Here is a 57,671-nt window from a genome sequence, read left to right as displayed (position 1 = left end):
TTTCCGGTTCAGATATAGGTGTTTTACCGGCATTTCAGATATAGGTGTTTTACCGGCATACTGCTTATGTCCTGGTGTTTTTGCACCACCTCTGTCGAAACCTTCTGCGTAATTTCTATTTATATCTATACCTCTGGCATTTGCTTTCCATATTTTGAAATCAACTCCGCCTGCTATCTTATAAAGATTTTCACGTAACTTAGCATTTCTTATTTTTTTAGGTCCATACTGACTGATTGTTACTCCGTCCGGATTTACCATTGGCATAATTACTAATTTAACATTATTAAAGATTGTACTATATTTTTTTCCTTTATATTTTTTCGTATCATATCCTCTGCAATAATCTTCAATAACTTTCATCATAAATTTAGTATTCATATACTCTCTTGCATGCACGGATGTTTCTACATAAACCGTTTTCTTTGCTTTAGCATTCCCCAATGTAACATAGTATAAATTTCTTTTATCCAAACTTTTTCCTGCAATATCAACTTTTAATATTGAACCGTATGCTTTCTCTAATTTCTTTAAATCTACTTTCATATCTGAGTATGAATATTTTTTATCTGATGTATTTACTATTTTTTTAGCATTACATTTGTAGGTAATATATTTCGTTTCAACTAATAATTCCTGATTTCCCACTTTAATTAATGAATATCCATTATTACATTCTTTATAAACATAATAACGAACACCTTTTTCAACTTCTGTCACTTTCTCTAATTTCAAATTATATGCAGAAACATTCTTCTTTACGTAGCCACCTTTTTTCACGTTCTTTCCTGTTGTGTCCACATCCGGTTTAGTTGTCGGCTGTACAGTTGTTGTTTCTTCTGCTTTTGTTGTAGTTGTTTCCGGTATTGTTGTTGTTTCCTGCGGCGTAGTTGTTTCCGCTATTACTGTTGTTTCCTGAGGTGTAGTCGTTTCCGGTAACGTTGTTGCTTCTTGTACTGTCGTTTCCGGTACTGTTATCTCTCCCGAAGTTTCGGCTTTTGCCTCTGTCAAATTAATTCCCATTGCAATTATTGCAATTAACATTAGTGTCTTTAGCGTTTTTTTCATATGTTTTTCCTTTCAATTTTTCGTTCCAGTTTATATATAAATATTATACTACAAAATGCCTGTTTATTTAATTACTAGAATTCTATTTTTGTAGAAAAATACATCCTCTATGGTTTATTATTTAGAAATAATAAAAAAAATAGTTGGGGCACGGGGTCCCAACCTGATAATAACCTTTTCAAATATACATTTGCAAAATATAGTAACTCATTAGTATTTCTATACTTTAATAAAACTACTCGTCATTTTCCTGTTGTTGCAAATAAAACATTGTTTTCTGATTTTCAATCTCTGCTCTTAATTCTTCCTCTGTTGGTAAGTATAACTTATATTTTGATGCAAACAGCTGTTCATTACCATGAAGAATAGAATACTTTGCAACGTCCTCATCTGTATCAGAACAGAGGACAATTCCAATCGTAGGATTGTCTCCTTCACTACGTTTAAGTTCGTCATACATCCGAATATACATATCCATCTGACCTACATCCTGATGTGTAATTTTCTGCGTTTTCAAATCTATTAGTACAAAACATTTGAGAATATAGTTATAGAAAACAAGATTAATATAATAATCCTGCTTTTCTGTATGAATATGTTGCTGTCTTGCCACAAAAGCATACCCTTTCCCTAATTCCATCAAAAACTTCTGTAAATTAGACAAAATGCTATTTTCTAAATCACTTTCAGTAAAATCTGTATTTGAAGCCATACCTAAAAATTCTGCAATAACCGGATTTTTTATAAATTCTAACTTATCATTCTAATATTCCTTGGTTAGTTCATTCATTTCATTTTCTACAAGATCCTTCTTTTGAGTCTGAAGCATACGGTAATAGTACTGTGAAGAAACATTACGTTGTAATGTTCTAACACTCCATGCTTGTTGAAGTGCTTCTTTCTCATACCATTCACGTGCCTTTTCATCTTTTACTTGTAATAAAATGCGATAATATGTCCATGATAATATCGGTTGAGATTTTCCACTCGCTGAGTGGAAAATCTCTGGATAAGTTTTATAAAATGAATAAAAATTTTATAGATTTGCTTTTGTAAAACCTTTTCCATACTCTGCCCGCTTTTCACCATGCAATTCCTCACTGGCGATCCGATAACCCATCATCCAATTTCTCTACACAAGAGTCATATTAACTGCCTGATGTGCAGCTCTCTGTGAGGATTCAATAATCTGTCGCATGTCTTTTAATATATCATCTGTCTCAATAAAATTATCCATAATACTATTTTGACCAGTGTTTATTAGTTTATTCTCCATATGTATTATTCTCCTTTGCCACTTCTTGATACTGATTTTTTTCTGCAATAGTGCCTTAACCATTTTATCTCTATCCTTTTTTTGCTACAAAAGTAACTACACTTGTTTTCAATTCACATATTCCACTATCTCTCGGAATATCATATTGCTGATCCACCACAGTAGATTTTAATACTGTCCATTCACTAAAAGCTTTTTCAAAAATCCTTTGCATTTCTTCTGTAGGTAAGCATACTTCAAATTGTGGAAGTATTTCATTTCCTGTTTTCTTGTCAAACTCTTTTATATTTGAATTTACAACTAAACATACAATGCCATTTTTGCGGATGCCATGTTCTATTTCCCGCAATTTATTAACAAAGGTTTCTTTTGAATCTACGTGTTCCAAAGATGATACCGCCATTACTAAATCATAATTTCTTTCTTTGATTTGATAATCATCAATCGATTTAACTATTCCACATATATTTGATGTAACACCATATTCATCAGCATTAGCATAAAGTTTTTCGATAGCTAAATCCAGTATATCCACACAATCTATTTTACACAACCTATCATAATAATGTCGAGCAATACATATGCAATTTCTTCCATTTTTTGTATCTTTTATTTTTACTCCACTGATTTATCACTTTTTTGATCTCCGTTATGAGTTGTTCTTTATTGGTAATATAATAAATATATTTTGATGCAAAATATTACTTGCCAATCCTTCTAAAGCATATTCTGCAACCACTGAATCTTTATCAGTGCAAAGAATAATACCAGTTGGCTTATTAGATTCTTCGTCATTTACTATTTGCTAATAGCCCTAATTTTCAGCCTATATTTCAAAATCTGGAGCTTATGACCAGCTTATAACTGTAACGCACTACAATTTTGTTGTATATAAATCATAATATAAATATTCTTAATTTAATGTTCCTAATTTAATTTTACTATCTAATTCCCATAACGCAGTTTTATTACTATCATAGCTAAGTTTTTTTAATGCGGTTTTGTAATCAACCCATTCATATTCCGTATGCTCTTGAGACAATTCCAAAATTGTTGTATCCATCCTAACAGCAAATGTATATTCAGGAAAAACCAAACAATTTTCACCCCATATTTTTCTTGCTTCTTTAAAACAGTATGTTGGTATGCCATTTTGTGTATCAAGTACAGAATACTTACAATCCATACCTATGTTTGCTTCTTCATATGCCTCTCGTTTTGCAGATATTATTATAGTTTCATCCTCATCTTCTCCACCACTTGCTATAAATTGCCCCTTCTTCGTATAACCACAATAACAATTTACGCGAAAATAATTCAACAGATAGTGATAAGAATTTTCCTTCTTCTACCGCATGCAACAGCTTAAACTGTGACTCCATTAAAGATGTTTTTTCTCTTAAGTCTTTTCTATCAAATTTCGTAATACACGAACTTCCTACCGGATATAAAATATTTCCATTATACATATTTTTAATAGTATATAAATACTTTATATTCTCTTTTCCACATATGCATATTTCAGAGCATTTTCATCTTCCTCGCAATCAATAATTTTCCACTCCATTACAGCATTATCCCAATTATTACTTTCTGATTTATCAATAACTTTACAAATCAAATTCTTTACATATGTGCCTTCCATAGTTTATTATTTCATCTCCTTCTTTTTAAAGTTATTCCTATACTTATCTGTATACCACTTTGGTATATACGTTTCAAAATTGTCGTAGTCATCAAGTGCCATACGGCATCTAACTACCATACTATCTATATCTTCTTGCCCAAATTTCTCTGCCCATTTAATTGAAAATAAAGAAGCCTGTGCTACATACACTGCAAGTGTACTCCAAAAGTCTTCTGGTATTTGGTCATCAAAATATGCATCTATTTGTCCGATACAATACGGAATGCTGTTTTCAATTCCAAAACTTTCAAGTTTATAGAATTCTTCATAAGGGTCACCAACTTCCCAACGATTAAAATCAATTACACCAATTAAACCATTATCTGTGTAAATAAGATTTCCCGGGTGATAATCCCCATGCATATATACAGGTTTCTCTTTCCATATTAGGTCGATATTTTCCTTTACATATTTAATTGCAATTTCATCACCATCAATACGAACGTGTGACTCTTCATAACGTGATAATTGCTGCAACTTCTTCGATTTCTTTGTATCTTTTGGAATGTCATTTATATCAACATCTATTGAATGTATTTTCTTTAAAATCTTTCCTGCTTGTCTTCCAAGCTGATATTGTTGTTCTTCTGTCAAGTCAGATAATACTTCTTCTAAATCTTTACCTTCAATCCAAGTAAGCAACATATACACGTTTTTTCCATTGTTACAAATTCCAAAATCAATTGGTTGAGACATTAAAAATCCAAGTTTTGAGTATTTTTCTACAATCTCATATTCTTTTTTCTTTGTTTCATATTGTTCCATATCTGATATTCTAAGCAATAGCATCTTTCCTTCTTTTGTTTTAATAAAGTATTTACTATCGCTTGACCATCCCTTTGAAACCTTATCAACAGATTGCCAATCACTACTATTCTTTATATCTTCAAACATCTGTGTACCTCTATATTTCATAATTATCCAACTCTACAACTTGGGATTCGTTTACTTGATTTACGGACAATTTTTTCATCCAATTCCTCTATCAATTCACACAAAATAGCTAAGTATTCTAATGGTAATTTATACTGTTCATTAAAAACTTTCAAAAGTTCAATAATGTTATTCCTGTAACAAGCTTTATTAATAAAGATATTACAATTAATAAATGTAGCCACCTCGTTTGCTATGCTTACACCTATATCCTGTTTGCCCGATAAGAACTTAATCAAACTACGATGAAACAAACGAGAGATTTGATAGTGCATATCATCTCTTAAAGCAAACTCTTTACATAATTTTTCATTTCTACTGTAATCGTATAACTTAATATCATCAGTATGGAAGAATTCACTGTTTGAAATATCTATTTTTTCGATTATTTCCAAATCAACAGTTACTCCATCTTCATATATAACGATAAGTATGCCTAATGGTTTATGGGTAAATGATATATACACAGGTTTTCCATAACCATAAATCAGTTCATTCAAATTTTCCGTGTTACAAAAGGTACTTATATCTACATCAAAGAACAATGTAGCAGTTCTATGCAAAAAAAGAACCACTTAACCAAATGTGACTTTTATTTTTTTCCGCAAATCGCATAACATATTCAATATACTGTTGCTGATTGTTCTTCATATGATAGCTTTTACCTCCTCACTAATTTCAACCTATATTTCAAAATCTGGAATAACACCATTTTTTACGCATCCAACAATATTCAAAGCTTCTCTCTTTGCTCTTTCTCTTCCCTTTGGTGTATTCATCCAAGTATCACGATTTGTATTATTATCATCCGCAGGACCGGGAACTATATCTATATGTATTGGAAATAAGTACCTTGCAATTGCTAAGCTGCGCCTCATGTGATATGTACTTGTTACTAACAATACTTTTTTTACTCTATTCAACCAAAATGCACGTTGCAATTCTACTAATGCACAAAGAATATTTTCCACTGTACTTTGTGATTTATTCTCCAAAATAATATTTTTCTCTGGCACACCTAATTCCAAAACCCTTTTATACATATGCTCAGCTTCAGTACTTTCTTCATCCGGAAATTTTTTTAAAGCACCGCCACATAATATTATTTTGTTTGCTCTGCCTGAATTATAGGCTTTCACTGCTACTGGAACTCTATATTTTGATGCCTTTGTACTTCCTAAAACAATAATACAATCAATATTTTCTCCTGTATCCACTATGCCTTCAAATAATAATTTATCTATTATTTCATTACTTAAATCTTCTTCTGTAATTTTTGATACCCACATTTCTTTTACCCTTTCATTTTTCTAAGCAAATATTTCTTATTATATTAATCCTACTACTTTGAAATAATTATGTTCTATGATGCAACAAACATTCCATATTCCTTTGGTACATTTAATATTCCATTTGTCATATTTTGCATTAGTACGTCTTTTATTATATGTTTTGGTACATCATTCAAAGTTGTCATACTCGACAGGGAGTAAATATAATCTATCATATCATCTACATTAGTAACTGCTAACGAATCTATATATTCTAATTTATCAACTTTAGAAAATGTTTTACTTAATATCTCATATCCATTTTGAAGTGTGAAGTTCTTATTTATATTGTTTTGAACACCATATTCAGAAAGAATTTTTGAAAGATATTCTATAATTCCATGTTCTCCATATGTTGCACAGTAAAAATGTCCACCTTTCTTTAATACACGTCGCACCTCATTCATACCTTTATCAATATCTGGCACATGGTATAACATCATGTTTGCTATAACAACATCAAATGTCTCATTTTCGTAAGGGATTTCTTGAATATCTATAACCTTATATTCGGTATTTTCATAGTTTCCTATGTTGCTTTTTGTTGTTGCTACCATTCCTTCTGAAAAATCAGAAAGTATTAGTTTTGAGCAAGCTTTAATCAAAGACTGGCTATTCTTCCACATATCTCCTGTTCCACAACCTAGTTCTAAAACTTTCATTTTCTCATCAATTCTATAATTAGACATTATCCAGTTTCCAAAACCCATTTTGTTTGTTGAATATTTATCGTGAATAGATATTCTTGTATTTAAATTGTTTGCATTAGCATACTGCTGTTTTACAACTGATGTATTATTTATTTTATTCATGTTAAACCTCACTAACTTTTTATTCTTCTACTCATTTTATTAGCTCTCAAACTGGATTTTGTCACCTTCTACATATTGTATTTCCCAAGACAATAATTATCACAACATCAGCTAAAATAATACCCAATGCAATATACACAAAAAATGCCGGTAAAATATTTTCAAACACTCCCATAATTAATAGAAGAATTGCTATGACAGACATTCCAATTTCCATTGTTCTGCATAGCTTTTTTTCATTATATTTTGCCTTTTCTTCTTTTGAAGCTGTATTATATCCGGAAATTAACCAACTTCCATGTCCAGAAATCAAAACTATGGAAAATACAGCAAATATTATAAATCCAACATATACTACCCAGTCTGGTCCAGTTGATAAGTCTGCCAGTTTCATTTGTATAACACCTCCCACCAAATTCCGAGTTGTTAAAGTCCACAAGTCGAAAATTCTGCATTACTCATCATCCTTAATCATATATAACAAATTATTATATTCTGACTGCACAAGTAATTGCTTAAAACCAGAAAGTACTTCTTCTTTTGTATAATTGTTGTTAATCAAAAACTCACTATCTTTCTCACTAAGGTATTGATAGAAAAGAGCTGCCGCCATAACATCATCATTATTTGTATAATCAATGTTATCTAAAAGTATATTCTCCGCTTCGTTAATTTGCCCTGAATCAATCATATCAAGAAAATCTTTCAAATTTTTCCCTGATACTTCATATTTATTTTCTTTTTCAAGTTCAACAGAAACATACTTTTTCCCAAACATTAAAGAAAATAATACTCTTACCATTTCTTTTATCATTCGCATAATATAGTCTTTTTCGTCTGTGAAATACATTTTTCACCTCCATAACTTCCGATTGAGATTTCACCTGTTTTAAGAGATTTAATAACTGTTATATTTTGTTATTAAATTCTCCGCAAACCCTTGAAAGCACTGGATTTGTCGCAGGTGAGCTTTCCCTTATTTTTTCCCTTGTGTTATATCGTCCCATCAGTGTTTATGAACTCTGATAAGGGCAAATACAAGGGCAAGAAAAATCTATAAAACAGTATAACACAAACGGATTCCCTTAACTGATCCTGAAGTAAATGTTACCTATCACCTGATTAGTTCCGCTAAGAGTACTATTTTACAATCTGTTTCGCCCACTTTTGAATTTCGTTATCAGAAGTAATCTGTTTTTCTTCATTAAAGCGTACATTGAGTCCCGCATGAACCGTTTTTTTTAGACATAAACCAATAAAATATAACACAAAATGCTAAAGCAAACACAACACCAAAAACATTTTGAATCACTCTAAGACTAACCGCTCCTTGTAGTCCATAAGTCTCTGCAGCAATGGCTAAAGCACCAAATGTGTTAAATACTGCCTGCCAGCCATATTGTGCTGAAAATCCTACACCGATTCCACCAAGAATTCCTATATATGCATAGATTGACGAAGGAAGCAGAAAATATAATACTGTAAAACATATAACACCTGCAATATTTCCGACAATCCTTTTACGGACTCTGTAGTGCATATCTTCCATAAACGGCAAAATCGTGGACATGGCCGCAATACCAGCCCACATTGCACGTGGCATATTACAAAGTTCTGCAATGCAAAGGACTATCGGTACGCATAAAATCTGACATATCTGCCATTTTGTTCTGGAAGAAATGATATCAAATTCTTGTATCAGATCTTTCAGATTTCTTTTATAGGTTCTGTTTTTATGATTTCGATAAAATACGAAGCAGGTAAGTGCTGCACCTAAAGCCATTCCGACTAATCGCATCTGATAGCTTTTTCCCGTAACATCATAACCATATAGCAGTAGATACCCAAGAACCAATGTAGATTGATTAAACATGAATGGATTATGACATCCGAACAGAATCAACACAGCCAGTGCCGCAATATTTAACAGCATTCCCAATACCGGTGAAAACTGATTTGCTAAATGCGGACATACAGTCATAATTACAAAGAACAAAGCCAAAAGCATCGTAGATTGTCCGATGTGGATCCCCAGATCCGCATTTCTAAACACCATGAGACATAATAAGACTACTACACCTACAATGCTGTTCTCCTTTCCAAATAGGATGCTGAAAATACTAACAAAGAAAAAACAAAATGCCATTGTAACAGCTATCTTCACCAGATATACCCACATATGATATAATTTTTCTTTTAGTGTTTCACTCTTTTTCAACAGGTTTTTAGAACCTGCCTGATTTAACTGCAACTCCTGATAAAATGTCATATAAATCCTCCCATCTTCTAATTTATCTTAAAACTATATAATCTCATCTTTCTGCTTTGGCAGCTCTATAACAAATCTGCATCCACCATATTCACGGTTTTCTGCTTTGATTGTTCCTCCGGCACTATCTACAATCCGTTTTACAAGTGCAAGACCTAGGCCATTTCCTTCTGCTTTATGAGATCCATCTACCTGATAGAACTTGTCAAATATTCTGGATTTTACATCATCCTCTATTCCTGGTCCTTCATCTTCCAGAATGAACTTAACAGAATCCTGTTCTTGTTTCAGAAACATCGTAATTGTCCCCTTTGAAGGGCTGAACTTAATCGCATTATCCAAAAGATTTATCCAGATATGCATAAAAAGTCCTTCATTCCCAGTATATTTAACTTCCTCCAATTCTACCTGAAAACCAATTTCTTTTTCTGTCCATTTTGTTTCCAATGAAAGAAATGCCTGGCGGATCTGTTCATCCAGACGATATTCTGTTTTTTTCATTGGTATATTCTGATTCTCTAACTTGGATAACAGCAAAATATTACCAACCAATCCGGAAAGTCTTTGGGTGTTAAATAAGATTTTTTCTACATATTCCTCTTGATCCGGAGACAGTTCTTCTCCCTGAAGCAGCATTGTATATCCTTCAATGGCATTAATCGGGGTCTTAAACTCATGAGAAACATCAGATACAAAATCCATCTGCAACACCTCTGTTGCACGAAGTTCTTTTGTCATAACGTTAAAACTTTGATAAGATTCTCCAACTTCTGCTATACGGCTGTTCGTTTCCAAATGCTGTTCAAAATCTCCCTGAGAAACTTCCTTCATTGCTTTACTAAGTCTGGTAATTGGTTCCAGTAACTTTGCATTAATAAAGGAAGTGATCAGTCCTGCAATCAATGTATTGAAAATCAAAAGCCAGCCAAGCACAGGTATGCTGCCCGGCAGATTAAAAAAATGATTCAAAAAAGCAAATAATAAAGCAGATATGACTGTTGAAAATACAAGTGCCAGCCAGATTGCACCAGTCAGACAGGATCGGATCCGCAATCCTTTTTCTTTCTTTTGTTCCATTATTTTTTCACCACCTTGTATCCAATTCCACGCATTGTTACGATTTCAAAATCAGGGTTATCTTTAAAACGCTCTCTTATTCTTCCTATATGTACCTCTATCGTATGTGGGTCTGCCTCCGTCTCGTATCCCCATACTTCATCCATCAACTGTTGTTTTGTAAATGTTCTGCCTGGCGAAGCTGCAAGCTTATATAAAAGCAGGAATTCTTTTTTAGGCAAAACAAGACTTTCCTTATCAGTTGTAACCGTCATTGCATCATAATCAAACTCTGTTGAACCGATCACAATTTTGTGTTCATTCAGTATCTGTGCACGGCGAAGCAGTGCTCCAACTCTTAAAACCATTTCATTCACATTTACCGGTTTTACCATATAATCGTCACTTCCCGAAAGAAATCCCTGGCGCATATCATCAAAGGAACCTTTCGCAGTGATCATAAGTACCGGTATCTGATACCCTGCTGAACGGAGTTCCGACACCAGTTCATAACCATCCATAACCGGCATCATAATATCGGAAATGATCAGATCAATATACTCTTTATCCAATATTTCTAATGCCAGTGCTCCATCCGATGCACTTTTGACCTGATATCCATTCTTCTCAAGCACTTTTTGGAATAGATGGCTTAATTCTTTATCATCTTCTACAATCAATATTTGAAACACGTTTTCCTTCCTCCTTATTAAAACAGATACCTTGCCCATCCAAGCAGATGCTGTACCAAAAATATTTTTCTCTGACGTTTCTTTGTTAATTCGATTGGCTCTACATGATATGGATCACGATAGGTTCCATCTTCCAATACCTGGCGGGACACTCTTTCATATTCCATCATGCCCTCTTCCAACTGTTTATTAATATCTTTACTGCGAATTACAAGCATCAGTTCCGTATCCAGATATGCACTTCTCATGTCCATATTAAAGGAACCGATTACAGACAGATCATCGTCAATCAAAATACTTTTTCCGTGGTATGAATAACCGCCTTCATATTCCCAGATATTAATTCCTGTACTTAAGATTCTATTTCTGTTTTTCGCATAATCGGCAGCCCCAAATGGATTCCCATTATTCGCAACTGAATTTGTCATGATAGAAAAATCTGAAACGTTCTCTGCAATCTCCTCCCATGTATTATACATCATATCATTACAGATAATATATGGCGTGTGGATCTTCACACGATTTTTTGCATTTTTCATCAATTCTCCCAACTGATACCACACTACTGGTTCTTTGGAACCTGTGTGAATAGGATTTGACACTAATGCAATCTTTTCTGTCTCAAAAGTTTCGTCCGTATAATCGGTATCGCAGATTCTTTCCTTATTCTCTTCAAAATATTTCTGATAGCCGTTCTGCAGCTCTAAAACTGCGTTCTTTACAGATTTTCTATTTGCCAGTTTTTTATTGTTATGAAAATAACCACTGTCTTCCTGATCCCATATAGTTTCAAAATAATCTAACAACTGGTTAACTGAATTTTCTTTCTCAGGTTCATTGCAAACAACCAACACGTCTCTGTCATAGTTCTTATGTCCCGGAAAATCCCCCAGGAAATAATTATATGTATTTCTTCCGCCAAGAATATATGTCTTACCATCTGCAATCAAATATTTATCATGCATTCTACCCATCATTTTCCATGGTTTCAACGGGTTGGCTTTATTATACAGTTTAATTTCAACATTCTCATGGGAAGATAATCCATAGAAATACGGATTCCCTTCCATATCAATCCAGCTCTCCATTCCATCTACTAACAGACGAATATGCACACCTCTGTCTGCCGCATCATGCAGTGCTCCTAAGATTAATTTTCCACTTTCATCGGATTTAAATGCAAAAGTAGAAAGAATAATTTCCTCTTTTGCATTCTGGATCAAACGCACTCTTTGTAAAAGCGCTTCTGGATTCTTTTCTATGATCACTGCACGTTCCGTATTTTCACTGCATTCGTTCCACGAACCATTTTTTGTTTCTTTTTTGGTTGTATTGGACACTTCCGGCTGCTTTTTATATGCAATGCAGATTCCGAGCAATTCATAAAAAGCCACACATAAAAAAATTGCCAGTATAACAAGAAGGATTTTACATATTTTATACTTTTTCATTGTACATCACCTAATTCCTTTTTATTTCATACTTATACAATACAAAGTCAATCTCAATTTAACCTCAACAAGGTTTGTTTTTTCATCAATGCAAAATCTTCTTTGTACAACAGACTGTTAGATATAGCAAAAACGGCCTTTCAAAAACAGTTAACTTCTAAATCAACTGTTTTTTGAAAGGTCGTTTCATCAGATTCTTATAGCAATCCAGCAAATAATCTCATAAATAATTGTCCCAGTCGCAAATATGCACTTCGTCCGGTTTGATATTGGTCTGTCACATCACGACATTCTCCCATCGTTCTTATCAGATCATTTTTTATTTCCACAACTGCCTGACAATCTGCCATAAAACAGCCGTTTTCAAAATGGTGATATAAACTTCGATAATCCAGATTAATTGTTCCACAAGTTGCCATACAGTCATCTGCCACACTCATTTTTGCATGACAGAAACCAGGAGTCCACTCATAAACACGAACACCATGTTTAACCAATCCATGATAAAAAGAACGAGTTATATTATAAATGAATTTTTTATCAGGGATACCAGGTGTGATAATTCTTACGTCTACCCCTCGCTTAGCAGCCAGACATAACGCATGCGTCATTTCATCTGTTATGATTAGATATGGAGTCATAAACCAACAATATTTTTCAGCTTTATTTATCATACTGATATAAACTTCTTCTCCTACTTGCTCATTATCCATAGGGCTGTCTGCATAAGGTTGAACAAACCCAGTTTGCTGTGCCGCATAATCATAGTGGAAAAGGTATTTACTAAAATCAGAATCATTAGCATCCTTATCACTTACTGCATTCCACATTTCCAAAAATGTCACCGTAAGCGACTGAACAGCATCTCCTTCTAAACGAATACCTGTATCTTTCCACTGTCCATACGGGTGTGTGTAATTAAAATATTCGTTTGCTAGATTATATCCACCTGTAAATCCGACTTTTCCATCAATAACTGTTATTTTTCTATGATCACGATTGTTCAAAAACAGATTTAAACCTGGCACAAACGGATTGAATACACGGCAATGAATTCCCATTGCCTCCATCTTTTTCACAAAATCTGTGTTAATAAAGCCTATAGAACCCATATCATCGTAGAATACTCTAACTTTCACACCTGCTTTTACTCGCTCTTCCAGAACATCTTGAATCTTATGCCATGCTTCAGCGTCTTCTATCGCATGATATTCCATAAAGATAAACTTCTGTGCTTTCTCCAAATCCTTAAGCTGTGCCTCTAATCCTTTCACTGCTTCATCAAAATATACAATATCCGTATTCTGATAGATTGGATACTGCGAATTTCTTTGTATGTAACTTGCTATATTTCCTGCTTTCGGAATTGTTTCTTTTATTCTGCTCAAACACTCCTGACTGTCCGGAAGCATTGGTAACAATTTGCTATCAATTTCTGCATATCGCGCACGCATTTTATGTGTGCCACCATTCAAACCAATCAACAAATACAGGCCTACACCCATAATTGGGAAAATTAGAATTAAGATGACCCAAGGCATTTTCATAGAGGATGTCTTATTTGATGCGTACAATCCCAAAACCAAGATCCCACTCAAAATCCTTGTAAATAAATTTATGATTTCTGCATATTCATTCAAGCGTGTTACGATAGTAATAATAAAAATCACTTCCAGAAGAATGCAGATTATGGAAAAACACAGCCGTTTTACCCCATTTTTTGTTTTTGCTTTGCCCTCTAAAGTATCTTGTTTCATATATATTCCACCTTCCTACTTGCTCAGTTTTCTCCCTAAATTTCGTGTAACATACCAATTTTGTCTTTTATTCTCTGCATTTCATTATCTGCTTCAATGATAGCTCTTGCAGAATGAAGTAATTCTTCACTTATCTCATCATAGCCAGACATTTCTTCAATTCCTTTTTTATAGCGAAGTTGATGTTCCAATGTTGCCAAGAAATCCATACCATTGGTTCGAATCTGTAATTCTACACGCATAGGTGTTTTACCCTTAGCAAAAAATACTGGTATTTCAACAATCATATGATAGCTTCGATAACCATTCGATTTTGGATTTTTTATATAATCTTTTATTTCAATAACTTTAATATCATCCTGTTATCCTCCTAAATAGATTGAAATATGTCAATGAGTTTTTTTCTTGAACAATAGTAGAGCACAATTCTTTTATTTTGTTCCAACTTCATACATGATCATAACATGTAAACTTTAAACTATTTTCCCAGATTATTTCTCCATCAGTTTTTCAAACCAGGTATCCATAGCTAGGATGAATTGACTTACGTCTGGCAATTCTTGCAGCATTTCGTTTAGGGTTTTGTGCTTCACATATTTCTGCGCATACACCCAACAGGCAACGCTACTGGCTTCTGATACAATGTCAGCTATGGTTTTGCGCATAAGCTCTTCAAATTAAGCAATTTCTTTTTTCGGAACAACATCATACAGTGTTGGTGCCTAATGACTTATTTTTACTCCATTTTCATTTGCATCTTTAAACAGATTCTTAACTTTTTCTCTTGAATCCTCCGGTACTTTAATGTACTCCCACATAAATGCTACCACATCGGCTGGCCTTATTTATATCATTTCACTCTTTTTTGAAATAGAACAACACCACAGCAACAACTCAAATCGGCTTAAAATTCCAGACTATTCGCATTCAGCAAGAAATACTTCATTCCCATGATGACAAAACCTTCATCATTTCTCCAAGGCTTTTTGCTGCCATTTACAATGACGATCTTCTTGAAAGAGTCCGGGATATTACGCAGAGAATTGAACTCCTGCGTCTGTTTTTCTTCCGAAGTCATGTCATATGCAACCTGGATATAGTATCTCTGGTTTCCTTGATTCACCACAAAGTCAACCTCCAACTGCTTGCGAACACGTTTGCCCTCTTTATCCTTATCGAAGATATCCACGACACCCACATCAACATTGTAGCCACGGATCAACAGCTCGTTATAAACAATGTTCTCCATGATATGAGTAGGCTCCTGCTGTCTGAAATTCAGACGTGCATTTCTCAGTCCCAGATCCGTAAAGTAGTATTTCAGATTTGCACCGATATACTTTCTGCCCTTAATATCGTATCGGCTTGCCTTGGAAATCAAAAAGGCATCTGTCAAATAGTCGATATGCTTGGAGATGGTTTTATTAGCATAAGTCATCTGGCGCTCACTGGCAAAGGTATTGGCAATCTTTGAAGGGTTGGTCGGTGCGCCGATTGCAGATGCAAGCACATCAACCAGATTCCCAATCTCATCCACGTTCTGAATCTTATTTCTTTCAATAACATCCTTCAGATAGACATTTGCAAAGATGTTCTTCAGATAGTCCGCTTTCTGTCGTTCGCTCTGGAAACTTACGATCTGCGGCAATCCTCCGTAGATCATGTAGTCATCCCATGCATCATCATAATCGCCGTCATAGACAGAATAAAACTCTGCAAAGGAGAGAGGGTAGATTCTAATCTCATCACCTCTGCCACGGAATTCGGTCACAATGTCGCTGGACAGGAACTTGGAATTACTTCCGGTGACATACACATCAATATTGCTCATGCGGAGCAGGCTGTTCAGCACTTCCTCAAATTGTGACATAAACTGCACTTCATCAAGAAGCAGATAGTATTTGCCATCGTCTTTCATGGCATCTTTGATGTACTTGAAACACACCTTAGGATCTCTTAGTTCCTCATTTTCAATACCGTCCAATGCAATCTCAATAATATGATCAACATCAACGCCGTTCTCCAGTAAGTATCTCTTAAAGATGGTAAACAGCAAAAAGGATTTGCCACATCTACGAATGCCGGTAATCACCTTTATCATTCCATTATCTTTTCGCAGGGTCAGCTGCTGTAGGTAAGCGTCTCTTTTAATCTCCATCGTTACGCTCCCCCTTTCCGTGCATCTGCACACTTTTTAGTAATGAGATTCTATCACAGAACGACGTGAATTTCAATATATATTCCCATTTTATGTGCATCTACACACTTTTATGTAATGTTGATAAATATATTTTCGGATTTTTTTGATTGCAGTGTCTATAATCGACTACTCCAATCGTTATTATAGGTAAACAACAAAAAGAAGATGGTTTGATTCAACCATTGAGCGAGTTCCTCTCGTCAGAAATGGTGAGTCTGTCAGAAAAACATACTGTGCCTTCTGGCGAAAGGATAATTCAGGATACTACATTGAAGATTTTGCTGAAATGTTAAAAACAATATTTTAATGTAATTCCTTTTCATCCATAAAACGGACAGCCTTGTTTTTGATGGCCGTCCGTCTTTTCTTAATAATATCCCCGTTCTTCCATCCAGTCTTTCACATAGCATCGAATTCCAATATAAATCACATGCACCAGTACAGGAACTGTTAGGACACTATGATGTCAGTACCACAATGAATATTTACGCTCACCCAACAAGAAAAGCAAAACGGGATTCCGCATAAGGGCAAAAATAAGGGAAAATACATATCATTTCACTATCTAAGAGGCTGTAAGCCTTGAAAAATAAGGAAAGTTCAGGAAATCTCTCCACAACTTCCGATTTGTTAAATTCTTTCTATATTCCATCTTCTTGCTCTTCGGACAAGAAGCATTCCTCGCTCAAAGAGCTCGGTCAATTCTTATTTATAAATATCCTCTGTTTTTTGCTTCTTCAATTAATTGAGGTTGAATTAAAGGATAAGTCCAATTTTCAACTAAGTTATCCGTAATTAAAATTTTCTCTATTTCACTATGTATTTCTTGAAAAGAAAATACCTCTGCAAAGAAAAGCATGCCAAATGTTTCATCGTTTATATTTTCCATCACATTTGTTTGTCCTTTAACCGAATACGCACAGATTGGTTTGATGGTAAAATCTGTCGCACCCGTTTCCTCCATCAATTCCCGCTTAGCAGTAGCTAAAATATCTTCGCCACTTTCCCTATGCCCGCCTGGTACTTCATAAGTATCTCTTTCTTTATGTTTGCAAAATATCCATTTACCATTTGTTTTAGAGATGATAACTGCAAATTTTAGAAATTTATCATCTATACTATCATAAAATTTTACTTCTACCATTTATAAACTCCTCTAACTTCAATTCTCCTACCGTAGTAATTTGCTATTATCTACAAATTCTTCATCATATAGCGTTCCCGATACTCCACATAGCCATGTTTGGGATAAAATATTTTTGATTCCTCAAAGCCTTCTCCTCCCAAATGAATTCTTACCACTTTCTTTCCTTGATTTGCTATATAATTTTCTGCCATTTCTAACAAAGCACTTCCAATACCTTGTCTTTTCAAATTATATTTTACAAACAAACGATGCAGCCAAACCTCATCGGTGTCTCTTATAGAATTATATCCAATACTTCCACTAACTCTGTCTTGTTCATCAATAGCCAACCAAAACATATCTCCTACATCCAAGTAGTTCTTCTTAATATTCAATAAATCCTCATTTAATCCCGGAACTCGTCCTAAAGCATTTTTGGCTTCTAATATCATAAAAATCATATCATCACTATATTAATCTTCGTATTTAACTATTTTTATAAAATATTCCTTTAATTTTGTTATTGTCTATTATCGTAATTCCTCAATAAAAAGCTGCATTCTTCTTGTCACCAATTCATTAGATTTCATATTTTTCAAAGTATCTTTATCTACCCATTTATAATCCTGTGTTTCTCCCTGTTGAAGAGTAATGTTATACTTGTCCCAATCCGTAATCACAATATAATCAACATATATTGAATGATTATTATGTTGAACAACTCTTCCTAGCTCCACTAAATTTGTTTCACATATTCCTGTTTCTTCTCGCAATTCTCTTATTGCGCAATCAATCGGAAGTTCTCCTTGCAGTGCTGAACCTCCTGCTGTAGCTTCCCAATATTCACCATAGTGCTTATTTTTGTCTCTTTGCATTAACAAATATGTACCATCTGTATGTTTAACAATAACCTCACACACTAAATGGTACATTCCATCTGGTATAGCTTCACCTCTTACTAATGTTTTATATTTAATTTTATTTAAATTTGTGTCATATGCATCCCAAAGTTCCATAATCTCCTCTTTCATATAATCTTTTAGTCTATGGGGTACCGTAGCCAACTATATTCTCAACATAACTTGGTATCAGAATATATTTCTATATATAATTTTCTTTTGTTTATTTACATTTTTTTAATGAATTTGTATATCTTTAATTCCTTTTTAACATTCCTATAAAATGCTATTTTTTGATGTTATACCAGGTCAAGAAAATCTTATGTTTTATTGTAAATTCTTCCGGATATTTTTCTTCAAGCATTTTTCGATGTTCCCTATCAAACAACGCAATCTGTTCCTCATTCATCGATGCCATAACACCACGACTAGCCATCATACGTCCATGCCATGTTTCTCTGGTAAACGGTAACTCTACAATCATAGTTTCCATTTGTGGTTCATCAAAATAATGCGTTGTTAAATCCTTTACTGAAGCTGATGCACCATTCCATGAGCCATTAATCTTTTTTACCAAACTATTAGAATCTTGTGTGATCGTTTCTTCTTTCATATAACCCATATACACCTTCAAAAATATGCCATCAGGTTTTAACATTGACCGAATCTTTGGAACAATTACTTTTGGATCAAAATACCAAAAACACTGAAAAGCAGTAATAACATCAAAACTATTATCCGGATAATTAATATCCTCTGCAGATGATACAATGTATCTGATATTATCCATTCCTTTAGATAACTCTTTTGCTTCCGCAATTTGGTTTTCTGAGATATCTGTTGCAATAATATCAGCTCCATACTTTGCCATACCACGTGGAACTACACCTGTACCTGTTCCTAAATCAAGCCACTGGCTTCCCTCTGTTCCAATACCAATTTTATGTAATCTATCAAATAGCTCCTCTGGATAAATGTCTCTATGTTTTGCATAGAATTTAGAAGTTTTTCCAAAATCAAACTTCTGTCCTTCATCAATTATATTTTTCAGCATAATACATCCTCCTCATAATTTTCCCTTACATTATATTGCGTATATTAACTAAACCAAATCTTATCTTTTCTACAAACTCGATATTTACTCTTGCACATTACGAGTTACATAATGTTTCATTTAACACTTGAGTCATTGACATTTTATCACGCCATATTCACGTTATTATATCCCATTCAAAATCATTTTCTATATTCTACCATATCTATAGCTTAATTGATATTTCATTATTGTAGCAATTATAATATTTCAACTGATTTTTTTATATTAAACCGCCCTGCATGCACATCTACAAAGAATAAGATATAGCCCCATAGAAAATTTTAACATAAACAAGGTAGGAATGCTGTCCTCCACTGTATGATTTTAAAAAAGCAATAGAATATACTAAGCTGGTAGGCGAGATATTAAGATATAGAGGTTTTAGGATTCTTCCTAACAAGAATGTATTTGTATATACAAATGCGTATCTTGCAAAAGACCTACTTCCATTTTCTTAATCTACTTTTGATAACCTGGATTTAATAATTTTTCTTATTTTTTCCTTTAACAGATACGAGATACGCTATGCATATCTCGTATCTGATTAGCAGTCGGCAAATGTTCATTCATGCAAGCCTGATGACCACTTGCCTCGTCGCTATAACAAAAAGGGAACCATACTTTAAAAGTATGATTCCCTGATTATTTTTATCAAACCGTAATCGTTACGTTGATGTCTTCCCATTTACCCGCTTTTTTCATGTTTTTATCGAACTTTTTGTACTCTTTCAAGTAGTCCTTAGAAACTGTGAAATTGCCGATGTTTAGGGGCTTTTGACACCATAAACGATTATTTCCCACTTTCTGCAATAGCTGCCTGAGCCGTTACATATCATAGGCTTACTACAGCCACTCCTCTTTCTGCTTTATCTTTTTATGCTACCTTTGAATAATCTAGCACTGCAATTTCCTGCATCCTCTCCAAACAACGTGCAGACCATCGAATAGCGTTTTTTCATATGTTTTTCCTTTCAATTTTTCCATATATCATATCCCTGTGTCATTGCAGACTCATATATGGGATGAAGTCTGCCATAAAGCACATTGAAAAATCTTTCTTTTTCAATTTTCTGTATGTATAATTCTTCCAAAGGCCAAATTGAATTAAGATTGTGTTGTTTACATTTTTCAAATTTTTCTCTTGCCTTTTCGTTTGTCTGAATTGTTTCATTTAAAATATACTGATTATCACAAAACTTCTTATAATAAGCGTCCCAGTCCGGCAATTTATTGTTCTTGGAAGAATTCAGATTTTCGTCCATTGGAATCAAATTCCACAATTCATCATTGGCAACATATGACCATGGTATAAAATGATCTATCGCATATTTGTTCTCTATATGTCGCTTTGAATATATATCTTTAAACCCAACACCATTAATATCTATTACGCAGTCCCAAAGCTTTCTAACATTTTCAAGTTTTCTTTCCTTGTCTTTTTCCGATTCAAGTTTATAAATAAGTCCCGGAACTCCCGGATTTCTATCCTGCAAATATTTAATTTTTTTCATCTTAATCCAGCCACGGATTGTAACCATATTATCGATGAGAAAATTGTTCCACAACTTATTTATAATAACCTTTTTAGTTAATCCTCTACCATTCTCTATCGTGTACAGTAAACATCTTTTCTTATTAATCATTTCAAAATAACTAATAAGTTTTCCAGTCTTGCTCCATAATGGATTATTCCCACCTAACTCTTTCACAAACGAAGAAAGCAATCTATACGGTACATTCTTCGCCAAGTCCTGCATCTCAGAATTAACACATTTACTGTTGCACTTTATTTTTTCAATGATAATATCCCTTGATTCATCATTTTTCACATCCACATTTTCGCTAATTTTATTTACTGCTCTTTCCAAAAGATTAGAACTTGTACCATCTACTGATTTTGGACCTAGTCTCAAGTGATATTCCTTTACCGCATACCATGCATCCGCTATCATGCCCGCAAAAACTTCCAAAAATGTAAACTCATTTTCTCCTCTTGCAACCAACTGCATTATGGAATCAAGCCAAAAGAATTTATAGCATTGTGTTGGATTTTCCAACATTCCTGCGAAACTTTTTATATTTAAATTACAATCATAGAAATATAATTCATCCATAGACATTCTCTAACTTTCTCTGTTAACATTATTGTGAAAATTCTCTAACGATATCCCTGCTCTTTCTTGATTTGCCTTTCAAGTTCTTTTGCAAGTTGTTCTTTCTCTATTTTTTCAATTGGTATTGTAATAATTACAGCGTAAATAATCCCTATTATCAACGGCCCAATCAAAAAGATATTACAGATAACAAAACTTAAAGTCTGTTCAACATGATTTATTGAAATAATTGTTGGCAAAATTACAAAACTTAACAATACAGAAGTAAATATATGTGTCCTCCTCCAAACTTCAGGATAATCCATTGTTTGCTGAATTCTAATTCCAAAAAATCCATTTTCACTGGTAAATGGCATAACTACTGCTGCTACAATCATTATAATCAAATACACAATGCAACCATAAGACGGCTTGTATAAAAATATGTTTTTTGTAACATTTCCATTTATCCAAAACGCACCCATACATCCTGCTAATATTACAAACGATAATATGTAAAATAATTTTGACTTTATTCGTTTGTATAATATATGCGATGCAATCATTATCGCCACTGGCACAAATATAAAAACATACATCAGAAATGGCAAATTAAATTTCATTTCTTTTGCAAATATCAAACTACTGATAACATGTGAAGTTGTAAATGAAACTAAATATTTTTCTTGTGTAGTCATTTTTCATACCTCCTTTTTATAACTTAATTGAACAACCCCATTAATAACATCTTCATCATAAATTTTTGGGCGTTCTTTTATTACTACTAAAATTGCTGCTTCAACAATGTTTTCTCTTGCATATAATCTACGTCCATCCGCTCTATGTTTAAACATATTCTTCAATTTTGACTCAAGCGATTTATTAAATACCATTGTTTGAATTTTTTCAAACTCAGAAGGTGAAATACTCATAGACATTGTTACATCTATAAATTCTTCATCAATTTCAACATAATTTAATAACTTAAATATGTCATATAAATGTCTGGAGTTTCTTTGTGCTTTTCCATGCAAATAATAATCGCATACGGCAAATATTTTATCCGCAAGTGTTCTATTTATACATTGAACACTCATTTCAAACGGTATTAAATTATATTTCTTTATTAACTCAGGTTCTTCATTTTTTAGCGTATCATATATGTAATTACTTATTTGTCTTCTTTCCGTTGGAAAAGAATAAGACATCAACGCTGTTTCTAACTTAATGAAAGGAGACAGTCCGGAAAAGTTACTATTATCACTAACAGAATTATAATAAAAATCATAATGATTATAGTTTTTATCACTTTCAATATCTTTCCAATTTTTTATTTCTATTTCTAAATCTTCAGCTATAGGTTTCAGTATGTTATACTTCAATTTTTTTCTTCTACTCTCCCCCAAATGTTCTTTAAACGTAATATCTATATCCTCAGAAAATCGATCAATAACACCATATGCTTTAGATAAAGAAGTTCCTCCTTTGAATATTATCTCTATCTCTTTTTGAGATAATAAATATAAAATCATTGTTACATAATAATCTTTTTCTACTATATCTGTTGTAACATTCTTACGCTCTGAAACAATTGATATAATGTCTCTAAATAGTTCTTTATTTTCTTTGTGCAAATACATTGTCCAACCCCAATTCGTAATAATTTTTAAAAACATTAATAGGAAACTCTCTTATATATCTGTTCACACTTTCTTTTCGTATATCATGAATATCAATATATTCCTCAATCTTTACTCTTGCTTCATCATATGATCCGTCCATATAAACTTCTATATTTTTTAACAATTCAAGTAATTGCAAAACATATACATTCTCCCTATTTATAACTATAGATGACTTCCTTATCAAAAACTTTCTACCACCAATTTCAATCTCCCTTGGAGATGAATTCGAATTATTACTGACAATTTCTATTTTTCTAGGTACCTGCATTGATATACCTAACTGATTTGCAAAAGAATTTCCACTATAATACCCAAATATTTCTTCACCCTTTGTAACAAAGCGATATCGAGCCACCATATCTGCACTAGGTCCAACTGTTGCTTTAAGCATCGTCTTCTTTGGAATATAATAAATTCCTTTATCGTACTTTTTTATCAGTCCTTTATTACATAATGACTTCATTTGCTGATTTACAGCAGAACGGGAGACTCCTTCTATAAAAATATCTGAAAAAAATATAGGTTCTCCTTCTTTATAATTACTTATTATATAATCATATAGCATAATTTTTGTTTCCTTAATATTTTAGATTATCTCTTTCTATTTTGTTAAGTATAATAATATAATTTATTTTTTCCTATGTCAATCATATTTAATATTCTTTTTCATTAATATTTCCTGTTTTTTATACTTTTTAATAGTCTGTTAATAATAAAAAACAGAACTAATCTTTCCGATTAATCCTGTTTTATTAACACATTCATCTAAGTACTACATTTTACAACTGCACACTTCTTTTTATTTTATTGCAATTGTCTTTACAAAATTCATACAGTTTTAACGAATCTCTCATGGCTCGCTCATCTTTTTCTCCTATGAAATACGCTACAAACAGTAACTCTATGCATTCCATAACTAACGGTATACTTTCCCTCTCAATGGTTGAAATTGGAATTACAGATGCATATCCTTTTACCAAGTTTTTTAAATATTGAAACCACTGCTTTTCATCGACTTTGTTTTCTTCATCTTCTAATAATAAACCAAGCATAAAATAACATAAATCAAATATTCTGATGTTCTTTTGACTCAAATCAAAATCTACGTATCCTGAAAATTCATTGTTATAAAACAAAAAATTTCCTAAATGTACATCTCTATGTATAAGCCCATAGGATAAATCTTTATCTACCAATCTAAGTTCTTTTATAATATCTTCAAACTCGTTTTTATCGATAATTTTTTTGTCATACTCATATATGTTTTTTCTAATCCAGCTTTCCATTTCTCCTAACAAACTATTATTCCAACATTTGATTTTTCCTTCACATTCATCAAATGCCAGATGCAATCTTGCAATAATCTCGCCCATTTTGAAAAACCATTGTTCATTGCATTTATTAACATTAACTATATTGCATCCTTTTAGTTTAGTTGTAAGAAGCCAATAATTTTCTTTATCTTTTAAATATTTTTCATTATTTGGAGTGGCTATTATTTTAGGCACTGGAATTTGCTCACTATACAAAATGCTCAAAACTTCTACATTTCTCTTTAATTCCTCAAAATTCACATATTTTTTTAAAACAAATTCATCACCAATGTTCCAAGCTGTGCTGTAAATTTGTTTTATATCACATTCAATACCATATTTCGTCATTACCTGTTGTACGTTCACTTGTTTCTGCTCCATTTTCTTTTTTTCATTTAATACTATTCTTCTAACACTTTTTTCTGATAAACAATACATTTTTGCAATTTCAGAATACTTCATACCTATAAGGTAATGCTCATATATTTTTGAGTTTCTTATGTCTATTTCCTGTCTGTATTCTGTTATAACTTTATCGTTATTTTCTTTCTTCTTCGGTATGTAAATATATTGTCCATCTACATATTTCATAATTTCTCTTAGTATCTCATCCGGGAAAATATCTTTCGCATTTTTATATTTCATATTCGCACCTCACAATGCTATGATAACATATTATTGTTTGTTTTTTTGCTCATCTCTTTTCATAGTAAATTTTAAGAATGTACGATAGTGCAAATTATAAAATAAGAATGTAGTTTTTCCGACATTTTTATACGTCATCATTCCTACATTCTTATTTTATGATTTACATCTGCACATCATTTTTCTCGTTTATAAATATTTAAGAAAATTATGTTGTTATATTATTTATATTTTTCTCTTAACTCATTTATTTTTATATTATATTTCTTTTGAAGTTTTGCCATTTGAACCGTGCATTCTCCATCTAATTGTCCATCTCTTCTTGGATATTCAGTTTCAAGAATCTTTTTTGCTTCTTTCCACATTTCAAACTTTAATTTTTTAAACTCTTCTTCTAATTTTATATTTTTTTCGTTCATATCTTTCATTATTCTTTTTCTAAAATATTTTAACTTTACTATTTTTTCCTATAAATTCTCAACTAATTAATTATCATATCCGGGCTTGTTCCTATGAGATGTATTATGTATAACATATGTTCTTCGAATTCCTTTCCCAAAATAGAATCTACCATTTCCTTGTCAGCCATTTCTTCATCAGTAATCAATTCTCTCCATTTTCTTCCCCATGCCAAAAATGCTTCTGGAGTTTTACATTCTAAAAATTCATCTCTATATTTTTCTAATTTTTCTTCAATTGTCATTTGTTTTGTTGATTCCCCTTCATTTTTATTTGCAGGCTACAACTAGCTATATTATACCATCTGAATTTTCAATTTTTTTCACAAACTGATCCCTTACATACCATTATACTATTCATCTTCCTAAAATTCCAAACAAAAACTCCACTGAGATTTGCCTTATATGCAATGTTCCTAGCGGAGTTTTATCTTTTTATTTAAAGTAATAAGCTACTACAATAGAACCTTCCTATTAAGGTCCTTCCTGAACGTCAATGGCATATGAACCACCTACAAACTCGCCGCCCTTAATTGTTACATTTGAAGTAATGCTGTTTCTATAATAGATTGATTGTAAGTGCTGCAAAAGATGCTGCTGATGTACTTGTTATTTTTGCGTTATCAACAATTCCGTTAGAAGCACTTAACTGCATTGTTCCTGAAACAACATTCTTCATATTAACTTTTTGTGCATATAAACGCACAACTGTTGATGTATCTTCTATTTCCACATTTTCCATTGTTATAGAAGAATCTACCAATCCTCTACCATCAATGTAAAGTTTGTCTGTTTTTGTGTCTTTAATAATAGCTGATTTTAAACGTTTTCCTATTCTATGTATGTAATATACTTCTGAATTGTAAACTTCAATTTCACTCTGGTTAGTCTTATTTTCATAAAAATCTACATTGTTACTCTTAATGCCGTCTAATACTAATTTATTATTAAAATCAAAATAAGGTGTTTCACCTGTGCTATTTAAAGCACCTGTTTTTTCTTTACTACTATCGATAATCTTAAGGTCACCATTTACAGTAACGTCATAACCATTTAAATCTAATATATGGCCGTTTAAATCAATTGTCCCACCTGCAATAGTTGTCTTTCTTGCTGGTTTGTTATTACTACCTAAAGTTATCTTTTCTTACTTTTGTTAGTTTAGTATAACTATCTTCTTGTTTAATAGTATCTGTATCGATACTTCCATCTTTTCTATCAATGTCTGCCTCATAAGCAATACCTTGCTCATATAATTGCAAAACTATATTTCTATCATTTTCAATATTTTATCCTGCACTTTATTTAAACTTTTTACATCTACTAATTTCACACTTATTTTCATTTACCCCTTCCCACCACATATGTATAAAATTTTCCAAATTTAGTTTTTACAACCTTAACCTCATCTTTAACCATCGGCGCTGGATATTTCTTTGTCGGTATAATCCATATATCTTTCATACTTTTTCTTTCCTTTGGAAAATATACATTATATACAGCAGCAGAATACTTTCCTGTCTTTTTATAAGTTTTCTTTGATATTCGTCCATATTTTATCCCTATTGGAGGGAATAAAAAATACAAGACATATCCACCCCAGATGCAGGAAATGTATAATATTGAAAATATTACAATTAGAATATATGATTTTTCTTTATACAACCCATATGTATATAAAAGAAATACTAATATGGAAATTAAAAATATAATTAATCTAATTTTTAATGACTCTTTTCCTAGTTCTCTGTATTCTTTTTTGTCTTCTTCTGTTAATTCATCAAATACTAAATTTTTATTTTTATTCATTATTTCTGATAAGTACCTGCTGTAATAATAATTTTAAATCACTTTTTGATAAAAACCGATACACGCCATCTAAATCAAGCACTTTTCTTTTCCTCCTCTCGTATCGAAAGTCGATAGTTTATATTTTGTTTAAATAGTTAATCCTAAAATTGCATTGTCATATAAAAATTGTTTCAACTCTCTGTTTTCTCCAGTATTGTAATACTCAAATAATAGTGAATTAAACTGTTCCATATATTTATCCGTAATAGTCATAATCCCTGCACCTGAAGAAACCAAAATCTTATTTGCAAGCAATAAACTAGTACGTTTATTGCCATCCCAGAAGAACTGTCCTCTTGCTCCCCATGTAAATGCTTCTAATGCTTTATCTGTAGCAGAAGCATTTGCATCATTCAAAATATTTTTCAATTCTTCTATTGTTTTCTCTTTCTCTGGAACCGGAGGCTCATAATCCGTTCCTGAAATACCAACTGTTCCTGTCCGTAGTTTTCCCCATTCCAAAGCTTCATTTCTCGCAATATATCCATTCAACTTACACCAATAATCAAATGTAACTTCTTCATTTACCGTATTTAAAAGAAATTTCCATGCATCACGCATGTTCAAAATTGCCTGAATATCGTCAAGTTGTACATTTGGAACATTCACACCATTTAAAATTGTCTGTGTTTGCGGAAAAGTTACTGCTCTGTTTTCCATTTTCATTCCACAATATATGTTTTCATCCATTCTTTTCTTTGCAAAAATTAGACTCTGTTCAGGAGATAGATGAAATTTATCTTTAAATTTTGACATTGTAATACGCACCTTTTCCTCTTTTCCATACACATTATAACACAGATTTATATAGTACTGTCAGCAATTGCTATCCGAATTGCTGGATATCATACTTATTTTATCCCCAATGCTTCCTTTAAAAATCCTACTATTCTCTTTTCATACTCGCCATATATTATATTTTCCTTACTTTCAGAATCACTGCCATCAACAAAATATCTTCCTGTCTCTTTACTAATTGACAAAGAATCAAGTGGCCAGCCCTCAAATCTTTTAGTTGATGCTTTATCTATCATATAAAAAGCCCCTACATTTTTTGCTGACTCTCTATCCATAAATGATGAAATCCTACCATTGTTATAAACAGCTATACCGTCCAGGTAATAGGCAGATACCTTTCCTCCAAGCTCTCCTATAAGATTTGAATAATACTCAATCATTTCTTCATCTGATAATCTGTTCATTCCCATTGGAGTCCTAACATTTAATCCCGGTTGTCTCTCATCTTCTAAACTTAGTTCCTCAAAATACAATCCCGAATCATTACAAATCACCAAGTCAAAATATTTGCCATAATATCCTGCTTTGCATATTGCATTTTCTTCCGGCGTTTTTCCTGTCTCATCCGGTTCATCTTCTATCTCTAAATCTTTTAATGTTATAAATTCTATATCACAATTTTCTAACAGTTTAGAAAACCTCTTTACCTTTGACGGATTAGTTGTTCCCAGTAGTACTTTCATCGTTCTCTCCTTTCAATTCTTTTCATACTTTATTTCAAAATAGTCTAAATATGCCTTATATCTATCTTGCGCTGTTAGACATGTATCCATTAAATAACCTTTTTCATCCTTCCCTAAAGCAGAATGTAGCACAGCTTAATTTTATGTTAAAAAACTCCTGCACACCATTTCTGGTATACAGGAGTTCATTATTTTAAGTAATTATATTCTTTTCACTTGTCAGTGTATTACTTGTTAGCGATAGCTGCCTGAGCTGCTGCTAATCTTGCGATAGGTACACGGAATGGTGAACATGATACATAATCAAGACCAATCTTATGGCAGAATTCTACTGAAGATGGATCTCCACCGTGTTCTCCACAGATACCTACGTGAAGGTTAGGGTTAACTGGCTTACCAAGTTTGATAGCCATTTCCATTAACTTACCAACACCAACCTGATCTAACTTAGCAAATGGATCGTTTTCGAAGATCTTAGCATCATAGTAAGCATCTAAGAACTTACCAGCATCATCTCTTGAGAATCCGTATGTCATCTGTGTTAAATCGTTTGTACCGAAGCAGAAGAAGTCAGCCTGCTTAGCGATTTCGTCAGCTGTAAGAGCTGCTCTAGGGATTTCGATCATTGTACCTACCTGGTATTCAAGTTCAACACCTGCTGCTGCGATTTCAGCATCAGCTGTAGCTACTACGATATCCTTAACATATTTTAATTCCTTAGAATCACATGATAATGGAATCATGATTTCCGGCTTAACTGTCCAATCACTATGTTTCTTCTGAACATTAATTGCTGCACGGATAACAGCCTTAGTCTGCATCTTAGCAATTTCAGGATATGTTACAGCAAGACGAAGTCCTCTGTGTCCCATCATAGGGTTGAATTCGTGAAGTGAAGAAATGATTGTCTTGATTTCTTCTACTGTCTTACCCTGAGCATCAGCGAGTTTCTTAATATCTTCTTCTTCAGTTGGAACGAACTCATGAAGAGGTGGATCTAAGAATCTGATTGTAACTGGGTTACCTTCAAGTGCTTCGTAAAGTGCTTCGAAGTCTCCCTGCTGATATGGAAGAATCTTTTCAAGAGCTGCTTCTCTTTCTTCTACTGTATCAGAACAGATCATTTCTCTGAATGCTGCAATTCTGTCTTCTTCGAAGAACATATGCTCTGTACGGCAAAGACCGATACCTTCTGCACCAAGTTCTCTAGCTTTCTTAGCATCAGCTGGTGTATCAGCATTTGTTCTAACCTTAAGTGTTCTATATTTATCAGCCCATCCCATGATACGTCCAAATGTACCAGCGATCTTAGCATCAACTGTAGGAATAATTCCATCATAGATGTTACCTGTTGAACCATCGATTGAGATGAAATCTCCTTCATGATATTCTTTTCCAGCTAAAGTGAATTTCTTGTTTTCTTCGTCCATAGCGATGTCGCCACAACCAGATACACAGCATGTACCCATACCACGAGCAACTACGGCAGCGTGTGATGTCATACCACCACGAACTGTTAAGATACCCTGTGATGCCTTCATACCTGTGATATCTTCTGGAGATGTTTCAAGACGTACAAGTACAACCTTTTCTCCTCTTGCATTCCATTCAACAGCATCATCAGCTGTGAATACAACCTTACCACAAGCAGCTCCTGGAGAAGCTCCAAGTCCCTTACCAGCTGGTGTAGCAGCCTTAAGAGCAGCAGCATCAAACTGTGGGTGAAGTAATGTATCTAAGTTTCTAGGATCGATCATAGCTACAGCTTCTTCTTCTGTTCTCATGCCTTCATCAACAAGGTCACAAGCGATCTGTAAAGCAGCCTGAGCTGTTCTCTTACCATTTCTTGTCTGTAACATGTAAAGTTTTCTGTTTTCAACAGTAAATTCCATATCCTGCATGTCTCTGTAATGGTTTTCAAGTGTTTCACAAACCTTTACAAATTCTTCAAATGCTTCTGGGAATTCCTGTTCCATCTGAGCGATTGGCATTGGTGTTCTAACACCGGCAACAACGTCTTCACCCTGAGCATTCTTTAAGAATTCACCCATAAGCTTCTTTTCACCTGTTGCTGGATCTCTTGTAAATGCAACACCTGTACCACAATCATCACCCATGTTACCAAATGCCATTGACTGTACGTTAACAGCTGTTCCCCATGAATAAGGGATATCGTTGTCACGACGGTAAACGTTAGCACGTGGGTTATCCCATGATCTAAATACGGCTTTGATAGCTCCCATTAACTGTTCCTTAGGATCATCTGGGAAGTCTTCTCCGATTTTTTCTTTATATTCAGCCTTGAACTGTGCTGCTAATTCCTTTAAGTCATCAGCTGTAAGTTCAACGTCCTGCTTAACACCTCTGTCAGCTTTCATCTTGTCGATAAGTTCTTCAAAATACTTCTTACCAACTTCCATAACTACGTCAGAATACATCTGGATGAATCTTCTGTAGCAGTCCCATGCCCAACGAGCATTTCCTGACTTTTCAGCAATTGCGTTAACTACTGTTTCGTTAAGACCAAGGTTAAGAATTGTATCCATCATACCTGGCATAGAAGCTCTAGCTCCTGAACGAACAGAAACAAGTAATGGATTTTCCTTATCACCGAATTTCTTTCCTGTGATTTCTTCCATCTTTACGATATACTCGTTAATCTGTCCCTGAATTTCTTCGTTAATTTCTCTACCGTCCTCATAGTACTGAGTACAAGCTTCTGTTGTAATAGTGAATCCCTGAGGTACTGGAAGTCCTAAACCTGTCATTTCTGCAAGGTTAGCACCTTTTCCACCAAGAAGTTCACGCATGTTTGCGTTACCTTCGCTAAAAAGGTATACCCATTTGTTTGCCATTAATTTTTCCTCCTAAAACTTTAGTATTTATTTTATGAGTTGTGGAGAATGGCTCTCTTTAACCAACTCATATTTTCTAATATCGGTATTTTTGCGCACAAAAATTGGGCAAAAATCCCTATAAAACATTATAACATAAGGCATTTGATAGTCAAGTTCATTTGCCATATGTTACCACAAAAAATCACTAAAACTCATCAAATCTTACTAAACTTCATACGACACACATTATTTTGTTGATCCATTAATATTCAAAATAGGTTTAATAAATTTTTCGGTTTCTGAATAGTCATTATTTCGCAATATATTGACAATACATTCTGCCAAAGCTATTCCTGATGCATATACAGGTTGTTCTACCGTTGTGATATGAGGTGTTACTAATTTTTCATATCCTAATCCATCAAATCCTGTAACGCCAAGTTCATTAGGAACATTTATTTCCATCTTAACGGCACATCTCATTACTCCAAGTGCTAAAGCATCACTGGCACAAACTATCGCATCAACATCTGCATTTTTCAAAATTCTTGAAGCTGCCAAATATCCATCGTCTTCATTATTACACACTCTCATTATTCCCGATTGTGGTATATCCATATGGCAGTCTCTCATACAATCCATATATCCATTTAATCTGTCCTGCGTGTATTTTTCTTCACTTCTTATTCCAATATTTGCAATTTTCTTATAACCACGTTTAAGAAGATGTTCTGTGGCCATATATCCACCTTTATAATTGTCTATGTCTATCCAGTTATTCTTGTAACTACTATTTCCAAATACAATTACAGGCTTATCCTTAAACCACTTCATCACTTCATCTTCTTCACGCTCAGTCATACCCATGGCTATTACGCCATCACATTTAACTTTTTTGTAATCATGTCTACATATCTGCATTGAATAGCCTTCAAGTCCTAACTTTTCTCCGATTCCTGAAATTGCTCTTAGTGTAAAAGGATGCAGAGGGTCAATTCCATTTGCAATATATACACATATAATGTTTGTTTTGTTTGTCTGCAAAAGTCTGGCAACCTGATTAGGTTCATATCCCATTTCGTCTACTGCCTTTTTTACTTTCTCATAAGTTGATGGTTTTAATTTTTCCGGTTCATTGAGAAAGCGCGAAACGGTCATTGTCGATACACCTGTAGCTTTTGCAATGTCTTTAATTGTTATTGCCATTGTTCTCTCCTAATTGTTTTCTAATTAATTCGTTCATTTGATAATGTTATCGATAACACTATTTTATCACATTATCTAATTTATTGTAGATATAAATTTATTGAATCGACTTAATAGTTAACCCTGACAATAGCTTTTCTTTTACTTCATTAACTGTTATGGATTCATCATTATAAAAACAGGTAATCTCCAATACTAATTCCTGATATCTTGCCTGTCCCAAGCCTATCTTCATATTATTTTCCTGTGCAATGTTTCGCAAATTTGAAATCATATCAGACGTTTCCTGATCTGTAAGGTCAGATGTGTCAATTACAGCTTCATATTTTACCGAATATCTGAATGTTTCCTGCTCGGTTGTTTCCTCTGTAGTTGTCTGCCTGACTGTCATTTTTACTTCTGTTTCCGTTGGCTTTGCTTCTTTTTGTTCTTTTTCGCATCCGGCAAATACCAATGTAACACCAAGCACACAAAGTATTACGGCTACTTTCTTTCTCATTAGTTGCACTCCTTTTTTGTTTGTTTTCTTTCGTTTCATTATTTTGTTTTTATTTAACTATAATATTATCATTTTTCAAATTTATTTTCATTACAATTTATTCAAATTGTCAATGGTTCGAATGCAATTTGTCGTTTACTCTTTTTATATAATCAATATTACATTTTTCACTTCATTTCATATACTATATTAAGGGAATATTTACATATAAACTTTGATGTTTCTCTCATAGATTTGGAGGATTATTCATGAACATTTCCGATTTACAATATAAAGATATTTCCAGGGATTTAATAAATTCAATGCTTTTTGAAAATATAGAATATTCAGACACCAATTCGGATATGGGAATCGTTATGGGTAGCTATAGTGCTGTTAAATATCGTGTGCCAAGAGCTGTGGCTTTGTATAATAAAGGACTTGTTAAAAATTTTATTTTTTCCGGAGGCAAAATGCTTATTGATTCTGGAATTTATGAAGAGGCTGATATCATGAAAGATTTTGCCATAGAGTCAGGACTTCCTTCTTCAAATATTTATACGGCCTACAATTCTCATTCTACATTTGAGAGTTTGAAAAATGCTTTTGATTTGCTTAAAAGCATTGAATATTTTACACCTAAAAATATCACTTTAATCACTACTTCATTTCATATGAAAAGATGCCTTTTATTAGTTGACAAAATGTTTTCTAAAGATATAAATATCATTCCATGCCCAGTTAATGACTCTTTCACAACTAAAGAAAACTGGTATAAAACTCCTGCCGGATATGAAAGAGCAATCGGTGAAATTTTTGGAATAATAGATTATGCAAATAAGGGCTACATTAATAATTTTAACATAACATTGTAATTTATTATGATGCCAGGGTCAAAAGGTCTTTCACACACATGAGCTTGCTCATAAGTGGGTGAAAGACCTTGGGACCCGCCTCAATATGAGCATAAAAGCGGGATAATTCCCGCGATATGCGAATATTGGGTAGGATTGTGGTAGTGCGCAGCACGGAACAATCCGTAGGCATCATATTTTGAAGAGCTTCTAAACTCAATATGAGCATAAAAGCGGGATAATTCCCGCGATATGCGAATATTGGGTAGGATTGTGATAGTGCGCAGCACGGAACAATCCGTAGGCATCATATTTTATCTTATTTTTTGTTTTTTGTTACTTTTTATTATGTTTTAGCTTATTACGCTTTTATACTTATTATGTTTTATTGCCTATTCTACTTCATAGTCTGTTATTCGTAATATAAAACTAATGTTTTTGTTGACCATTTCCCATAGATTTTTTTCTTTTTACCTACTTTATAAGGTCTTACCATTACAGTACCTGCTGTCCATGTTCCATCTTCTTCTATTCCATTCGTGATGCCCATTTTATTTACATCATTTTTTGAAACTGCTTTAGTAAACACATTCTTTTTGGTCGTAAATGTTTTTTTGTATTTTGCACTTTTGAACTTAACTTCATATCCTGTAGCTCCATTTACTTTTGCAAATCTTATTGTGTATTTCTTTTTGCGCAACTTTGCAAATTCAATTGATGTACCCGCCTTTTTCAGACCTTTTGAATATGTAATACTCGAATTTCTAGAAAATACTTTCTCTCCCATTTTTGGTTTTGTATCAAAAGCAAATTTCTTTAATGTTGAGTTTGCAAACGCTTTGTCTCCAATATATGCTAATTTTTTATTTGAAACAAATGATGCAAGGTCATATGTTCTATAAAAAGCCTGTTCACCTATATTTTTAACATTTTCACCTAATTTTACACTTTTAACTGATTTTTTTCTAAAAGCCCCTGCATCAATTTCTTCTACTGTACCAGCAATAACAACTTTGTCATTTGTTCCTATGTAATAATTCAATTTTGTTTTGTCTGCTGACAATATACATCCTTTATCAAAAGTAGATTTTGTATTGTCCTGTGCAATTATCACTTTATATATTGGTGAATTTTTAAATATCATACCAAGTTTTGTTGCAGTTCCATGCAAAATTACACTGTTAATATCGTCCGTATTACTTTCAACGATTCCATTTTCAAAACCATCAATATCTCCCATAAATTCAATGTTTTTAATAGTTGCAAATGCATTTTGCTCGATAGTCTTTACATTTGCAGGTATTATTGTTGTTTCTTCGCCCCAAACAAATCCGAATGCTTTTCTTTTTATTGTTTGGACATCTTTTCCAATCTTTATAGATTCTACACTTAAGGTTGAAAACGCATTTTCGCCAACACATGTGATTCCATCTTTGATTGTTATGCTTTTTACAGAATCATAATTGCCAAGTATTTCCATATCATCCCACATTGCACCTGTTCCTGAAACTACAATTGTTTTCGCGTCTTTGTCATATGTATACGTTGCATTGTCACCACATTTTCCGGTTAACACATTTTTAGATGCCTCAACGTTCTTCGTTGTTTCCTGATTTTGTGTTGCCTGTTGATTTTGTGTTGTTTCTGCTGCATACACATTAACACTTTTGGTTGCAACAGGTCCCATAACTGCTGTTGCCATAGCTAAGGCTACTGCCCCTGATAATAATACTTTTGATTTCATAATAGATACCCTCCTTAAAAATCTTTGTTTTCTTTATTGTCTTATACTTATTAAACGAAGAGGTCATATTTTTTATTGCATTTATTTTTTAATTATAAGTTAAGTTTTCACTTTTTAGCAAAGAATAAAAAATAACAGAGCTAAAATCCAATATGAATTTCAACTCTGTTATTATTTAAAATCATATTTTATATCCATTAAGGATAATTGTTTTTAAATATGTCTTACATACTTTTGCATGTTATATGCTGACAATTCCAATTAAAATGCCATCTTTTCTTCAAAGTATGCTTTTAAATCTTCAATCTTGATTCTTTCCTGTTTCATAGTGTCACGGTCACGAACTGTAACTGCTCCATCTTCTTCTGAATCAAAATCATAAGTAACACACCAAGGTGTTCCGATTTCATCCTGACGACGATATCTCTTACCTATTGCTCCTCTGTCGTCATATTCACAGTTATATAATTTGCTAAGTTCTGCAAATACCTTTTCTGCACCTTCATTTAACTTCTTTGATAATGGAAGTACACCGATCTTAACAGGTGCGATAGCCGGATGGAAATGCATAACTGTTCTCATATCCGGTTTTTCTTCTGTTCCGATATTTTCTTCATCATACGCTGCACAAAGGAATGCAAGTGTTACTCTGTCAGCACCAAGTGATGGTTCAATAACATATGGAACATATCTTTCTTTCTTTTCATCATCAAAATATGATAAATCCTGCTTTGATAATTCCTGATGCTGAGTTAAATCGTAATCAGTTCTATCAGCGATTCCCCAAAGTTCGCCCCATCCAAACGGGAATAAGAATTCAATATCTGTTGTTCCCTTTGAGTAGAAACATAATTCTTCAGGTGAATGATCTCTTAATCTAATTTCATCTTCTTTAATTCCAAGACTTAATAACCAGTCACGGCAGAATCCTCTCCAATACTGGAACCATTCTAAGTCTGTTCCCGGTTCGCAGAAGAATTCAAGTTCCATCTGTTCAAATTCTCTTGTTCTGAATGTGAAGTTACCAGGTGTAATTTCATTTCTAAATGATTTACCAACCTGACCGATACCAAATGGAATCTTCTTTCTTGAAGTTCTCTGTACATTCTTAAAGTTTACAAAAATACCCTGTGCAGTTTCAGGTCTTAAATATACTTTATTTTTAGCATCTTCAGTTACACCCTGGAATGTCTTAAACATAAGATTAAATTCACGAATTTCTGTAAAATTGTGCTTACCACATGTTGGACATGCAATGTTCTTTTCTTCTATGTAGTTAGCCATTTCTTCATGTGACCATGCATCAACAGAACCTTCTATTGTAATTCCATTTTCTTCCATATAATCTTCAATAAGTTTATCTGCTCTAAATCTTTCATGACATTCTTTACAATCCATAAGAGGGTCTGAGAATCCACCAAGATGTCCTGATGCAACCCAAGTCTGAGGGTTCATTAAAATAGCACAGTCAACACCTACATTATATGGGTTTTCCTGAATAAATTTCTTCCACCATGCTTTTTTAACATTATTCTTTAATTCTACACCAAGGTTACCATAATCCCATGTATTCGCAAGTCCACCATAAATTTCTGAACCCGGATATACAAATCCTCTGCTTTTTGCAACTGCAACGATTTTTTCCATTGTCTTTTCCATGATACTTCTCCACCTTTTATTTTTTATGATGCCACGTTAGGAAATACTAAGCAATCCATAGGGCATCTTTTTATTATCATTATTATTTTAATGTATATACAATATAGCTTATTCCGTCATCAGTTTTCGCTGTTTCTACCACGCCATCACTGATTTTACAGTTTTCGCTCACATACTTTACTGTTCCTTCAATCTGGACTTTCATCTGTTCATTAACAATCAAAATATTATCATCTAAATCACTAATCTTGTCTTCTGACACTGATTTTTTCTTATTGTCAGGGGCATAAAATTTCCCCTTAATTTCACAATCTTCATTGTCACTTATGTCACCTATATAGAAAGTTCCTTTATCAGGATTGTTATATTTTAAAATATATGTTCCAAAGTCTGTAGTTGATGCAAATTCCATAATCATAGTCGCAACATCTTTCTTTACATCCATTGACTTTAAAGAAAGTGCATCTTTTCCTGATGCATCACTATCTGAATTAAACTCATCGACTTCATTTTCAACAGTACTCTTAAGTTCCTTCTTGTCATAATAATCTTTATCGAATGACTCTGCTACTCCGTACTGTACTTTACCATCTTTTGAAATATGAATTGCTGTCTGGCCTTTTTCTAAAGCAATATCTCCAACTTTATTGTCACACCCGACAAATGTAAGAGCTATTGTCATAACCATAAGCAATGATATAATTTTTTTCTTAAGCATATCCGCTCCTCCTCGCAATACCTAATTTTACATTGTATACTCATTATTTTCAATAACTAATTTCCAGAAATTCCAGAGTTTTGAATTGTTTTTCTATGTGTTCTTTCAAATAACTTTCTATAATTCCATTTATTTCCTGCCACACCTCATCTTTTACATTAAATGTATATAATTTGTTAAGTGGCGATGAAATTATGTATTGAAGCGCATACACTGCCGATTGCGATACTAATTTATCTTTTGACAAATTTCCATGACATTTAGAACAAATCATGCCATTCTTTCTCAAATCAAAATAATCCAGTTCACTATTATTGCCACAATTTACACAGGTAAACACATTTGGATATTCCCCGTTTATCACAAGCGATTTAAGTTCATATATATTTTTTACCAATTTGTCAGGAATAGAATCATTTTGCAGTGCTTTAAGCGAAAGATAGATTAATTTTAACGTCTCTGTTCCATCTATATTTTCCCTTCCATAGTAGTCCGCCATTTCAAGAAAATACATTCCCATATACATTTTATTAATGTTGGTCATTTCACCGCCAAAATATTCTGTCACTTTTACATTTGTTATAGTGTATGAATTTCTTCCACGATACATGGTAAATTCGCCAAAGCTCATAGGCTGCGTTCCCGAAAGGAACTGGCTTGTAGGTCGTCTTGCCCCTCTTGCAAAAGCCGTTATCTTTCCAAATTGTTTTGTAAGAAGCACAACTCTTTTATCATATTCACCCATCGGCATTGCTGATATTACAATTCCCATAGCTGTTACTGTTTCAACCATAATCGTGCCTCTCCTTTCTTAACTCAAATCACTAAATATTTAATAAATGCTAAAAGCCGCATAGACACGGCTTTAATAGCAGAAATTTCTTACATTAAAAAAATTTCTTATATTTTTAAAAATTGTATTTTACTGCTGCTTTTCATTATATCCGTAATTCTTCAATAACAAATCGCTGTCTCTCCATTCTTTTCTAACTTTTACCCATAACTGAAGATTAACTTTCATTTCAAGCATTTGTTCTATTTCATATCTTGCATTGCTTCCAATCTTTTTAAGCATACTACCCTGTTTTCCGATAATTATGCCTTTATGAGAATCTCTTTCGCATATAATTGTTGCTTCTATATCAGTAATTTTGCCGTTTTTTCTTTCTTTCATTTTTTCAATTGTAACAGCTATTCCATGCGGAATTTCTTCATTTAGAGCATGCAATGCCTTTTCTCTTATAATTTCAGCCACAATCTGACGCATTGGCTGGTCAGTTACTGTGTCTTCATCATAATACTGAGGTCCCTGTGGCAGATATTTAAAAATAGATTCTACTATTTCATCAGCATTTTTATCTCTCAATGCTGATGCAGGAATTATTTCTGCAAAATCAAGAATTTTTCTGTACGCATCAATAAATACCAAAATTTCTTCTTTTTTAACAGTATCTATTTTATTAATTACAAGAATTACAGGTACATTTATGTCTTTAAGCTGCTCGGCAATATGCTGTTCACCTGCCCCGATAAATGTACTAGGTTCAACAAGCCACAAAATAACATCTACTTCTTTTAATGTTTTTTCAGCCACATTTACCATATATTCACCTAATTTATTTTTTGCCTTATGAATACCCGGTGTATCAAGAAATATAATTTGTCCTTCATCACATGTATATACTGTCTGAATCTTATTTCTCGTTGTCTGCGGCTTATTTGATGTAATAGCAATTTTCTGTCCGATTATTTTATTCATTAATGTAGATTTTCCAACATTTGGTCTTCCTATTAATGCAACAAATCCTGATTTGTACTCTTTATTTTCCATTTGTTCTCCATTTCCAAACTTTTGTTTTATACTTTATTTACATTCTATCATCTGATTTGCATTTATTTTTCATTTATATTTATATTTATTTTTTAATTTTTATTTTCAAATAAATTGTAGATATTTTTAAACATATCTTTGTTTTCTTCTATTCTTCCTTCGTTTCCAATAACGCAAACATAATATTCTTTAAGTGCATCTGCAACAAGGCTTCCACAGTTTCTGATTGCATTTGTTGTAGTACTTAACACCTGACTTCTTTCTTTTTTAAGATTTTCAAAAGTATTATGGTTAAAATACAATGTTAACAATCTTCCACCTTCGCTACACGGTGTGCGTGGCTGGTCGTATTCACTTATAGTTCCGATAATAAATTTGCGCATATCTCTGTCACCGGCATTAAAATTATTGATGTAATCCACAACATTTTCATAGATTTCATTTGTTTCTTTTAATTTAGGGTCTCTGTAAGATGTAAACATTGCAACACCCTGTTTTGTAAAGAAGTTGCTACAGCCATATGCGCCACCTTTTACTCTTACGTTATTCCACAAATATTCATAAACTAAAATAGTTTTAAGTACTGATAAAGTTCCTGTATATGGATATTTGTCTGTATCAAATTGTCCTGCTCTTACTACATATTGCACCTGACTTGATGTTTTAAATCCTTCATTTAATACATTCTTTGCAAATTTTTCCACTTTATCGCTACTCAATATACTACTGTCAGGTTCTTTGTCATATAATGAATCTGTCATATCTTCCACTAATCCCGGTAAGCTGTCATATTCATCATCCTTACATACATAACTGATAACAAGATTTTCTTTTCTAAAAACATACTCTGTAAGCAATTTTAATTTTGTAGCCACTTCCTCTTTTACATTTTCAAAATTATTGGCTATATCTTCAATAAATTTGTAAAATGTAATTCCTGCATAATTTTCCCTTCTATACATCGTCTCTGAGAAATATGAGCCTGCTCTAAGTGCTGCAGCAGAATCTCCACTTTCCATAAGTGTGTTCTGAAGTCTTGCTTTTATTTCATCGATAATTTCTTTTAATCTCTTATAGTCATCAAATTTTGTAGTAAGCATAACCTCTTTTGCAATTTCAAATGCCTTGTCCATTCTACTTATCATCGACTTAAAATTAACTTCAACTCGATGCTCGAACTTATTCTTTTCAATTGCATCCGGATATAATGTTGCATCAACATATATTCCACCAATATTTTTATTTATTTCATTTGCAAGCTGAGTGTAATTATAGTTTTCCGTATTCATATATCCGGCAGTATTTTTCAGTAAACCAATGTATGGTAAAAGTTCCGTAGGTATATTTTTACAGTCAAATGACAATATTGCATAACCTATTCCGTTAGTAAAACAGTCATAATAAACCGTAGGTATTCCATTAATTTCTCTTATCTGAGACTTTATAGGTCTTGGTTCAGGGTCAATATCACTTATTTCCAACATCGGTATTTTCTTTAGGTCTTCTTCCGGCGATGGTTCTTCCTGATACTTCTTTAATGCCTTTGTATCTGCAACTAACTTATCAATTTCACTCTTTGAAAGAGTTGCCTTTTTTGCAGCTAACTTATCAGCTAATTCTTTTTCAGTTTCTGCTACAAGACCCTTCTTAGGCTTAAGCACTACTGTTGATTCAATTTTGCTGTTTAGAACATACTTTTCAATTAAATTTTCAAAGTAATCTGTTTCAACCATTTTCTTTAAAAATGCATATGTTTCATTGCATTCTACATATATAAATGGCTGATTTTCATCGTAAATCCAGCTTTCATACATCTGAAGGCCAATCATTAATCCTCTTGGCCAACGTCCAAAATCACTTTCACGATATTTAAATTCCAAATTATTAATTGTAGCAATAAGGCTTTCTTTTTCGATACCATTTTGTACTATTTCTTCTAATCCACTTTTTATTATCGACTTGAATTTATCCTTATCTTCATAATTTGCATATTTAGCTACTATAGACCAATATGGTTGTAAAATTCCTGACTCATATGTGCTTTCTACGTTCTTTCCTATGCCTGCATCTATAATCTTTTGTTTTAAAACTGCACCCGGCATTGTCATAAGTACATAATCAAGTACCTGGAACGCCAACACTTCTTCTTTATTAAGTGTTGTGTCTAAAACTACATTCCATGACAAAATAGTATTGTCTTCTTCTGATTCACCATCTGATATAGGGTAGTAACTTTCAACCTCTGCCGGTTTATCAAATGGTTTCTGCATTTTTATTTCAGAATCTATTTCTAATGTATCATATTTGCTCAAATATTCCTTATCTATAAAACGGAGTTTTTCTTCCATATCCATATCTCCGTACAAATATATAAAGCTATTTGACGGATGATAATATTTTCTATGAAAATCCAAATATTCTTCATAAGTTAAATCAGGTATTGATACCGGATCCCCACCTGACTCAAAGCCGTATGTTGTATCCGGAAAAAGTGAATGTAATACCTGTCTGTCAAGAACTCCTGCTACTGATGAAAATGCTCCCTTCATTTCGTTATAAACTACACCATTTATTTTCAACTCATCTTCCGGTGATTCTAACTCGTAATGCCATCCTTCCTGCTTAAAAATCTCCTGATGATTATATATTTGTGGATTAAATACTGCATCCAAATAAACATCCATTATATTTTGAAAATCTTTTTCATTACAACTTGCAAGCGGATACACAGTCTTGTCCGGATATGTCATTGCATTTAAAAATGTATTAAGTGACCCCTTTACGAGTTCGATAAATGGGTCTTTCACCGGGAATTTATCTGAGCCACAAAGAACTGTATGTTCAATTATATGCGGTACTCCTGTATCATCATTTACCGGTGTTCTAAAACCAATATTAAAAACTTTATTATTGTCATCATTTGATAATAATGCAATTCTTGCTCCTGTCTTTTTGTGCTTTAATAAATAAGCCTGTGAATTCAAGTCTTCCATATAATATTGTTTTATAATTTCATATTCTTTGATATCTTTTACTGCCATTAATTTTTCCTTTCCATAATATTTTTCTTTTTTAAGATGTTCGGTCAAAAATATCTTATGAATTATCACTCGCTATTCGCTCCAACGTAAATCTGTCATCATTTTATACTATTCACCTTATTATCTTAATATATTATCAACTTCAACTAAAAATCTATTCAACTGATATACTCGTTCTATATTCTAACACATTTAAATTTTTTCTTCATTAACAATAAATCATTTTATCTGATTTTAATTTTTGTTTTATTTCGGACCTCATTTGATATTTTATTCATATTTGTTATACTTATAGAAGCATTAGGAGGAATATTATGAGCGTTAAAGATGAAGTTTTACATATGCTTGAAGCAAATAAAGGAAGTTATTTTTCAGGAGCTACTCTTGCAAAAGAATTAAATGTTAGTAGAAATTCTATTTGGAAGGCAATCAAATCTTTAGAAAATGAAGGGTACAAGATTTCAGCTACTACAAATAAAGGTTATTGTCTTGAACAATCAAATGATATTTTAAGTAAGCACAGTATTGGTGAATTCTTAAAATATCCTTTAGATATCCACGTGTATGACACAATTTCTTCAACTAATACTGTTTTAAAAGAAATGGCTGAAGATGGAGCAACAGAAGGGACTGTTCTTGTAGCCAGTGAGCAGACTTTAGGTCGTGGTCGTATGGGAAGAAAATTTGTTTCACCTGCCGATACAGGAATTTATTTTAGTATACTACTTCGTCCTGATATTCCTGCCAGTGATTCACTTTTTTTAACTACAAGCGCAGCAGTTGCAGTTGCTAAGGCAATTGAAGATGTTTCCGATAAAAAGGCAAAAATAAAATGGGTCAACGATGTTTTTGTAGATAACAAAAAAGTATGTGGAATATTAACTGAAGCTACTTTTAATATGGAAACAGGCAAACTTAACTACGCAATTGTCGGAATCGGTATTAATGTTTGTTTTCCTGAAGGTGGATTTCCTGAAGAAATCGACAAAATTGCTACGGCTATATTTGACAAAGAAAGCGATTCCATTAACAAGCGTAGCAAATTATTAGCTCATGTCTTAAATTACTTTATGGACTTTTATAATTCATTTGAATCTAAGAGTTACCTTAAAGAATACATTGACCGCTCTATATTATTAGGAAAAAATATTACTGTTATTGACAAAGATGGTAACAAGACTGCCAAGGCAATTTCAATTGACGATGAATGTCATCTTCTTGTCAGATTTGAAGACGGAACTGAAAAACTGCTTTCATCCGGAGAAGTAAGTATAAAATTGGATTAATTTCACACATATCAAAACTATCTAATTTATAAGATATATATTAATTTTAGATTTGTTAATTATACACTAACAGCCAGACTTCCAAAAAGTCTGGCTGTTAGTGTATAGTATACAATATATATGCAATACCAAAGTCATAAAATCTGGTACAGATTCTTTTTGTAATTTTCATCTCTGTATTTATCTTGGTATCACTTCAATTAATAAATTTTTTATTTATTTTCTCCTATAAAGAACAAACCAACTGTTCCTGGTCCTGCATGAGTTCCAATCGTAGGACTTAGCATTCCTATGATTACTTTTTCTACTCCACATTCTTCTTTTATTTTATCAGCTACTTTATTGGCATCTTCTATACAATCACCATGTACAATAAAGGCTACTTTATTTTCATAACCTGCGCCTTCTTTTTTCATGGAATCAACCAGACTCTGTAATGCTTTCTTTCTTCCACGAACATTCTGGAATGGTTTTAATTCTCCTTCATTTGTTACATGAAGTACAGGTTTTACATGTATTAAAGTTCCTACAACTGCAGTTGTTTTTGATACTCTTCCACCTCTATGTAAATGGAATAAATCATCTACAGTAAAGTAATGGCACATATGATTTAAATTTTCTTCAATCCAGGTCTTTACTTCTTCTAAACTTTTACCTTCTTTTTTCATATTTGCTGCTTTATATACTAAAAGCCCCTGACCTAAAGATGCAGCCTTTGAATCAATAACAACAATATTACTATCCGGAAATTCTTCTTTTAAGTCCTCTGCTGCAATTCGTGCTGAATTATAACTAACACTTAATGCAGATGAAAATGCAATGTGCAATATGTCTTTTCCCTGATTCAAAATACTTCTAAACATCTCTGTTGCATATTCCGGATTGCATCCCATCGTTGTAGGCATCGCACCTTTTCTCATAAGCTCAAAAAATTCATGCGGTTCAATATTTTTTTCATCTCCGTATATCACTCCGTCTATACTATAATATAAAGGGAGGCAAGGAATATCATATTCCTGTAAGATTTCTTGTGGCAAATCACTTGCTGAATCTGTTACAATAACATAATCTCTCATATTATCTACATTCCTTTCAACCTAACAAAATGTCATTTATTTTCGTTATTATCATATCATTGTAACATTTCTATTTCTACAACTCTGAAAAGGAAAATGTTTATTATCTCTTTTATTGCAACTTATTTTATCCATAAATTGCAGCTTTTCTTATAGTAATATTTTTTTCTTTTCCCACTACATTTGTATATTTTTCTGTAACTATTATATCCAACATTCCTTCTTTGTAATCAACAGACATGACTTCTATTTCATAATCTGATGTGCCACTGACATTATATGCAATATTATTCATACAAAAATTTATCATATCATCATTACTGTTAATTTCTTTATTCTTACCACAACTTGCTTTTACTGTCTGTTTTACAGCTGTTGCTACTGCTCTGTTTAACTCAGTTTCTTTTGAACTTTTTTCTTCCAACGCCATAATAGTCATACTTACAATCATAACTGATACAATTAATCCAATCACTATTGAAATTTGCTTCATCTGTTTTCCTCATAATTTTATAGTAGTAGTTTTTATACCCTCTCCAAGGTTCCTGTAATTATTTAGCCATCATCTGTTTTTCTTAATTTCATTCACCATTTCTTTTGACATTTTATATTTTTTCATTCCCTGTCCTTCCTTTTTATTAAGACTTTCTTCCAGTTTATTTTTTAATGTAAGATTCCATTTAGAATTTTTATTTAACGTATCCATATATTCCTTTGAAATAAATCTAGTCGTATGATTATATTCATTATTATTTATAATATACACACCAAATTTCTTTTCTGCATAAGAACTATCATCTCCGGCATTTGAACAAACTGTCACTATAAATTCTGCAATAGACTCTGTATTTATAAACTTCTCAGTTAGTACGATATCTGAGTTATTTATATCTTCAAATTCTTTATTCTTACCTCTTTCATAATAGTTTTTACCAGTTACGTCAGTTATCTTTTGTATATATAGAGGATATTTTGTACTTGAATACGCATCATCATTAACTGTTACTTTCTTTACTAATTCGTTCATATCTAATTTTATATTTTGATTAACTACGTAATATCTGTCAGTAGCATTTATAAATAAATTTATAACTTTTTCTTTTTCCCATTGGGCATAAAGTACCCTGTCTCCATTTGCATATAATATTCCACCAGGTTTTAAAGTTGCTCCATTGCCGTCACTTTGGAAATTCCAATGTTTATTTTCTACTGTATGATATCCATTTCTTCTGACTGTAACACCACTTATTATTATGTCTTCCTGCCAAAATTTAATCTGATTTTCAGGCATTCCTGAAACATGTTCAGAAGTATTTTTATTAAATGTAACGTCATATTTTTCGCTTATTATTATTTCATTATCTACATAAGCTTTAACAAATTTCGTAGGTCGCAAAATTTTGTTCCCACTTATATTTCGTACCAAAAATTTTTTTACACAATTTTGGTTATTTAATTCTGCAACTGCATCGCCTATATAATATAATTCCTTCTGTGCATCTGTACTATATTCAACCTGTGCAATTATTGTTCCCGGGTCAGTTAATGTTGTCCTTATAACTGCCACATATCCGCTAGGCTTTAGCAATCTGTCTATTATTGATATGTATGTCTGTCTGGTAAGATATACTTCATTGCTTTCATCTACACTTGCTATACTAAACATTTGAAACTTTCCTCTTACATACACACCCATTCCGTTTTTAGCACAATTATTTTGATATATGTTATTGTCCGTCAGTAAAAAGTTAGCTTTTTCACTTATATATACACCCCCGCCATTATTGTATGCATAATTATTATTTATGTAACTTCCCATCCACATATGAACCGTAGCTGTATTGCCAATATAAAGTCCTCCTCCGTTTCGTGAAGAATTGTTATTTATTGAGGTATTTCTCATCAAAACAGAAGAATCCGTGCATATTCCACCACCTTTATCAACAGTTCCATTTTCACCTATTATACTATTATAAAGTTTTACAGCTCCGCCGTTTATATCCTCTACATTCATACCTATATATATTCCACCTGCATTATCATAACTTGAATTGTTAAATACATTTATAGATTCAATAGTTATTTTAGAATCTTCTCCACAAGCTATTCCGCCTCCTAAATTTCCGGATATATTTCCTATAATCCTTGCATTATATATAACGGTGCATCCTCCATGTCCATACCCTACACCACCATTACATCTTACTCCACCACCACTTCCTCTTGATTCGTTTCCACTAATTGTCGGTGCAGTACTGCCTGACCCAAGAATAAGACCTGCCTGATATCCTGAGAATACGCCTCCGGCACTGGCTCCGGCATCATTGCCATATATCCATCCATCATTTATATTTACAATTGTTCCTAATCCTGTTCCAAATATGCCTCCACCTTCCTCACCTGATTTGTTATTATGTATTATTCCGGCAGTCATTAATAAATGCGAAGAACCACCTATGTAAATTCCTCCGCCTTCTTCTAATGCTTCATTTTCAAAAATTTCACCATCATATATCCTTAATTCTGAATAATTTCCAACATATACTCCACCACCCTGACTTAGAGTAAAACATTTATATATTTGTGCTCCGGGCCATATATTGCACACTCCGCCTTTAATGGTAATTCCTCCGCCTTTTACTCCATCACAGTCATGAATAATTCCATATACATTCAATGTTCCTGTGCTTCTAACCGCTCCTGCTTCCGTCTCGCCATTATAATTAGTAACATTTTTTACTACACATGCATTTCCAATCGTTCCTGTTGAACTGTCATCAACTTTTATAAACCCTTTTGTTGCAAAAGAAATTTGATTCTTTTTTCCATCAAGATATAACTTATATCCACCCATTCCATCGCCAAAATGAACTTCCGCTCCATCTGAGATTTTAAAACAATATTTATCTGATTTATTTACATCATCGCCTATGTCTTTACTTCTACTAATAGTTCTTTCACCACCTGATGAATAAAGCATATATCTTCCTTGAGTTACTTTTATTCCATCTTTAATTTTTATATTACCAACTATCGCAATATATACTAAACTTGTCTTTTTGTTATTACTAAATATATTTTTTAATTTACTTTCTGTTTGCACAAGATAAGGGTTACTTTTACTTCCATTTTCTGTAGTCGCGCCATAAACATTGTTTTGCAAAAGAACCATACAGCAAAAAGCAAGCACAACGCATACTTTAAAAATATTTTTCCCTATTACTCCACTCCATTTTCCAATCATCTTGCATACCCCTCTATCACAACTTTTTTACTCTTGTTTTCTCCAAACATTTGATAAATTGGAAACGTTATATTATATTCCATGCTCACATAACAACTCGGTTCATTCTCTGATAAAGAATTATCTTCCGTAACCAACATATATCCTTTTTCACCGGCTTCTTCTTTGCATTGCTTAATAACTTGTGCATTACAATTACTATCCTCTATTCGATTAACTGCTACATTATAAAAATCTCTCGCTTTTACATTTTGATTTTCCGTGCTTATATACGACGAAAAAACTATACAGGCTATTGTTACTACTATAACTATAGAAAACATTTCTATTGCCAGTTTCATCTTTTCCCTCCTCTAATTTAACATTGACTTTTTATTTCCAGGCCAATCTGTATTACCATTGCTTATTCCACTACAACATTCATATTCCTAATACTTTTAATGCCACTTTCACCTCTTACAATACATTTAATGTTATATACACCTCTGTGAAACACATCTACATCTCCATATATTTTCAATTTATCTGTTATATCTTTTCCATCATAATCCCTTGCACTAATTTGATTTGTCACATCAAAACTTTTATCTAAATATGTAACATATATAACATCGTCACCTACAATAATAGGGCATTTCTTTTTGTATTCTTCCGAAAACTCTCTGTTAGTATTACTTCCTTCACAGTTGTATGCAGGCATTATTTTTTTAATACTTGTGTTTGTTATAATGCTAATAAGTGCAACAATAATTACACCAATTACCGCATATTGAATAGTTTGTCCATGTTCGCTTAAAAATACTTCCATGCGTTATCCTCCTACCAGTTTTGTAAAAAAATCTACATTCATTCCCGCTGCAGTATACATAATTGCAATAGACAAAATTATTAATATTACCGAAATAATTCCACTTATAATTATCTCGCCATGTTCTTCTAATAAATTCTCCATTCTCTACCTTCCTTTTATCCCAAATTACTCTATTCTTCCATTTGTTCTTTTTATAATATAAGGTTCGACTTTTACTATTTTTATAAATCAAAAACTTATTTTCATATTATTTTTACTCTCATAAAACTATGTAACCTGCTGTAACATATGGTAAAATCCCGCAACAATGAATAAAAATAATATTCCATAAATCAAAGTCTGACCTAATTCAGATAATAATAATTTCATTTTCATCCTCCATTCATTACATTTCCCAATGCGGACGTAAATACTAAAATCATAAGCACCATATCAATAATTATCTTTACAACTCCTACCATCATTGGTCCTGCTGACAAAGTCCCTGCTAATCCAATTCTGTCTTTATTTTTCATTTCTTCCGCCTGCTTTAACATCTTATTATTTCTATCTATAATTGCATTTGTCTGCTTATAAGTTTCTTCTTTACTTAACTCATTTATGCAATAAAACATTTTTAATGATGACTGTATTTCAGGCATATCGAGTTCTTGAAGAAAATTATCATAAGGTTCTATCCCTATTGGATATTCTTCAAAATCAATTAATAAATGTCGTATTGGTCTTTTTAAAATATATGGCGCATCATCATATGAATTTTCTATTGAAGACTGTACTGTCTGCTGTTGCAAATTCAACGCTACCTGCCTTAACCAATCAGGAAATACTTTCGATATTTCCCGTCTCATTCTCTTTTTGACTTTATTAATTGACAACTTGTCCATAAATTTTATTTTTTCATTCTGGCTTTTCATAATTAAGTCATAATACTTATCTACCATTTCAGGATTAAGAAAACTCTCCTCTTTCAACCAGTCAATATTTAGTTTCTTATAAACAAAAATATAAATGACAAGCATTATCAAAATAATAATCATCGAACTTATCTGATATACTATATTTCCTGTAAATGAATATTCTTTTGGTATAAGATAAGCCATAAATCCACATGTTAATAGTGTAGCTCCAATTGATATAAGAACGTTTCTTCTTATCCTATCTATATCTCTTCTAAAAAGTTCCGTTCTATCACTCCACTCTTTTATATCGCTAAGAATAATATTTATATATTCTTCAAATTCTCCACCTTGTTTTTCTATTTTTATAATAAATTCATGAAGTGAAATAAGTCTTTTACAATAATATTCTTCTTCGAGAATTTTAAGTGCCTGCTCATAAATATCTTCATTCATTTTAGAATCAATATTTACAATAACTTCTTCAATTATTTCCTTCATCTCACCATCACTTATTTTTTGTGCATCTATAAGAGATGGTCTGATTTTTCCACTTTTCTTAAACGAATAGCACATCTGCTCCATATAGCTTATTAAGTCTTCAAATTTTTTCTTATAATAGCTTTTCTTTTTTTCTTCTTTATATAGCATAGGCATAAGTAACGTTGTTATTACACCTATAGCAATCACTATTGGAAGTTCTAACTTATACGCAAATGCTATTCCTACAACTATAGCTATAATACATATGTATTTTCTAAAATATTTTACTTTTTTCATTTATCTCCTAATTTTCACTTTTCTTAAAAGGATCTGTAATACCTGCCATTCTGAATTTTCTCATCAATTCAGGTGGAAGTTTTCTACATAATATTCTTCCATCTTCATATATCATTGTCTTTTCATTTCTATCCTCATATCTTGACAAACAAATAATTTGTGTTATTTTTCTCGAAATTTTCTCTCCCTGTTTTACTACCGACTGCAATTATATTCCAATATCAATAAACGAATAAACATCATTTTCATAAACTGACTGTCCCATGTTTCTTAAGCGATCGGGTATTTTACCTGCATCATCCAAGTGAATTGTCGTTATACAATGTACTCCTGCTGAAATATTTTCCAAAAGATACTTAACTTCCTCTCCTCTTGCCTCCGCAAGCAAAACCCATGTTGGTAATTGTCGTTTACTTGCCTTTAGTGCATCAGCATATCCAAAATTATCACTTACCTTAATTTCCACACAATCTTTCTGCGGATTAATTGACGAATATCTTAATTCAAGATTATCCTCAATTGTATACACCCTTTCATAGTCCGGAATATAACTTGTTAAATATTTTACATATTCTGTTTTACCCACTCCCGGTAACCCTCCAACAATCACAGTGCAGTGTGCCTTGATGGCGTTTTCCATAAAAATATCCAATACTTCCGGACAATAATCACTTTCTAAAATACTTTCCCTGCTTATTCTTCTTACGGCAGGAGTTTTTCTAATACTTATACTGATTCCTGTATTTGTAACTGAATCATGCAAAATTGAAATTCTTAAATTTTCTGTTTCCGCTTCTAATAATGGATTGTTTTGGTTAAATTGAACATTCATTAAATTACTTATTTTTGTATAAAACTGTTGTATAAACAATTCATCTAACGTAAATCCCTCAATCTTATACCTTCCCTTATTTAAATCATTCACCCATAATTCACGACTATAATTGATGTCCGTAATGTTATCGTCATAAATAAATGGTAATAACTTTCCAAATGCCCTATCCGGCAATGACAATTTTCTCAACTGTATTCCCCTTTCGCCTATAATTAACTAATCTTTCCTGCTACACTGTTAAAAGTTACAGAACCTGCATAACTGTTTACAATTCCCTTAATCGCATCTGATATAATCGGTCCCACAACATAAGCAACACCCACTAACAGCAAAATGCATACTGCAATGAAAATTGTTTTACCATGTTCCTGTAAAAAAATGTCCATAATTTACCTCCTATACTTTATTCCAAATAATCACATATTATACGCTTCGGGTAAGAACTACACAGCTATGTTTCTTTCTAAGTGCGATGATAAAAGCCTTATAACTACTAATTATTATTTATTCAACACTCTTTTCATCGTTCAATTTTTGATACATATTGTGTGCCATGTTATTATACATATATTATGTTATTTGTTCGGTACTCAGAATAATATCACATTTTAGTTATGTAGTCAATTATATTTTATATATTTTTCAAATTTTCTATATAAACATTATTTTAAATTATTACTTTTTATAATCGGCATATTAAATCTATTATCTGGTTTCTTTTTAAAGCATGATTTGTACAATATTTTCTTTTTTTAATTAGCATTAAGAAATCAGCCATAAAAATCGAAAAAGCCGTCTAAGTGATTTCTCACTTAAACGGCTTACTTTAAACCCCAATATTTTATAGCTCCCCAGCTACATTTAATACCTTTATTTTGTTTTTGGTAATGTATCTATTGCCTTATCCATTGCGCTTCCCCAAGCGTATCCATTAGATGCATCCCAGTTAATTGACCATGTCATTACACCTCTTAATGAAGGATATGTCTTAGGCGGCATAAAGCTTCCACCACTTGCCATTCCTTTTGTTAAACAATTAAGAGCTGATGTTAATGTATTTGTAGATACAAGACCACTTCCTGCAGCCGGTGCTGATGATGGAACACCAATTCCGACCTGATCTGGTCTTAATCCGTTTTCAATAAGCAATGTTGCAAGTGATGTAAGGAAATCAACTGAACCACAGCTATAAACTCCTCCACCGTATCCAACCATGCTACCTGAATTGTAATACTGCATATTAACTACTGTTAAAATATCTTTAATATCTAATGCTAACTTAAAGTAATTAGATGTTGGACTCTGCATATAATATGTTTCAGGTGCCATTGTAATAATAAATTCGTCGCCGAAATGGTTATGAACCTTTCTAAGTGCTCCTGCAATATATTCCGTTCCTGCTACTGCTCCACCTTCAAGGTCAATGTCTACACCTTCAAATCCAAACTGTTCAATTACTTTAATTAAACTGTTTGCAAAATTATCTGCTGCTGCCTGACTTGTAATATAAATTGTACCTTCAGCACCACCAATAGAAAGAATTACATGCTGATTTCTTTCCTTTAATGTCTTAATATCCTGAATGAACTGTGCATCTGTATATCCACCAACTGCCTTGCTTAAGTCTCCATTTACACTAAAAGTTACTTCTCCAGGTGTTGATGTTGAATCTGCAAATGAAACACAAATTAAATCATAGTATGATGGTACTTCACTTAACTTTAAGTTTGCAGCTCCATTTGTAAAGTTATGCCAATATCCTGTAACAATATGTTCAGGTAAACTCTTGTTAACTGTATAGTTATTATCCTGAGTTGTTTCTTCTTCTTTTGATGTTGTTACTTCCTGAGCTTTTGTTGTTACTTCAGGTGTCTTTGTTGTTTCCACAGGCTTTGTTGTTGCCGCCGGTTTTGTTGTTGTTCCGTCTGTCAATCTCCAAACGCCCCACTGGCCACATGTTTCAGGGTTATCACCATTTGTCCACCACTGAGCTTCATAAACATTTCCGTTATAAGACACTTTATCACCTTTTACATAAACTTTTCCATTTACCCATTCAGGATAGCCTGAAGCAGCCTTAGTTGTTTCTTCACTTTTAGCTGTTGTTGCTTCTGTCTCAGGTGCTTTTGTTGTCTCTGTCTGACCTTTTACATCTACTACAGTTTCTGTCTTTTCTGACTCTTTTCCATTATAAGTTGTTGTTACCGCAACTGTATGTCTTCCAGCTGTATAACCTGTATATGTGTATGAGCCACATGCTACTGCATTTGATACTAATTTTCCATCAATGTAAACATTATATAAATCAATTGTGCCTCTGCCCCATACAACTGTAATTGAGTTATTTGCTGTTGAAGTTACTACTAATCCAAATGGTTTATCTAAAACTATTTCCTGTTTAGTTGTTGTCTCAACTGTCTTTGTTGTTGTCTCTGGCGCCTTTGTTGTTGGCTGTGTTACTGTTGCATCACCAACATATTTCCAAACACCCCACTGACCACATGTTTCCGGATTCTCTCCAAGTGTCCACCATTTTGCCTGATATACTTTTCCATTATATATAACTCTGTTTCCACCTGTGTAAATTGTATCTTTATTCCACTGTGGATATTCTGAATCAATTGTTGTTTCTGGTGCCTTTGTTGTTGTTTCTGGTGCCTTTGTTGTTGTTTCTGGTGCCTTTGTTGTTATCTCTGCCACCTTTGTTGTTTCTGGTGCCTTTGTTGTTATCTCTGGTGTCTTTGTTGTTTCTTCTCCTGAAAGACTATCAAGGAATCTACCATTACTCTGTGCAAATAAGTTCTTATTCTGTGATGAATCCCAGTTAATTGACCATGTCATAATTCCTCTTAATCCAGGATGTGCATTGTTTAATTCTGTAAATGCACTCTGTAATGTTTCATTTGAAACCTGTCCGCTTCCTGCAGCACTTGCTGATGAAGGCACACCTATTACTACCTGATCAGGTCTAAGTGGTGCAAAATACTTTTCTGCTGTCTGTGACTTTGTATAATAGTTATTTACATAGAAACCGTTTAATAACATGTTGCACATTGCAACAATTCCTTCTTTTGTTCCCATGTTGTATGACTGATTATCTGTTGCAATCATTGGTGATGAATTGTAAAGCTGTACATGTACATATGTTGTTTCATTTCTAAGTGCATTTATCATTGGAAGATATACACCTGCTCTTGCATCACAGTACTGATTTATTCCACCATAGAACTGATATCCTAACTGTACGTAGAATGTTTCAGGTGCCCATGAGAGAATGAAGTCATCTCCATAACTGTTTACAATTGTTCTTATTGCATTAATCATGTTAACAATCTTTGGTGATGTTGGATTGTTAATGTCTGTATCTTTTCCACTTTCAAACTGAACTGATGACTGTTCAAGGTCAATGTCTATTCCATCAAATCCGTATTCATCTACAATTGATTTGATATCGCTTACAAACTGGTTAACTGCACTCTGTGATGTCAATGAGAAATATCCCTCATATCCACCTATTGAAAGTACAATCTTTTTACCCTGTGCCTGTAATGCTTTCACATCATTTTTGAAATCTGCCTTTGTATAGTCTGCTGTAAGTCCTGAAATATTGAATTTCATTTTTCCATCTGTGCTTCCTGCACTTACAGGTTCTGCAAATGATATATTTATTACATCCCAGTTCTTATCTACATCTCTTAACTTAATGAAAGGATTTCCTGAATTATCCCATGTATGGTAATAACCTATTAATAATCTTGAATTCAATCCCTGTATTGGTTTATGAGATGAAGTTGTTTCCGGTACCTTTGTTGTTGTCTCTGCTACTTTAGTTGTTGTCTCAGGTGCCTTTGTTGTTTCTGGTTTCTTAGTTGTTGTTTCCGAAGCTTTTGTTGTCTCCTGTTTCTTTGTTGTAGTTACATCCTGTTCTTTTGTTGTATTCTGAACTGTTGTTCCTTCTGAACCACCATTTCCATATACTAAATTAGTAGAAAGGATTTCTCCTCCTGAAACAGCTCTCTGCCTTAATACTATTCCTTTAATGTTTCCTGTACTTGCTGTTCCTTTTCCAGATTTTAATGTAAATGTTAATGATGCTCCGGGCTCCAATGTCTTTGAGCTCCATTCCGGTGGTGTCACTACTGTCTTTCCGTTTTCACTTGTAATTGTTCCGCCTGCACTCCAGTCTCCTGATAATGTCTCTCCATTTTGTGTCTCTATCGCTATTGACGGATAACTTAATGTCTTTCCAAAGTATTCTGCCCATGGCATTACTGATATGTCCTTTGCTCCGCCCGGCATTGTTACCTTTTCGTTTGTGTTCTTTATTGTTATTGTGTATGTATCTCCTGATGCTGTTACTGTTGTTTCAACACCGTCATTTCCAGGAATTATTATGTTCTGCTTTGGTAATGCTTCTGATCCATAAAGTGATTCCTTCATTGTCTTTGTGATTGAGTTTGTGCTGTCAAGTGATGCCATCCATGAAATGAGTCCGCCCAAATGTTTCTCTCTTACATATTTTCCTTTTTCTGCTACTGATTCTTCCGTGTCACATGTGAAGAACATTCCTGTTGATTCACTGTAGAAGTAGTTTGCCTTTGCAACATCATCCCAGTACTTTGTAAGGTTATACTTGCTTATTAATGAATCTATGTCTCCGTATGCATACGTTACTCCGTTTTCTCCTGTTGCGTCTGCATATAAGCCCGGATTCTTTGGATCTCTTCCAGTGTCCTTCTTTACTTCCTTCCAGCCTCTTGTATACGGTGCCACTCCCACTACTATCTTTGAGTAATCTATGTCATCTCCATATTTATTTTCAAGATATTTTATGCATGAATCTACTGAAAGTGATGCATCCCCTCCGTCATATGCAGGGTTTGTGTATAATGCTGTCTGGTGAGCCGTGAATCCTCCCCATGCACCGTTTAAGTCATATGTCATCATGTTTGCGAAATCTACTATGTTTAACACCTTGTCATATTCGATTGCTGACATCATTGTTGGTGATGCTGACATTGCCACTGATAATTCATAGTGCTTTCCATCTGTCTTTCCGTAGCTGTCCAATGAATTTCTGATTTCCTGTAACAGTAATGTGAAATTCTTTGTGTCTGCTGCTGAGCCTTTGCATCCCTTGTCTATTGCCACTCCGTTTCCTTCAGGATCAGGATCTCTGTCTGCTGTTGGGTATTC

General features: G+C 33.0%; 57 protein-coding genes and 2 pseudogenes (1 of these 59 running past the window's edge). 3 read left to right on the top strand and 56 right to left on the bottom strand.

All coding sequences use genetic code 11. The features are described from left to right. From N5B56_RS04890 to N5B56_RS04795, 21 genes and pseudogenes are all read right to left on the bottom strand, one after another. Positions 1-1,068 carry the 5' portion of a M14 family zinc carboxypeptidase gene (locus N5B56_RS04890; RefSeq protein ID WP_117910585.1) on the bottom strand. Its footprint begins 21 nt before the window's first position, so only the first 1,068 of its 1,089 coding nucleotides appear in the window; its start codon is at positions 1,066-1,068; its stop codon lies beyond the left edge, outside the window. A 235-nt stretch (positions 1,069-1,303) separates the two neighbouring features. After that, complete coding sequence (locus N5B56_RS13445; RefSeq protein ID WP_346432191.1) at positions 1,304-1,813, bottom strand: PDDEXK nuclease domain-containing protein; 510 nt, start codon at positions 1,811-1,813, stop codon at positions 1,304-1,306. Positions 1,814-1,831: 18 nt separating this feature from the next. Next, a pseudogene (locus N5B56_RS13440) lies at positions 1,832-2,089 on the bottom strand (DUF1016 N-terminal domain-containing protein); the annotation flags it as partial. A gap of 111 nt (positions 2,090-2,200) precedes the next feature. Beyond that, complete coding sequence (locus tag N5B56_RS13435; protein ID WP_336305845.1) at positions 2,201-2,344, bottom strand: hypothetical protein; 144 nt, start codon at positions 2,342-2,344, stop codon at positions 2,201-2,203. 70 nt (positions 2,345-2,414) lie between these two features. Continuing rightward, entirely contained in the window at positions 2,415-2,879 is a 465-nt protein-coding gene (locus tag N5B56_RS04880) for a class I SAM-dependent methyltransferase (protein WP_158562709.1), read from the bottom strand. Between the two features lie 378 nt (positions 2,880-3,257). Further along, the gene (locus N5B56_RS04875; protein WP_117910582.1) at positions 3,258-3,665 is read right to left on the bottom strand and encodes an NUDIX hydrolase; all 408 of its coding nucleotides are present in this window, start codon (positions 3,663-3,665) and stop codon (positions 3,258-3,260) included. A gap of 171 nt (positions 3,666-3,836) precedes the next feature. Further along, positions 3,837-3,989, bottom strand: a complete 153-nt coding sequence (locus tag N5B56_RS04870) for a hypothetical protein (protein ID WP_158562708.1) — start codon at positions 3,987-3,989, stop codon at positions 3,837-3,839. 6 nt (positions 3,990-3,995) lie between these two features. Then, entirely contained in the window at positions 3,996-4,946 is a 951-nt protein-coding gene (locus N5B56_RS04865; protein ID WP_243003078.1) for an aminoglycoside phosphotransferase family protein, read from the bottom strand. A 2-nt stretch (positions 4,947-4,948) separates the two neighbouring features. Further along, positions 4,949-5,527 (bottom strand): hypothetical protein, encoded by a 579-nt coding sequence (locus tag N5B56_RS04860; protein WP_117910581.1) that lies wholly within the window; start codon positions 5,525-5,527, stop codon positions 4,949-4,951. A gap of 120 nt (positions 5,528-5,647) precedes the next feature. Beyond that, positions 5,648-6,253 carry a YdcF family protein gene (locus tag N5B56_RS04855; RefSeq protein ID WP_117910580.1) on the bottom strand — a complete coding sequence of 202 codons (606 nt, stop codon included), beginning with the start codon at positions 6,251-6,253 and terminating at the stop codon, positions 5,648-5,650. 74 nt (positions 6,254-6,327) lie between these two features. After that, positions 6,328-7,107, bottom strand: a complete 780-nt coding sequence (locus N5B56_RS04850) for a class I SAM-dependent methyltransferase (RefSeq protein WP_117910579.1) — start codon at positions 7,105-7,107, stop codon at positions 6,328-6,330. Between the two features lie 61 nt (positions 7,108-7,168). Beyond that, entirely contained in the window at positions 7,169-7,501 is a 333-nt protein-coding gene (locus N5B56_RS04845; protein WP_117910578.1) for a DUF3784 domain-containing protein, read from the bottom strand. 60 nt (positions 7,502-7,561) lie between these two features. Continuing rightward, on the bottom strand, positions 7,562-7,957 hold the full coding sequence (locus tag N5B56_RS04840) for a DUF6483 family protein (protein ID WP_117910577.1): 396 nt from the start codon (positions 7,955-7,957) through the stop codon (positions 7,562-7,564). 354 nt (positions 7,958-8,311) lie between these two features. Next, a complete protein-coding gene (locus N5B56_RS04835) occupies positions 8,312-9,376 on the bottom strand; it encodes an FUSC family protein (RefSeq protein ID WP_117910576.1) in 1,065 nt (354 codons plus the stop codon). Between the two features lie 33 nt (positions 9,377-9,409). Next, positions 9,410-10,453: a HAMP domain-containing sensor histidine kinase gene (locus N5B56_RS04830; protein WP_117910575.1), complete on the bottom strand. Its 1,044-nt coding sequence runs from the start codon at positions 10,451-10,453 to the stop codon at positions 9,410-9,412. Further along, the gene (locus N5B56_RS04825) at positions 10,453-11,163 is read right to left on the bottom strand and encodes a response regulator transcription factor (RefSeq protein WP_260978475.1); all 711 of its coding nucleotides are present in this window, start codon (positions 11,161-11,163) and stop codon (positions 10,453-10,455) included. Before N5B56_RS04825 ends, N5B56_RS04830 begins: the two co-directional genes overlap by 1 nt. Further along, positions 11,142-12,575 carry a phospholipase D family protein gene (locus N5B56_RS04820; RefSeq protein WP_260978474.1) on the bottom strand — a complete coding sequence of 478 codons (1,434 nt, stop codon included), beginning with the start codon at positions 12,573-12,575 and terminating at the stop codon, positions 11,142-11,144. The genes N5B56_RS04825 and N5B56_RS04820 overlap by 22 nt, the downstream gene beginning before the upstream one ends. Before the next feature lie 197 nt (positions 12,576-12,772). Then, positions 12,773-14,332, bottom strand: a complete 1,560-nt coding sequence (gene cls / locus N5B56_RS04815) for a cardiolipin synthase (RefSeq protein WP_260978473.1) — start codon at positions 14,330-14,332, stop codon at positions 12,773-12,775. Positions 14,333-14,367: 35 nt separating this feature from the next. Beyond that, the gene (locus tag N5B56_RS04810) at positions 14,368-14,685 is read right to left on the bottom strand and encodes a GTP pyrophosphokinase (protein ID WP_428979583.1); all 318 of its coding nucleotides are present in this window, start codon (positions 14,683-14,685) and stop codon (positions 14,368-14,370) included. A 551-nt stretch (positions 14,686-15,236) separates the two neighbouring features. Further along, positions 15,237-16,490 carry an ATP-binding protein gene (locus N5B56_RS04800; protein WP_117910572.1) on the bottom strand — a complete coding sequence of 418 codons (1,254 nt, stop codon included), beginning with the start codon at positions 16,488-16,490 and terminating at the stop codon, positions 15,237-15,239. A gap of 409 nt (positions 16,491-16,899) precedes the next feature. After that, positions 16,900-16,962: a hypothetical protein gene (locus tag N5B56_RS04795; protein WP_243003079.1), complete on the bottom strand. Its 63-nt coding sequence runs from the start codon at positions 16,960-16,962 to the stop codon at positions 16,900-16,902. A gap of 8 nt (positions 16,963-16,970) precedes the next feature. On the opposite strand from N5B56_RS04795, the pseudogene N5B56_RS13500 reads away from it, so the two are divergent. Beyond that, positions 16,971-17,060, top strand: a pseudogene (locus N5B56_RS13500) (recombinase); the annotation flags it as partial. Between the two features lie 181 nt (positions 17,061-17,241). Here the strand turns inward: N5B56_RS13500 and N5B56_RS04790 are convergent. The 18 genes from N5B56_RS04790 to N5B56_RS04700 form a co-directional block, all read right to left on the bottom strand. Next, a complete protein-coding gene (locus tag N5B56_RS04790; protein WP_117910571.1) occupies positions 17,242-17,676 on the bottom strand; it encodes an NUDIX hydrolase in 435 nt (144 codons plus the stop codon). Positions 17,677-17,726: 50 nt separating this feature from the next. After that, positions 17,727-18,110, bottom strand: coding sequence for a GNAT family N-acetyltransferase (locus N5B56_RS04785; RefSeq protein ID WP_117910596.1), 384 nt, complete (start codon positions 18,108-18,110; stop codon positions 17,727-17,729). Between the two features lie 78 nt (positions 18,111-18,188). Beyond that, a complete protein-coding gene (locus N5B56_RS04780) occupies positions 18,189-18,674 on the bottom strand; it encodes an NUDIX hydrolase (RefSeq protein WP_243053223.1) in 486 nt (161 codons plus the stop codon). Between the two features lie 169 nt (positions 18,675-18,843). After that, on the bottom strand, positions 18,844-19,611 hold the full coding sequence (locus tag N5B56_RS04775) for a class I SAM-dependent methyltransferase (RefSeq protein WP_117910570.1): 768 nt from the start codon (positions 19,609-19,611) through the stop codon (positions 18,844-18,846). A 1,013-nt stretch (positions 19,612-20,624) separates the two neighbouring features. Then, positions 20,625-21,767: an HNH endonuclease domain-containing protein gene (locus N5B56_RS04770; RefSeq protein WP_158562707.1), complete on the bottom strand. Its 1,143-nt coding sequence runs from the start codon at positions 21,765-21,767 to the stop codon at positions 20,625-20,627. 44 nt (positions 21,768-21,811) lie between these two features. Further along, positions 21,812-22,444, bottom strand: a complete 633-nt coding sequence (locus tag N5B56_RS04765; protein WP_118565177.1) for an SdpI family protein — start codon at positions 22,442-22,444, stop codon at positions 21,812-21,814. 3 nt (positions 22,445-22,447) lie between these two features. Next, positions 22,448-23,422 (bottom strand): nucleotidyl transferase AbiEii/AbiGii toxin family protein, encoded by a 975-nt coding sequence (locus N5B56_RS04760; protein WP_243003076.1) that lies wholly within the window; start codon positions 23,420-23,422, stop codon positions 22,448-22,450. Continuing rightward, a complete protein-coding gene (locus tag N5B56_RS04755; RefSeq protein WP_117910566.1) occupies positions 23,364-23,996 on the bottom strand; it encodes a DUF6088 family protein in 633 nt (210 codons plus the stop codon). Before N5B56_RS04755 ends, N5B56_RS04760 begins: the two co-directional genes overlap by 59 nt. 214 nt (positions 23,997-24,210) lie before the next feature. Beyond that, entirely contained in the window at positions 24,211-25,389 is a 1,179-nt protein-coding gene (locus N5B56_RS04750) for a CD3324 family protein (protein WP_158562706.1), read from the bottom strand. A gap of 221 nt (positions 25,390-25,610) precedes the next feature. Beyond that, positions 25,611-25,817 (bottom strand): hypothetical protein, encoded by a 207-nt coding sequence (locus N5B56_RS04745; RefSeq protein ID WP_117910565.1) that lies wholly within the window; start codon positions 25,815-25,817, stop codon positions 25,611-25,613. 53 nt (positions 25,818-25,870) lie between these two features. Further along, on the bottom strand, positions 25,871-26,092 hold the full coding sequence (locus N5B56_RS04740; protein WP_117910564.1) for a hypothetical protein: 222 nt from the start codon (positions 26,090-26,092) through the stop codon (positions 25,871-25,873). A gap of 314 nt (positions 26,093-26,406) precedes the next feature. Continuing rightward, a complete protein-coding gene (locus N5B56_RS04735; protein ID WP_147339829.1) occupies positions 26,407-26,610 on the bottom strand; it encodes a hypothetical protein in 204 nt (67 codons plus the stop codon). A 578-nt stretch (positions 26,611-27,188) separates the two neighbouring features. Then, positions 27,189-27,656, bottom strand: a complete 468-nt coding sequence (locus tag N5B56_RS04730; protein ID WP_117910562.1) for a hypothetical protein — start codon at positions 27,654-27,656, stop codon at positions 27,189-27,191. Positions 27,657-27,785: 129 nt separating this feature from the next. Beyond that, positions 27,786-28,454, bottom strand: a complete 669-nt coding sequence (locus N5B56_RS04725) for a Fic family protein (protein WP_260978472.1) — start codon at positions 28,452-28,454, stop codon at positions 27,786-27,788. Between the two features lie 95 nt (positions 28,455-28,549). After that, positions 28,550-29,179 carry a non-canonical purine NTP pyrophosphatase gene (locus N5B56_RS04720; RefSeq protein WP_118565174.1) on the bottom strand — a complete coding sequence of 210 codons (630 nt, stop codon included), beginning with the start codon at positions 29,177-29,179 and terminating at the stop codon, positions 28,550-28,552. Positions 29,180-29,406: 227 nt separating this feature from the next. Further along, a complete protein-coding gene (gene ppdK, locus N5B56_RS04710) occupies positions 29,407-32,034 on the bottom strand; it encodes a pyruvate, phosphate dikinase (RefSeq protein ID WP_117910560.1) in 2,628 nt (875 codons plus the stop codon). Between the two features lie 228 nt (positions 32,035-32,262). Next, on the bottom strand, positions 32,263-33,222 hold the full coding sequence (locus N5B56_RS04705; RefSeq protein ID WP_260978471.1) for a LacI family DNA-binding transcriptional regulator: 960 nt from the start codon (positions 33,220-33,222) through the stop codon (positions 32,263-32,265). 97 nt (positions 33,223-33,319) lie between these two features. Then, positions 33,320-33,721: a hypothetical protein gene (locus N5B56_RS04700; RefSeq protein WP_260978470.1), complete on the bottom strand. Its 402-nt coding sequence runs from the start codon at positions 33,719-33,721 to the stop codon at positions 33,320-33,322. Positions 33,722-33,969: 248 nt separating this feature from the next. Here N5B56_RS04700 and N5B56_RS04695 point away from each other — a divergent pair, with 248 nt between their 5' ends. Next, positions 33,970-34,575 carry a YdcF family protein gene (locus tag N5B56_RS04695; protein WP_260978469.1) on the top strand — a complete coding sequence of 202 codons (606 nt, stop codon included), beginning with the start codon at positions 33,970-33,972 and terminating at the stop codon, positions 34,573-34,575. 391 nt (positions 34,576-34,966) lie between these two features. On the opposite strand, the gene N5B56_RS04685 is transcribed toward N5B56_RS04695, so the two are convergent. The 6 genes from N5B56_RS04685 to N5B56_RS04660 all read right to left on the bottom strand — a co-directional run bounded on the left by N5B56_RS04685 (position 34,967) and on the right by N5B56_RS04660 (position 43,547). Further along, entirely contained in the window at positions 34,967-36,298 is a 1,332-nt protein-coding gene (locus N5B56_RS04685) for a leucine-rich repeat protein (protein WP_260978468.1), read from the bottom strand. Positions 36,299-36,559: 261 nt separating this feature from the next. Continuing rightward, a complete protein-coding gene (locus tag N5B56_RS04680; protein WP_260978467.1) occupies positions 36,560-37,957 on the bottom strand; it encodes a glycine--tRNA ligase in 1,398 nt (465 codons plus the stop codon). An 82-nt stretch (positions 37,958-38,039) separates the two neighbouring features. Then, complete coding sequence (locus tag N5B56_RS04675; RefSeq protein ID WP_022088014.1) at positions 38,040-38,675, bottom strand: hypothetical protein; 636 nt, start codon at positions 38,673-38,675, stop codon at positions 38,040-38,042. Between the two features lie 49 nt (positions 38,676-38,724). Beyond that, a complete protein-coding gene (gene recO, locus N5B56_RS04670) occupies positions 38,725-39,468 on the bottom strand; it encodes a DNA repair protein RecO (RefSeq protein WP_118565168.1) in 744 nt (247 codons plus the stop codon). Between the two features lie 129 nt (positions 39,469-39,597). After that, the gene (gene era / locus N5B56_RS04665) at positions 39,598-40,506 is read right to left on the bottom strand and encodes a GTPase Era (protein ID WP_260978466.1); all 909 of its coding nucleotides are present in this window, start codon (positions 40,504-40,506) and stop codon (positions 39,598-39,600) included. Between the two features lie 92 nt (positions 40,507-40,598). After that, positions 40,599-43,547, bottom strand: coding sequence for an insulinase family protein (locus N5B56_RS04660; protein WP_260978465.1), 2,949 nt, complete (start codon positions 43,545-43,547; stop codon positions 40,599-40,601). Between the two features lie 314 nt (positions 43,548-43,861). On the opposite strand from N5B56_RS04660, the gene N5B56_RS04655 reads away from it, so the two are divergent. Beyond that, a complete protein-coding gene (locus N5B56_RS04655) occupies positions 43,862-44,833 on the top strand; it encodes a biotin--[acetyl-CoA-carboxylase] ligase (protein WP_260978464.1) in 972 nt (323 codons plus the stop codon). A gap of 212 nt (positions 44,834-45,045) precedes the next feature. Here the strand turns inward: N5B56_RS04655 and N5B56_RS04650 are convergent, their stop codons facing one another. The 11 genes from N5B56_RS04650 to N5B56_RS04600 all read right to left on the bottom strand — a co-directional run. Continuing rightward, the gene (locus tag N5B56_RS04650; protein WP_260978463.1) at positions 45,046-45,909 is read right to left on the bottom strand and encodes a DegV family protein; all 864 of its coding nucleotides are present in this window, start codon (positions 45,907-45,909) and stop codon (positions 45,046-45,048) included. Between the two features lie 127 nt (positions 45,910-46,036). Beyond that, entirely contained in the window at positions 46,037-46,402 is a 366-nt protein-coding gene (locus N5B56_RS04645; RefSeq protein ID WP_260978462.1) for a hypothetical protein, read from the bottom strand. A 69-nt stretch (positions 46,403-46,471) separates the two neighbouring features. After that, positions 46,472-49,153 carry a hypothetical protein gene (locus N5B56_RS04640; protein ID WP_260978461.1) on the bottom strand — a complete coding sequence of 894 codons (2,682 nt, stop codon included), beginning with the start codon at positions 49,151-49,153 and terminating at the stop codon, positions 46,472-46,474. Beyond that, on the bottom strand, positions 49,150-49,494 hold the full coding sequence (locus N5B56_RS04635; protein ID WP_260978460.1) for a hypothetical protein: 345 nt from the start codon (positions 49,492-49,494) through the stop codon (positions 49,150-49,152). The genes N5B56_RS04640 and N5B56_RS04635 overlap by 4 nt, the downstream gene beginning before the upstream one ends. 62 nt (positions 49,495-49,556) lie before the next feature. Then, entirely contained in the window at positions 49,557-49,961 is a 405-nt protein-coding gene (locus N5B56_RS04630; RefSeq protein ID WP_117910555.1) for a hypothetical protein, read from the bottom strand. A 3-nt stretch (positions 49,962-49,964) separates the two neighbouring features. Continuing rightward, positions 49,965-50,105 carry a hypothetical protein gene (locus N5B56_RS04625; RefSeq protein WP_022088004.1) on the bottom strand — a complete coding sequence of 47 codons (141 nt, stop codon included), beginning with the start codon at positions 50,103-50,105 and terminating at the stop codon, positions 49,965-49,967. A 230-nt stretch (positions 50,106-50,335) separates the two neighbouring features. Beyond that, entirely contained in the window at positions 50,336-51,640 is a 1,305-nt protein-coding gene (locus N5B56_RS04620; protein ID WP_022088002.1) for a hypothetical protein, read from the bottom strand. Positions 51,641-51,647: 7 nt separating this feature from the next. After that, positions 51,648-51,848, bottom strand: a complete 201-nt coding sequence (locus tag N5B56_RS04615) for a hypothetical protein (RefSeq protein WP_260978459.1) — start codon at positions 51,846-51,848, stop codon at positions 51,648-51,650. After that, complete coding sequence (locus N5B56_RS04610; RefSeq protein WP_260978458.1) at positions 51,849-52,664, bottom strand: ATPase, T2SS/T4P/T4SS family; 816 nt, start codon at positions 52,662-52,664, stop codon at positions 51,849-51,851. It lies immediately after the preceding gene. 23 nt (positions 52,665-52,687) lie between these two features. Then, the gene (locus tag N5B56_RS04605) at positions 52,688-52,861 is read right to left on the bottom strand and encodes a hypothetical protein (RefSeq protein ID WP_022088000.1); all 174 of its coding nucleotides are present in this window, start codon (positions 52,859-52,861) and stop codon (positions 52,688-52,690) included. A 484-nt stretch (positions 52,862-53,345) separates the two neighbouring features. Continuing rightward, positions 53,346-57,671: glycosyl hydrolase family 18 protein (locus N5B56_RS04600; RefSeq protein WP_260978457.1), on the bottom strand; the 4,326-nt coding region annotated here is incomplete at its 5' end.

The organism is Eubacterium album, from assembly GCF_025336545.1.
In the GTDB taxonomy this organism is placed as follows: Bacteria; Bacillota; Clostridia; order Lachnospirales; family Lachnospiraceae; genus Eubacterium_U; species Eubacterium_U album.
Note: the sequence above shows the minus strand (reverse complement) of the source record. Positions and strands in the feature narration are given on the sequence as shown.

What these genes read in the sequence shown, in the direction of transcription:
- N5B56_RS13435 (WP_336305845.1), bottom strand. Translation starts at nt 2,344, where the DNA reads ATGGAGAATAAACTAATAAACACTGGTCAAAATAGTATTATGGATAAT.
- N5B56_RS04870 (WP_158562708.1), bottom strand. Translation starts at nt 3,989, where the DNA reads ATGGAAGGCACATATGTAAAGAATTTGATTTGTAAAGTTATTGATAAA.
- N5B56_RS04865 (WP_243003078.1), bottom strand. Translation starts at nt 4,946, where the DNA reads ATGAAATATAGAGGTACACAGATGTTTGAAGATATAAAGAATAGTAGT.
- N5B56_RS04855 (WP_117910580.1), bottom strand. Translation starts at nt 6,253, where the DNA reads ATGTGGGTATCAAAAATTACAGAAGAAGATTTAAGTAATGAAATAATA.
- N5B56_RS04850 (WP_117910579.1), bottom strand. Translation starts at nt 7,107, where the DNA reads ATGAATAAAATAAATAATACATCAGTTGTAAAACAGCAGTATGCTAAT.
- N5B56_RS04845 (WP_117910578.1), bottom strand. Translation starts at nt 7,501, where the DNA reads ATGAAACTGGCAGACTTATCAACTGGACCAGACTGGGTAGTATATGTT.
- N5B56_RS04840 (WP_117910577.1), bottom strand. Translation starts at nt 7,957, where the DNA reads ATGTATTTCACAGACGAAAAAGACTATATTATGCGAATGATAAAAGAA.
- N5B56_RS04835 (WP_117910576.1), bottom strand. Translation starts at nt 9,376, where the DNA reads ATGACATTTTATCAGGAGTTGCAGTTAAATCAGGCAGGTTCTAAAAAC.
- N5B56_RS04830 (WP_117910575.1), bottom strand. Translation starts at nt 10,453, where the DNA reads ATGGAACAAAAGAAAGAAAAAGGATTGCGGATCCGATCCTGTCTGACT.
- N5B56_RS04825 (WP_260978475.1), bottom strand. Translation starts at nt 11,163, where the DNA reads ATGGGCAAGGTATCTGTTTTAATAAGGAGGAAGGAAAACGTGTTTCAA.
- N5B56_RS04820 (WP_260978474.1), bottom strand. Translation starts at nt 12,575, where the DNA reads ATGAAAAAGTATAAAATATGTAAAATCCTTCTTGTTATACTGGCAATT.
- cls (WP_260978473.1), bottom strand. Translation starts at nt 14,332, where the DNA reads ATGAAACAAGATACTTTAGAGGGCAAAGCAAAAACAAAAAATGGGGTA.
- N5B56_RS04800 (WP_117910572.1), bottom strand. Translation starts at nt 16,490, where the DNA reads ATGGAGATTAAAAGAGACGCTTACCTACAGCAGCTGACCCTGCGAAAA.
- N5B56_RS04790 (WP_117910571.1), bottom strand. Translation starts at nt 17,676, where the DNA reads ATGGTAGAAGTAAAATTTTATGATAGTATAGATGATAAATTTCTAAAA.
- N5B56_RS04785 (WP_117910596.1), bottom strand. Translation starts at nt 18,110, where the DNA reads ATGATATTAGAAGCCAAAAATGCTTTAGGACGAGTTCCGGGATTAAAT.
- N5B56_RS04780 (WP_243053223.1), bottom strand. Translation starts at nt 18,674, where the DNA reads ATGGAACTTTGGGATGCATATGACACAAATTTAAATAAAATTAAATAT.
- N5B56_RS04775 (WP_117910570.1), bottom strand. Translation starts at nt 19,611, where the DNA reads ATGCTGAAAAATATAATTGATGAAGGACAGAAGTTTGATTTTGGAAAA.
- N5B56_RS04770 (WP_158562707.1), bottom strand. Translation starts at nt 21,767, where the DNA reads ATGGATGAATTATATTTCTATGATTGTAATTTAAATATAAAAAGTTTC.
- N5B56_RS04765 (WP_118565177.1), bottom strand. Translation starts at nt 22,444, where the DNA reads ATGACTACACAAGAAAAATATTTAGTTTCATTTACAACTTCACATGTT.
- N5B56_RS04760 (WP_243003076.1), bottom strand. Translation starts at nt 23,422, where the DNA reads ATGTTTTTAAAAATTATTACGAATTGGGGTTGGACAATGTATTTGCAC.
- N5B56_RS04755 (WP_117910566.1), bottom strand. Translation starts at nt 23,996, where the DNA reads ATGCTATATGATTATATAATAAGTAATTATAAAGAAGGAGAACCTATA.
- N5B56_RS04750 (WP_158562706.1), bottom strand. Translation starts at nt 25,389, where the DNA reads ATGAAATATAAAAATGCGAAAGATATTTTCCCGGATGAGATACTAAGA.
- N5B56_RS04745 (WP_117910565.1), bottom strand. Translation starts at nt 25,817, where the DNA reads ATGAAAGATATGAACGAAAAAAATATAAAATTAGAAGAAGAGTTTAAA.
- N5B56_RS04740 (WP_117910564.1), bottom strand. Translation starts at nt 26,092, where the DNA reads ATGACAATTGAAGAAAAATTAGAAAAATATAGAGATGAATTTTTAGAA.
- N5B56_RS04730 (WP_117910562.1), bottom strand. Translation starts at nt 27,656, where the DNA reads ATGAATAAAAATAAAAATTTAGTATTTGATGAATTAACAGAAGAAGAC.
- N5B56_RS04725 (WP_260978472.1), bottom strand. Translation starts at nt 28,454, where the DNA reads ATGTCAAAATTTAAAGATAAATTTCATCTATCTCCTGAACAGAGTCTA.
- N5B56_RS04720 (WP_118565174.1), bottom strand. Translation starts at nt 29,179, where the DNA reads ATGAAAGTACTACTGGGAACAACTAATCCGTCAAAGGTAAAGAGGTTT.
- ppdK (WP_117910560.1), bottom strand. Translation starts at nt 32,034, where the DNA reads ATGGCAAACAAATGGGTATACCTTTTTAGCGAAGGTAACGCAAACATG.
- N5B56_RS04705 (WP_260978471.1), bottom strand. Translation starts at nt 33,222, where the DNA reads ATGGCAATAACAATTAAAGACATTGCAAAAGCTACAGGTGTATCGACA.
- N5B56_RS04700 (WP_260978470.1), bottom strand. Translation starts at nt 33,721, where the DNA reads ATGAGAAAGAAAGTAGCCGTAATACTTTGTGTGCTTGGTGTTACATTG.
- N5B56_RS04695 (WP_260978469.1), top strand. Translation starts at nt 33,970, where the DNA reads ATGAACATTTCCGATTTACAATATAAAGATATTTCCAGGGATTTAATA.
- N5B56_RS04685 (WP_260978468.1), bottom strand. Translation starts at nt 36,298, where the DNA reads ATGAAATCAAAAGTATTATTATCAGGGGCAGTAGCCTTAGCTATGGCA.
- N5B56_RS04680 (WP_260978467.1), bottom strand. Translation starts at nt 37,957, where the DNA reads ATGGAAAAGACAATGGAAAAAATCGTTGCAGTTGCAAAAAGCAGAGGA.
- N5B56_RS04675 (WP_022088014.1), bottom strand. Translation starts at nt 38,675, where the DNA reads ATGCTTAAGAAAAAAATTATATCATTGCTTATGGTTATGACAATAGCT.
- recO (WP_118565168.1), bottom strand. Translation starts at nt 39,468, where the DNA reads ATGGTTGAAACAGTAACAGCTATGGGAATTGTAATATCAGCAATGCCG.
- era (WP_260978466.1), bottom strand. Translation starts at nt 40,506, where the DNA reads ATGGAAAATAAAGAGTACAAATCAGGATTTGTTGCATTAATAGGAAGA.
- N5B56_RS04660 (WP_260978465.1), bottom strand. Translation starts at nt 43,547, where the DNA reads ATGGCAGTAAAAGATATCAAAGAATATGAAATTATAAAACAATATTAT.
- N5B56_RS04655 (WP_260978464.1), top strand. Translation starts at nt 43,862, where the DNA reads ATGAGCGTTAAAGATGAAGTTTTACATATGCTTGAAGCAAATAAAGGA.
- N5B56_RS04650 (WP_260978463.1), bottom strand. Translation starts at nt 45,909, where the DNA reads ATGAGAGATTATGTTATTGTAACAGATTCAGCAAGTGATTTGCCACAA.
- N5B56_RS04645 (WP_260978462.1), bottom strand. Translation starts at nt 46,402, where the DNA reads ATGAAGCAAATTTCAATAGTGATTGGATTAATTGTATCAGTTATGATT.
- N5B56_RS04640 (WP_260978461.1), bottom strand. Translation starts at nt 49,153, where the DNA reads ATGATTGGAAAATGGAGTGGAGTAATAGGGAAAAATATTTTTAAAGTA.
- N5B56_RS04635 (WP_260978460.1), bottom strand. Translation starts at nt 49,494, where the DNA reads ATGAAACTGGCAATAGAAATGTTTTCTATAGTTATAGTAGTAACAATA.
- N5B56_RS04630 (WP_117910555.1), bottom strand. Translation starts at nt 49,961, where the DNA reads ATGGAAGTATTTTTAAGCGAACATGGACAAACTATTCAATATGCGGTA.
- N5B56_RS04625 (WP_022088004.1), bottom strand. Translation starts at nt 50,105, where the DNA reads ATGGAGAATTTATTAGAAGAACATGGCGAGATAATTATAAGTGGAATT.
- N5B56_RS04620 (WP_022088002.1), bottom strand. Translation starts at nt 51,640, where the DNA reads ATGAAAAAAGTAAAATATTTTAGAAAATACATATGTATTATAGCTATA.
- N5B56_RS04605 (WP_022088000.1), bottom strand. Translation starts at nt 52,861, where the DNA reads ATGGACATTTTTTTACAGGAACATGGTAAAACAATTTTCATTGCAGTA.